Source organism: Psychrobacter sp. NPDC078929, assembly GCF_050267985.1.
Taxonomy (GTDB): Bacteria; Pseudomonadota; Gammaproteobacteria; order Pseudomonadales; family Moraxellaceae; genus Psychrobacter.
The window spans coordinates 1-42690 of the sequence record NZ_JBNNFX010000023.1 but is presented as its reverse complement, the minus strand read 5'-3'; the positions used below and the strand labels follow the sequence as shown (position 1 = coordinate 42690).

The following is a 42690-nucleotide window of genomic DNA, read 5'->3' as shown; positions in this document are numbered from 1 at the left end:
CTTGTGCTCGAAAATCTGCTGAGTAGGTCATCTTTTATATTTCTCTTTGCTTGGTTTAAAAGCATTGTACCTTTTCTATTTTGGACTGACTATATCAAGTTTAACTTTCGGCAAGCACTCATTATTTTCAACCTAATATCTAATCTTTTTTAACTCACTAATCCATTCATGAACTTGTTGACTAATATAAACACTAATATTAAGTTTTGGACAATCATAAAATAAAATATGGACAAGGATGTTCTATGAAAAATACGATGAAGAAAATCACCCTACTTACTATCGCTGCTAGCTTGTCATTTACCATCCATGCTTCTGACTCCCACTACGTCCCAGGCATTGAAGGAATAAAAGCAAGTGTAGTACCACCACCTGGAGTGTATTACAGAGGCTATCTCATAAATTATAGCGCTGATGAAAATGAGGCGTTACCAGATGACAGCGAGGTTAATGTTACCGCACTTGCCAATCGAGCGATATGGGTCACACCGCAAAAGGTACTAGGTGGCGATTTGACATTAGAGGCCATTGTACCGCTTATAAAAACAGATCTAAGAGTCGGTGGTCAGGATGTCGATGAACGTACAGGCTTAGGTGATTTATATGTGGGCGGTGTATTAGGCTGGCATGGCGATAGATGGGATGCAGTCAGTGGTATCGGTTATTGGGCAGAAACTGGCGACTATGATAGCAATCGATTTGCAAGCCCTGGCAAAGGTTATGATTCCGTCATGCTTACCCTTGGTGGTAACGTTAAGCTCAACCAACAAGGTGACTTAAATCTCAGTGCCTTAAGTCGTTATGAGATGCCTAATGGTGACGACCTAGATGATGAGCTAATCATTGAATGGGGTTTGAGCAAAAGTTACGGCTTGCTAGATGTTGGCCTGGTTGGTTATAACACTTTTGAGACCGGTGACGGCGACGAGGAAAGAAACGCTTTAGGCTTATCTATGGGTTATTTTTCACCGCCTAACCTACTAGGTGGGGATGTCGCCGTGTATAAAGAGTATTCAAATAAAAATACTTTTGAGGGAGAGGTGATCAGAGCGTCGCTAACCAAAGTATTCTAAAGATTTCCACAAGATCTAAAATGGGGTCAAACTATGATTAACAAAGCGGAGAAAAGCATCACGAATGTGCTCAGTCAAATCAAAGACGGCGCCACGATTATGATTGGTGGTTTTGGTACGGCAGGACAACCTGCCGAACTGATTGATGCGCTCATTGATTTGGATATCAAAGACCTAGTGATTATTAGCAATAATGCAGGCAATGGTGATCATGGTCTTGCCAAACTATTAAAAACAGGGGCAGTGCGTAAGATCATTTGCTCGTTCCCACGTCAGTCAGACTCTTGGGTATTTGACGAGCTATATCATGCGGGAAAAATCGAGCTTGAGCTGGTACCACAAGGCAATCTGGCCTGCCGTATTCAAGCTGCTGGCATGGGACTTGGTGCGGTATATACGCCAACGGGTTTTGGTACTTTGCTTGCTGAAGGTAAAGAGACGCGCCATATCGATGGCAAAGACTATGTGCTTGAATATCCAATCAAAGCAGATTTTGCCTTAATCAAAGCGGATCAGGGCGATCGCTGGGGTAATTTAGTCTATCGAAAATCAGCACGTAACTTTGGTCCCATCATGGCCATGGCAGCTGACGTGACGATCGCTCAAGTTTCTAGAAGCGTCGATCTGGGTGAGCTTGATCCTGAACACATCATCACGCCAGGTATCTTTGTGCAGCATGTGGTGCAAATCGAGCCTACTCATTCTACTACCGCAGCCAGCGCTTAATACGGTCAATCATAAGGAGCGTCATCATGAGCCATACATTACTCACACGGGATCAAATCGCTGAGCGTGCTGCCCGAGATATTCCAGATGGTGCCTATGTCAATTTGGGCATTGGTCTACCCACCAAAATCGCTAAGTACTTGCCTGATGACAAAGACGTATTTTTACATTCAGAAAACGGCTTGTTGGCTTTTGGCCCGCCCCCTGCCAAAGGCGAAGAAGATCCAGAGCTGATCAATGCTGGCAAGGAATACGTCACCATGTTAGATGGCGGTAGCTTCTTTCACCATGGTGACTCGTTTGCCATGATGCGCGGCGGTCATATTGATATTTGCGTATTGGGTGCGTTTCAAGTGGCGGCCAATGGTGATTTGGCCAACTGGAGCACTGGTGAAGAAGGTGCAATACCTGCAGTTGGCGGTGCTATGGACTTAGCCATCGGTGCCAAAAAAGTCTTTGTGATGACCAATCATACGACCAAGACTGGTGAGCCCAAGATCGTCAGCGAGCTTACCTATCCTGTAACTGGCAAAAACTGCGTCGATCGAATTTTCACCGACCTGTGTGTTATAGACGTTTCGATTAAAGGGCTGGTAGTGACTGAAATGGTCGAAAACCTAAGCTTTAATGACTTACAAGCGGTAACGGGTGCCACACTCATTAACGAGACTAAATAAAAACGCCTCATAATTAAAACTTAGGATAATCACTATGATCGATTCGACCACTGATTTAAACAACGCTTATATTATTGACGCCATTCGCACGCCTTTTGGACGTTACGGTGGTAGTCTAGCCCCTGTACGTACCGATGATTTGGGCGCTATTCCTATTAAAGCCTTGATGGAACGCAATACCAATGTCGATTGGGTGCAAGTAGATGATGTTATTTACGGTTGCGCCAATCAAAGCGGTGAGGACAACCGTAACGTCGGGCGCATGTCATCATTGCTCGCAGGTCTTCCTTATCAAGTGCCTGCTACTACGGTCAACCGCTTATGCGGCTCATCAATGGATGCGTTAGCCATCGCCGCACGGGCAATTAAAGCCGGAGAAGCCAGTCTCATTATTGCAGGCGGCGTTGAGAGCATGAGCCGTGCGCCATTTGTAATGGGTAAGTCAAATCAGGCATTTGGTCGTAACCAAAAATTAAAAGATACTACCATGGGCTGGCGCTTTATCAACCCAAAGCTCGACGAGTTATATGGCACGGAGACCATGCCGCAAACGGCGGAAAATGTCGCTGAGCAGTTCAACATCAATCGTGCTGACCAAGATGCCTTTGCACTACGCAGCCAACAACGTACCCATGCCGCACAAGCATCAGGATTTTTCAAAGACGAGATTACCCCAGTCATTATCCCGCAGCGCAAAGGTGAGCCCATCATTGTCGATAAGGATGAGCATCCTCGTGCAGACACCACGCTTGAGAAATTAACCAAACTTCGTGCCGTCGTTAAAGAAAATGGCACAGTCACTGCTGGTAATGCCTCAGGCATTAATGATGGCGCAGCAGCCTTCTTAGTAGCGTCAGAGCAAGCCATTAAAGAATTTAATCTCAAGCCGCGTGCGCGTATTGTGGCTTCCACCACGGTAGGTGTCGAACCACGTATTATGGGCTTTGCTCCAGCGCCTGCGATCAAAAAACTACTGGCGCAAACTGGACTGTCACTTGATGAGATGGATGTCATTGAATTAAACGAAGCCTTTGCAGCGCAATCCCTAGCCTGCACGCGTGACTTGGGATTAGCTGACGATAGCGAGCGTGTCAATCCGAATGGTGGTGCGATTGCGCTTGGTCACCCACTTGGCGCATCAGGCGCACGTTTGATTTTGACAGCACTCAATCAACTTGAGAAAACGGATGAGCGTTATGCCATCTGCTCGATGTGTATTGGTGTTGGACAAGGTATCGCCATGATTATTGAACGAATTGAACATTGAATGCATTAATGGCCAACCACCATAAACCTATACGCCACTACCATCATAATCACCCCAAAATGACAAATAAGGATGATCGTTATGCCTGTACTTGAAAATAAAGACATTACCTTAAACTATGTCACTTTTGGTGATAGCCGTAACCCTGCGCTTATATTCTCCAACTCTTTAGGTACCAACTACCACATGTGGCAGCCGCAAATTGATGCTTTGCAAAACGATTATTTCATCATCTGTTATGACACTCGTGGTCATGGAAAATCTTCTGCACCCAAAGGCCCTTATAGCTTAGATCAGCTTGGACAAGACGTCATTGATCTGCTCGATCACTTGAATATTGATAAAGCGTTCTTTTGTGGTATCTCAATGGGTGGTATGACAGGCCAATGGCTGGCTATTAACTACCCTAATCGCTTTCATCATTTAATGTTGTGTAATACAGCAGCGAAGATTGGTACGGAAGCAGCTTGGCAAGACCGTGCCCAGCTCGTCCGAACAGAAGGTTTGAGCACTATTGCCGCTACAGCCGCATCGCGCTGGTTTACTGAGGGCTTTATCAGTAACCATCCTGATATCGTCAACGCCTTGTCTGACACTCTTGCCGCTAGCAGTAGCAAAGGTTATGCCAGCTGTTGTGAAGCGCTGGCTGTCGCTGATACTCGCGAGCAGTTAAAAGATATCGATGTCGCGATTACGGTGGTGGCAGGTACTGAAGACCCAGTGACGACGGTGGCCGATAGTCAATATATGGTCGATCATATCCCAAATGCCACACTCGCGACTATTGACGCGTCACACATTTCAAATATTGAGCAACCACAAGTATTCAATCAAACTATTCGTAAACACTTTGCCTAAATAAGCATTTTATTTAAATAAACATAATGCTTAAACCGATTAAAATGATTCGCTTTAAACAATAGCTAAAAAACCCCGACATAAATATGAACTGCCCCCCAAAACTTGGACGGTTTAGTTTACCCCAAGGACTGAGTTCTGTACTGCACAGGACTCAGTCCTTTTAGTTTCAATTGAATACGCTCATTGTTGTAATAATGATTCTTTGCTATTTTACCCAGTTGACCTTTATATGATCGGTACTTTTGTCTTCTTATCTTCGCACTGAGTTTCAACTGTTTCATGAGCTTGGCAATAAGCTCATGGTTATGATGAACACCTGACTGTTTTAATGCGACAGTGATTCTGCGATAGCCATACCTGCCCTTGTGCTTGTGATACAAATCGGCAATACGCTGCTTTATATGAGCGTATTTGTCTTTATGACTTAGCGTTGTTCTATGGTAGTAGAAGCTACTCCTTGGTATACGTGCTGTCTTTAATAAGTCAGATAAAAGATATTGATCTCTTAATCCTTCGATGAGCCTTGTTTTGTCGCAGTTTGTTCCCTCTCCCTGAGCAAGGCATCGAGCTTTTTTAGGTAAGCGTTCTCCGTGCGCAGGTATGCCAGTTCACGCTTAATCTCTGCTGTTGTCTTGTCGTCATCTGGTTTTCTTGTGATATCTGGCTTGGTCATGGCGCCTCTACCTTGTCGTTTGGGAGTGAGTCCAGACATACCATACTGTCGATACGCTTTATGCCAAAGGCTGATAAGAGCGGGTGAGCTGATGTTGAACTTTAATGCCGTCTCAGATTGACTTAAGCCTTGTTCTAACATGACGGTTATCACTTGGTGTTTAAAGTCGCTACTGTATTTAGTTTTACTCGCCTTTGGCTTGATAGCATCTATACCGCCGCTTTGGTATTGATAAGTCCACTTAGACACTATTTTTTTATCAAGTCCAAACTTCTTTACTGTTGCGATTCCGGCATGTCCTTATGCGATGACTTTGATCTTAAAGTCTAGATTGTAACGCATAAAAATACCCCATAAGTTGTGTCCAACTTATGGGGCAGTTCAGATGGCGGGGTTTTTATGTAAGCATATAGTGAGAAAAATATGACAAACTTATGACTACTAAATACGCTTAAATAAAGCAGAACGACTTGACTCGTCCGTACCATCAGCCGCAGTTAAGAAACGCTCCATATGAATATCGCGCTCAAATAGACGGGCTTGCATCAAAGTTGTAATAGTCGCATCAATCATAGGCGGCGGACCACACATATACGCTTTATGACCTGAGCATTTCCCATTAAAATGGTGCTTGACCGCATCATTCACATAACCTTTGAAGCCTGACCACTCCCCTAACGTATCTTCATCACTTAAAGCAGGAATGTAATGAAAGTTGTCATGCTCTGTTGCTAGCTGCTCAAACTTATCTCTATGATATAGCTCAGGAATATTTCTAGCCCCTTGAAACAGATAGAGCTGACGAGTTTCCCCTTGCTCTAATAAGTCCAGAATCATCGACTCAGGACTTGATAAACCTGACCCGCCTGCCACAAAGATCATATCTTGACTATCGCTACTGCGCACAAAAAACTGACCATAAGGACCTGACAGCTCGATGCTATCACCAACTGCTAACTCATTATGGAGCCAAGAAGTGCCTTTACCTTCATTGACTAAGCGCACATGCAGTTCAACGATATTAGACTGCGACGGCGGATTGGCAATAGAAAAGGCTCGCGTCCCAACATCAGGGATATCTAAGTTGATATATTGGCCGGCTTGGAATTGCATATCGCGATCTAACTGCAAGCGAATTCCTAAAATAGTAGGCGATAAAGGCGTCACTGACTCAACTGTCGCTGTATAATCTTCTACCGGATAGCCCAAAAAGTCAGGATCAACATCTATATCGGCTTCGATGACCAAATCGGACTCAGGATAACAACAACAAGCGAGTACTTTGCCTTCATCGCGCTCAACCTCCATCAGTGCAAAAGTAGAAGCCTCACCAAGATCCGCAAACCCCTCCAAAACTTGAACCTTACAAGTACCGCAAGTACCATGACCGCAAGCAAAAGGTAACCAAACCCCTTGCCTTAAGGCAGCTTGCAGTATCGTTTGACCATCTTCTACTTCAATAACATCACCGGTCGGCTCAATAGTGACTTCATAAGACATATCGCTCTCCCTCGCAATATCTGTAATTATTTATTACTTAGATGAATCTGCGCTTCAAATAATGGTGGATTTTATACCCCTGTTCCTTTCCAACCATTTAAGCCAGGTGTTTTAAATCGTAATAATGACTTGTGATCAAACCCTAATGCTTCAAGCGTTTTGTCATCTGTTGGCGTTATTGATTCTCCATTAAGATTCCACTCAACCTCATCCCATTTGATATTTTCAAAATCTGGATGCTGATTAAAACCTTCAGATAATACTCCAGCCTTAAAATCTGCAAAAGTCATTGTGGGAGGTAATGGGAAGGCTTTAGCTGAACAAAACAGTAAATGCTCATCCCAACCAATAAAGACTAAAATGTTGTCGCCATAGTTTTCTTGTTTGTCCATAACCTTGCCCGTGTAATCTGGGCGAATCGCTGTAACTGCCATAATAATTTCCTTATTAATATATTTGCTAATTAATTACTTGCTTACTAACTATTTAACATTCTATTGTTGAGAGCTTATTTGTGTATTTTGGTTCAGTAGCGCTGACTTTGTTTAGCCGCGCTACTAAGCTCTAATCAACCAATAAATTAAGCGGTGCCTTTCCATTTGTTCCAGTTTTGCTCATCCACAGAACCTTTGAAGTCCATATTATCGACACCCACATTGAAGCGATAATACTCACTAAGAATCTTCTCAAGCTCAGGGCCACCACAGTTACCTTGCAATATTTGCTGTACTGGTAACCACGCTTGCACGTACTTTTCAGGCTCATCAACGAAGATATCATGGCAACCATTTGAACACATGTGGTAGCGCTCATCGTTATAAACTGTCGTGCGATAGCTAAATGTACCAGGATCACCGTCCATTTCCGTAAAGGTCATGGGTACCTGACAGACTTGGCACAACATAGGCAGGCCTGAGCTATAAAAACGCTTGCCTTCTGCTTCCATTTTCTTTGCCAACTCCCAACGTGGACGATAGTATTTATCGAAGGTCTCAGGATACTTTTCGCTTAACCAATCCATCTCTTCATCTGATGGAATCCAAGTGTGAAAGCCAGCAACATGACCGAAGTTATAGAAGATCCACCACGCTTGATGCGATATATGTTCTTTCTCTTTTTCAATCACTTCACTATATTTTGGTTTTTCGATACCATAGCGAGCTAAATCGTCGAATAACGCTCCACCTGCATCTTCAAAGTAGACTTCCCATGCTTCTTTCCATGACATAACTTTATTTGGCAACATATAATCCATCATCATGCCCACGATAGACAGTAGACGGGTGCCACGCCAAAACCACTTATCAATCCATTTTTGTACAATTGGCAGGTTATCTTCGTGCTGTTCTAGCAAGAACTTGATAATCTCAAGCCCTAATGTCATATGACGTGCTTCATCCGATTGGGCACTAAAGCCAAAAGTGACGGTAGCCATATCACCATTGTGAGCTGCACCAGACATGAAAGGTACAAACAACAGATTGGTTAAGACATATTCGAACGAGAATGATATTGCCAATAAAAACTCAAATGGTCCTGCTGAACGCGCATCTTCAAAGAAAGATTTAGGAACAGATAAGTACCAAACGCGGTCATGCATATGGCTCCAATCTTGAAAACCATTGAAATACTTATTAAAGTGACTCATTGCATGAACTTGGGTTTGAACATGACGTAGCTCATCGATAGACTGCATTTGACAAGCAATGCGTGCACCAATACCACTGAACTGACGACCTACGTTAGCGTAGCCTTGATAGGCCTGATACTCTAAAGGAGTAACTGCTGTCAAAAAAAGCTTGATAGCATTAAGGTAGCGTGGGTCTGAGACGTTCATTTGACCATTATTCTGAGAAAATGCATCAAAAATAGCATAAAGCTTTTTCTCTTTTTCGGCCTGATACTTCCAATAAGTATCCATCGTCAGACGGAAAGGATCTTCCCATTTTGACCAGTCAGTGATTTTAATACCTTCAAACTCTTCATGAGGAAAGGCTTCTTTTTTATCTTCATAAGAAAAGTCCCAATCAAGATCACGCGTCAAGAGACGATACTTCTCTTTTAAATTGAGTTTCTTAGCTGTTTTAGTAGTAGCCATGCTGTGCTCCTTAGCAAATGCTAAATTATTAATTTAATAAGTTTGAATAATTACTGATTCCAACTTAAGGTCAGTGAGTCCTCCTCTTCCTCAACGTTACCACCCAAAGTGACTAGACTTAATTGCAACTCTTGGATTTCCCATTCGCGACCGATTTTTTCTTCGACCGTGGCACGATTGACGACAAGCTTGCCTTCACATTCCATTCGAATCATAGCTGGCTGATAAATCACCGTTACTTCTGGATTATCTTCTTCTACTGCCTGAACAATATAATGTGACATATCGTTGTCTTGTAACGCCAAGTATACTTTTGACATAAGCTTCCCCTTAGAAAATTAATAAATATTAATGAGCAATTTAAATACGGTTAAAAGCAATTAAGCAGCAATTTGAACACTTAACCCTACTGTTTTACAACGTTTTGCTAACTGAGTTTGAATATCATCTAGTGCGATTAATACTTGCTCTTCACTAAACATTTTCTCAATTAAGGGACGATAGGCGGTGACTACTTTTTCTTGCCACTTATCTAACCATCGCTGACAGTTCTGTTTGTTATCATCACTTTCGGCAACTACTATCTTAATAGTGCTGTTACTCCAGCCAGTAAGATCTTTAAAGCAATCCTGCATAAACTCAGTTAACATAGCGACATCACGACCATTGTTTTCGACTAACCACTCATCTAAATGTTGGTAGTGAACCACATGAATAAAAGTATCCATAACTAAAGATTGTGCAATGAATAACTCAAACCAATCTTTTATAATTAAGGTATGTTCACACAATGCACGAATACCTTGCCATGCTTCATCATCCATCCAATAGTTTTTGGCTTGAGTCAATGAATCACTAGAGTTGCCATCTATTAATAAACCTATCCGCGATAGATATTGCGCCATGCCCAGTCTGTCCATGCCAGCATACAAACACGCTTGGGTAATTGCTGTGCCATAACCATAAGCAGCACCATACATATAATTTAAGTTAGCAGTCTGTTCAACATGACGTAACGGTAATAGTCCAAATGTAACTGCGTCTATTACATCTTCGCCAAGGTTTTCAACTAAATCACGCTTTTCAAAAAACTTATAACTACCTTCAGCGGTATCTTGCAGTCGTGCACGATTTTGCACATAAGCTCCATAATAAAACTGACGAGGATCTTTCAGGTCGTACCAATCTTCCATCTGAATAATCGTGTAGTTTTCATCGTTCAATGTTTTGTCAGGATTCCATAGTGGACGATAATGAGAGTTAGCCGTGCCCTGCGCATCATAAGTTGCCTCTTGATAACGAGTTGCAGGTTTGTCACCAAAACGCCGAGCGATGTTCGCATAGGTATGACGGATAGGCTCAAGGTTCGAGGTTTTAATTTCTAAAGACATGATTACTGCTCCTTTTTGAATGTAATAATTCTTGAAAATGGTAAAAGGTTTAGTGACTACTTTCAGATCGATTATTACTAATCAAAGTAGCCTCTGTGCCATAACGCCACTTATCTTCCTCCTCATCATTGAAGACCATCTGTTCTGCAGTCATTGGAATAACTTTGTTATTAATACAGAAATCTTCAAAGCTTTTAGGAGGTAAGACTAATTCGACAAATAGACTAGAGTCGCCGATAGCAAAGTCAAACATTACGAATTTAGCATCTGGCTCACTTCTTACTCGTACATATTTGGGCAAGTCATTAAAAGAAAGATTAGACTCTTGATGATAATTTGATGAGGTATTAGGTGAATTCATTCTCAACTCCTTTTCTTAAATGGTATGAATATAGACAGTCCTTATCCGGTATTTACTACCTTACAAGTTGTATGCCAACTTTATAATTATTGACTTAAGTTTTTGATTTTAATAAAATTATTAAATAACACTACGCATTAACCATCTAAGCTCAATAGTTTTATTTCATGATTTGAGTCATTCATTTTTCAAAATTTCATGAAATACTTAAATTATTAAATTTAGAATCGCTGCTCATAGTTTGATATAGCTTGATAGGCCATGTATTTAGCATGATAAAATTGCATGATTTAGATGGATGTGTAATGATGATTGGCTTAACCATCTAAGGATAGATGTTACTCAGCTCCTTACAAGGAACGCACCTGCTATGTCAAAACAAACCTCTTATAAAGATGATACTCCTGAAGTAAATGCAGTCCCTCATCCATCTAAATTTCTCGATGGCAAGGCTATACCTGAGCCAATCAAACTTAATAAAAAAAATAATAAAGAGAAAACTGAATTCTCAAAGAGAATCGAAGATTTATTGACACATCTTGAGTTTGATTTGCATTCAGGGAAAATATGGTTCGGCGGTCAACGCATGATATTAAGCCATGCTCATGCCCTATGGCGTCTACGAGAGGATGTCGAGTCGACTTTGGGTAGCGATATTATGCAGCGGCTTTTTTTTCGTTACGGTCATTTTGCTGGGGAACAAGACGCTGAGATTAGTAAGAAATTACGGCCAGAAGGCAGTTGGAAAGAGGTGTTTTTATCTGGTCCACAGCTGCATGCCATACGCGGTATGGTGAAGGTCGTTCCTGATAAAATGAGTGTCGACTTCGACAACGGTAGATTCTTTGCAAGCTTTGATTGGTATAACTCTTTTGAAGCCGCTTATCATAAAAAGTTCCATGGGGTTTCAGATAAGCCGATATGTTTTAGCTCACTGGGTTACGCCAGCGGCTATACCAGCTCCTTCTTTGGCCGTCAGATTGCTTTTAAAGAAGTACAATGCGCGGCAATGGGTTTTGATCATTGTCGTATTGAAGGGCGACCATTAGAGGACTGGGAGGAAGAAACGGATCTTGAAAGGTTTTTCAACACTGAGCGCTTAAATACTGAACTGTTTGAGCGGCGCAGTAATTTTGATGAGATAAAAAGACAAAACCCTGATTTACGTATCAACCCTGAAGGATTTTTTTCTGCTATTGGTGAATCGCCTTCTTTTAAAAAGGCAACAGCGCTGATGAAAAAGGTCGCAAAAACCAAAGCGACTGTTTTATTGCAAGGAGAAACTGGGGTTGGTAAAGAGGTGTTTGCTCAAGCGCTCCACGATGCTAGTGATCGCAGAAGCAACCCTTTCATCGCTATAAACTGTGCCAGCATCCCTACCGATCTTATTGAGTCTGAGCTGTTTGGTGTTGAAAAAGGCGCTTTTACTGGCGCTACGCAATCTCGAAAAGGCAAAATTGAAGCGGCACATTTAGGGACACTCTTTTTGGATGAGGTTTTTGAGTTATCATCGCGGGCGCAAGCAGCTCTACTGCGCGTATTACAAGAAGGTATACTCAACCATGTCGGCAGCTACATTGATATAGCTGTTGATATTCGAGTGGTGGTAGCCACCAATGAGAATCTAAAACAGGCCGTAGCTCAAGGAAAGTTTCGTCAAGATTTATATTATCGATTAAACACTTTTCCTATCTACCTACCTCCTTTACGAGAGCGTAAGCAGGACATACTTCTACTAGCCAAGTTTTTCTTACATAAATATGCGGATATGTATCAAAAAAATATTCAAGGTTTTACAGATCAAGCGCGAGAATATCTGAGTTTATATAATTGGCCAGGCAATATACGAGAGCTACAAAACGTCACCGAGCGAGCGGTCATACTCAATGATAACCACAAGTGGATTGATGCTAGTGATTTACTTTTATCCAATATCGAAGATAATAATATGAATGATAATAAGCTTCGAATATCGGCTGAAAGTGGTGGTTTACAGCATTCTAGCATTGACGACCATAGTAATACCGCACTTGCCACCTTATTCCATGGTGGCTTTGATTTAGAAGTGTTTAACGACAAGCTTATTCGTGTCGCTTTAAGTCAGTGTGATGGTAATGTATCAAAGGCTGCACGACTCTTAAATATCAGCCGCGCAAAACTTGACTATCGACTACGCAAGCTCAATTAGCGGTGATTGTTATATGCAAAGTAACTAAAACTATAGTCAATCCCACTGACTTACTCGCTAGATTATCGCAAACAAGTACTAAAAAGCTTAGACGAGGGTATGACCCTTGCCGAGGCAGCTGAGTTTTATAACCTCAGCCCAACCACCATACAAAACTGGAAGCGGCGTGTTCATAGCAAAACAACCAGGCAAACCAAGCCCTATAAAATACCAGATGATGTGCTACTTAATGATGTCAAAGAACATCCTGATGATTACCAGTATGAGCGAGCACGTCGTTTGAACTGTAGTAAAACAGGCATTCATCATGCCCTAAAGTGCCTAGGCATCAGTCAAAAAAAAGACTTTAGAACATCTAAAAGCCTGTCCGATCAAAAGAGCGATATACCACAGTAAGCTTAATAGCTTTAGGCAGCAAGGCTATCCTATCGTTTATATATACGCGCGCGGCTTTGAGAGTCAAACCATTCGCTCTCATGGTTATGCACCGATTGGTAAGCCTTGTATCGATAGCTACAACTGGCAAGGTAAAAAGCGAACCAACGTTATCGGTGCTCTATATGAAAAGATGCTGTTTGCCCTAGATTACTTTGAGACAAACATCAACAGCATCGTCTTCTATCACTGGTGCAAACACAAGCTAATCCCAAGTCTTAAAACAAAATGCGTGATTGTGATGGATAATGCCAGATTTCATAAGAGCAAGCGTATTCAAAAGCTACTGAATAGACATGGTCATCGTATTTTATGGCTGCCACCGTACAGCCCTGATCTAAACTATCGAAAAGAAATGGGCTCAGGTGAAGTTTCTACGCCAAGGCTGGATGGAAAACGACTTATCCAAATTGTTCTATGATGTTTGTCCTAACCATAACAATTTTATTTTGAACTGACTATAGCGTTATGAATCTTTAATTTAGCTGACACAGAGTTTTGAACGTCCTCTACCTTTGATACATATTCTTTTCATCAATAAGTCGATACGATTAAGTAGACTTTAACTTATGATTAAATATTTTTTTAGCTACATTAACGAAATTATCAACGACGGTATAGTTTTCTTTTTTTCGGTATCTGAGAATAATTGGGCTAAAAGCAAACTCTTCACTTAGAGGAAGAAATACCAGATCTTTACTATAAAGATTAACCACCCCCTCATTCACTATTGTAATTCCAAATCCAGCCAACACTAATCCCAAAGCAGATTGAATATCACGTACAGGCTCAAATAAATTTGAGGGTGACATCATTTTGACTTCGAAAATTTCAAGAATAATTAATAGGAAATTTGGTTGTGGAGTATCAGGAAATAAAATCATCGGTTCATTAACGATATCTTCTAAAGACAGAGACTGGTTAACTTTTAGCTGTAACAGTGGATGCTCTTTGTATAAAGCAACATAAAGTTTTTCTTCTTTCAGAATAATACGCTCAATCTCGTGATCTATAATTTTAAGCCCACCAACTCCTATGTCAATCTTGCCGTTTTTTAATTCTTCAATCTGTTGAAGAGTATTCATGGCTTCGACATGAATGGAAATATCAGGATACTTTAATCGGTAATATTTGATGCATTCTGCCAGTTCGCTATACATGGCAGAACCAATAAATCCAATACGCAGTGTATTATTGGCTCCGCCAATTTGCTGAGTCATCTTCTTAAGATGCATTTCACTCTGCACAATTTTTTTAGAATTTTCATAGAAGTATTTACCTGCCTCTGTCAATTCTATGGATCGAGTATTACGTACCAATAACGACACTTCTAACTCTTCTTCCAAATTTTGTATAGCACGACTTAATGGTGGCTGAGCAATAAATAATTTTTCAGCCGCTTTTGTGAAACTCATCTCATCAGCTACAGCAATGAAATATTTCATTTGGCGAATATCCATATTGTGCGGCTGTCCTCTTAAAGATCAATAATAAGGTGCTGTGATTTTATTTTTGAACAGCAGGGTGTAAACATAGTCAAATGGTCTGTTTCATTTAAAATCATATCCTGATGATGTAACTCACCTCCGGTATAACGCAGCGTACATGTGCCACAAATACCCTGTTCACATGACATTGGTACTACATAACCTGCCTTATTTAAAACCTCGGCAATATTATCCGTTTGTAATAATGAAATTTTTTGACCTGTAGATGCAATTTCTAAGCTATGCTCTTGATCAGATGCTAACAGCAACTCAGTCATAGGATTTTTAAAACATTCTTTATGAATAAATTCTTTTGTCCATTGCATAGCTAATGCCTGCGCTTCGACATACTGAATAAAATGTCCAGAGCCACAAACATAAATGTGTGTATTGACTTTTTCTTGCTGTAAAACTGCTGCGATATCAAAGCCGTTAGTTTGTTGATTACCAATATAGGTCACATAATGGCTATTACGGTTCATGATATGAAATTCATCAATACGGTCAATAAATGGGATATTCGGCTGACGTATACAGTAATGTAAATCACATTTACGTTGATCGATAGCAAGGCTCGACCACATACTCAAAATAGGTGTAATGCCGATTCCACCTGCAATCAACAGAACTTTTTGGTCAGTATCATCGAGTTCAAATAGATTACGTGGTTCACTTATTTTAATAAGGTCGCCCACTCTAAGTTGCTCGTGAATATAACGAGATCCACCTAGTGATTGCGGCTCTTTTAAAACACCTATTTCGTAATATCTACGGTCTTGTAGTGGACTGATGAGTGAATATTGACGTACTTTGCCATGAGGAAAATGGAAGTCTATGTGCGCACCACTATTAAAATGAGGTAATAACTTGGTATGAATTGGAACAAGTTGAATACTTAGGATATTGTCAGATTCATAGCGCATTTGCTTTATGCGCACATCAATGAGGTTATTCACATTCAATCCATATCTTCTACAGGGTTTAAAATTATGATTCGATATATCTTTATTAGGCCGTGTCCCTAATTTAAAAATACGGTAAAAAGTGCCAAACTACGCCTAAATTTATAGAATTTAGAACAGGAAAAAATGGCACGAATCGCATTGGCAGATGAATTCTAAAAGTCAGCCTATGATTCTCATTCTTCAAGTTTATAGCAAACCTTAACCCTGTATTTTCTTTCGAATGATTGATATTTTTTTCATGATGAATATCCTTATTGATTTAATGCACATTGTACTGTATAAAATCAATTAGTTTAAAGGTCTAATTCCAGAACAGGAGAACGTGATCTAGAAACACAAATCATCATCCGTTGGTTGCCTTGTTTCTCAGTATCACTTAAAACCATATCTAAGTGCTCAGGTTCACCACGAAGTACTCTGCATTCACATGCGCCACAAATACCCGCACGGCAAGAAAATGGCACCTCTACGCCCTGCGCTTCGATTGCTTCCAAGATTGACTGCTCAGGTTTTACAAGAATGTCGCGTCCTGATTTTGCTAATTTTACGGTAAAGTCTAATATAGCCAGTTCTGTCTTATTCTCTGACGTATTCAGTTTCGGCGCATTAAACCATTCAAAATGTACTCTTTCTGCAATATCAGCTGAAGCCTCTTTGAGTGCCAGCATTAGTGGATTTGGACCACAGCAATAGATATGGGTATTTTCAGCATTATCTTGTACAATTTTTTGTAAATTCAACAAATCTGCTTGTTCATCATTGAAATGGAAATGAATATTTTTTTCCTGATTAAGCGCACATAGACTTTCATAAAATGCAGCACGTTGTCGATTTCGTACAGAATAATATAATGTCCATTTTTTTTGATGTGCAATACACCAATGAATCATCGAAAGAATTGGAGTAATCCCAATCCCTCCTGCAATAAAACAATATTGTTCAGCATCAACCAACTCAAAATGATTACGTGGTGTGCTTACGCTCAGCATATCACCGAGCTTTATCTTTTGATGAATAAAAGCTGAACCACCCTGGCTATTTGGATCCAAACTCACAGAAAATACATAACGATCACTCTCTACAGATGAATTTAACAATGAGTAATGTCTCGTCAGTCCATTCGCAAGATAAATTTCTATATGCGATCCTGGTGTAAATGATGGAAGTGCTTGTTTCTTTTCATCTCTAAGCTCCAAGAGCAGGATACCTTTGGCTTCACATTGGATATCTGTCACTCTGAGCTTTAATTTTCCTACTGTCATAACCACCACCTCCTTTTAGTGGAATGAACGTGAAGTACTTCTCAACAAGTACTTCACGATGTATTGATAATATTTAAGCTTGATTTTGCTGTGTCTCTTGGCTAATCAGCTCTAAAAGTTTCTTACGTACACGTACAGGTGCAATATCATTTGACATTAATACTGGGTCTAAAGAGAAGAAATCGGTAGTTTCCATCTCTGTCTGTACGGCTTCAAGTAACGGTACGTCTTCATCTTCAAATGCACGATGCATATTCTGAATTTTCATCATATTAAAACTTGCATCTTCTTCGATATGATTACGACGTGTCGCAAAGAAATAGTGTGTTGTGGTATCAGTTTCAGGGGTGGTAGTATGTAAATCATATTGATTTAAATCATCTACGCCAAATTCTCCGTTTTGTACAGCAGCAACAGTAAGTTGAATATGCGAAGGTGCCGTCCATGTAATGTTAAAATATTGCTGAGCTGAGGCTTGTGGATCTGGTAACAATGGTGCAAAAATCATCATTGCAGGTTGTTGTTCCCATTCCCAACGTGCAGAAATACTATTATATGTTTCTGTAACCTGTGGAATAATTGGTGACAGCTTGCCACGCGTTGTAATAATTTCACCATGTACATGATCGATATGACTTAAATCCATTACATTATCGGTTATGAGCTCAAAATTGCATTTTACATGCATATAGGTATGACCAACCGAATTTGGATGTCCTGACAATAGTTCGCTGTAATCTGGGATTAAATTTTCATCGGCGTTTTCTGCGTTACCCATCCAAATCCAAATAAAACCATAACGTTCTATCAAAGAAAAAGATTGTATTTTCGCCGCAGTTGGAATGTGACCTTTCCCGTGAGGATTATGTACACATTGACCAGTGCAATCAAATTTTAAAGCATGATATGGGCAAACCAATTGGTCGCCTTCTCTTCTCCCTAAACTTAAAGGTGCGAAACGATGAGGACAACGATCATGTAGCGCAACAGGCGTACCATCTTGAGTGCGATAAATTACCATGTTGATATTCATAATTTTGCGCTTAAATAGATTAAATGCATCAACCTCGGTTGAAAGCGCAGCAACATACCAGCATTCTTTTAAAAAAACATCCTCAGACTGCGTGTGCGTTTTAAAAATCATCTTATTCATTTAGCATCTCCTTGCTATATTGACAATATTTATTGAACTATTCCGTTTAGCTAATTACTTTATAAATGAGTTTAGAAACGTTTTCCAATATCAAATATCTCTTAATTGGATACTTTAAAGGTATTAATTCTAAATTGTAGATTTAACTAGGGTGTGTTGACAATTACCGTAAATGGATAATCGTCGCTGCTAAATAGATATTAGCAGCAAACGACTCATCCGTTTTTTCAGCACGCATGGCCATTTTCTTGAAATCTTTCAGCTTACAGAAGAAGTTCTCGATTAAATGACGCCACTTGTACATTTCTTTATCGAAATCTCGTTGCTTTAAACGCTCGTTGCTTTAAACGAGAGCGTTTAGGGGGTATGACCGCTTTGCTACCACGCTCTTTTCAGTCTAGCAGTAGCCAATCCGTGTCAAAGGCTCTATCAGCAAGCAATGCATCAAACTCTTTGTCTTTCATTAAAGGGTTAACGCCAGCCATGTCATGCTGTTGTCCTTTCAATAAAGTAAAATCAACAAGGTTGCCTCATGCATCAACCATTGCCATGATTTTAGTGGTCATACCGCCTCTTGATTTGTCAATTTCCTGATGACAAGCCCCCCTTTTGCGCCTTGTCCATGACGATGTACCTTAACAATAGTGCCATCAATCTTGGCATACTCTAAATCTGAGTCATTCAGAGCATTAAATAGCTTGCTGAATCTATCGCTTTTTACCCATCGACGGTAGCGCTTATAAACACTGTTCCAGTTACCAAATTCAGGGGGTAAATCTCGCCACGGACTACCTGTTCGGACAATCCATAGAACAGCTTCGATAAATAGTCGATTATTTACGGCTGTTCTACCAACATCGGTCTCTTTACCTGCACAATACGGTTCTATCTTTGCCCACTGGGCATCACTTAGTGTTAATCTTGTCATAACAATATGATTATCAATTATTCTCTATATGTCAACACACCCTAAAATATCTTTATTTCAACCACATATAAATAAAGCCAGCTAGCAGCTAGCTTTTTTGATACCTTGAACTGAATACTTGTCCCTTACTGTTAAGTATCAGTAGATAGCAGCCATAACTATTTAGACTTTTAGAGAGTATCAATACTATTAATTTGATACTATTTTGATACTCTGTATATATTGTTAGATATGACTCTTTGTTGATAGCTATGTTTTGTTTTTATCCTAAGACCTTATGAGTAAAGGCTTTAATGTAAAATACACGGCTACTTATTGATAAGTATTGTGTATTGTTGTTGTAAAAAAGAGGACTCATAATCCTTTGGTCGTAGGTTCAAGTCCTACTGGGCCCACCACATATTAAATTAGGCTTGTTCGCAGCGATGCGGCAAGCCTTTTTTTATGCAAATTTAGAAATATTACAAACAGTGCAGCGAATAATAATTGGTATTTAACCGAAAGAAGTTATCTAAAATAAAGACATAAAAAACCCTTCACGCTAACTTTTCATAGCCTGAAGGGTTTTTTAATACGTGGCGCTTTTTAGTAATCGACGGTATAGCTTAGGCCATAAGTCGTGCCTGATGCAGGTAAACGGTTCAGATCGCCATACGTAGTTTGATGATAGACCGTTAGATAGTCTTTATTAAGCAAATTATAAACGCCATAATCTACTCGGCCAACTGGCATTTTTACTTGACCTAATACATCAAGGGTCATATAACCCGTAACTGGCAATGCACTAGAATCAGGGTCTCGTTGTTGGTCTTTAAAGGCTTTATCATCACCGCCGATTGCCAATGCTTGCAGACGTATGTTGCTGCCTTCATCAAAGTTATACTGAGCAAATGCCGTACCTTTTAATGGTGTTAGACGTACTGCATCGAGCTCCAGCCAATCGCCATCTTTGTCATACTGACCACGAGTATAGGCCACACTACCGCCCACTTGCCATTTGTCACTAATGTCATGACTAAGCGACCCTTCTATGCCATAAACACGCTCATCAGTATCGACAACCTCGACAGTATAGCTGTCTGTAAAGCGCACTACTTTATCTGATTCGTTATAAAAACCGCTTAAGCGTGCCGCTGTATCACCGTGTTTTCCTTGCCAACCAAACTCATAGTTATTGGTTGCAATCGGTTGAACATTGTCTGAATTAACCACGAAACCGGCACGCACATCACGCAGTGCTCGCTGTATATCTGCGGTATCAAGACCTTGTGAAAAATTGGCAAACAATTGATCTTTCGGTGTTATCTGATAGCTGGTACCAAGATTGAAAAGTACTTTGTCATGGTCGGTGTTGCCTTTTTCTACGTCGCCTGCTTGATAGTCAATGCCATAAGCTGCACTTGTCCCGCTAATAGCAGCACTATTAAAATACTCTTCAAGCAGCTGCTCATAGATGGGCGTAAAGGTATCAGTCTCAGATTTTAGCTTTTGATAACGCACGCCAGCACTGGTATGCCACTTATCAGTCAAGTCAACATCTGCATTGACAAAAGCACCCCATTTATCGATGGTGGTATCTGGCCCACCATTGTAAGTAAGCCCATTGGTTTGGGCGGTCAAGCCATTACTTGCAAGAAATATATTTAAGTCTTGACCATAATAGGTCTGCTCACTGTTTTCGCGTTCGACATCCACACCATAACTAAATAGTGTGTTTTTGCCTGCGATTTCGGTTTCAGTTTGCATGGCTGCACGTAGACCCATCACTTCGATATCAGCTTCTGACTGAGTCACAAATACTGCGGCACTGGTAAGCTTGTTCACTGTGTTTTCGTTAGTCAAACCATTGGCCTGCCATACTTCAGCTGCTTGGGTTGCTGCACTCTTGGCAGAAGGATAAAAACGGCCTTTTTCATCTCTATAGTAGCCCGTTAAACTTAAGCTAGAACCTGAACCCGCAAAATCATCATCACTATAATTTAAATTCACGGAGCTTTTTTCGGTATAAGGCTGGTTTTCTACGTTGGCACCATCGATGGCTTTTAAAGAAGGTTTTGCGCCAAATAACACGGCCAAACCATCACCGTAGTCTGGGCCATAGTCGGTATCTTGCTTATCTTTATAATAAGTCGCTGCGAGATCAAGACGTTGGGTATCCGTTAGCTCTATACCTAAGCTACCATTCACACTTAGTGATTCGGTATCTTGTTGATCCGTTTGGTTGACATCTGGGCTAACTCGATCGCCCTTGCTATCGAACTTTCCACCTTTGGTCTCATAATCAACATCTAAGCGTCCATAAGCCCGCTCGCCGCCATATCCTAATGTTTGCCCTACATTATAGCCAAATGAATCTGAGTCAAAGTCACGGCTACTACTAACGCCCACTCTGGTTTGTCTAATAGGGCCATAACCCACCAGAGATTTAGTCACAAGGTTAATTAGACCACCTGACGCGCCAGCACCATAGATACTAGTGGCACCCGAAAGCACCTCTACCCGCTCAAGCTGTGACGTATCAATACTGTTAAGCTCACGTGAAAGACTGCGTGAACCGCTTAATGGCACACCATTTAGCAAAAACTGTACTGGACGGCCATGCATGGTGGTGCCGTAGTTACTGGTCGAACCACTACTGGTACCCAAGCTCGGAATCAGCTGTGCCAAGATGTCACCAGTGGTACGGTTGCCCGTCGCCTGCATCTGAATCTCGCTTTCAGTAATTACTTGCGTGACGGCTGGCATCTCACTAATCTTCTGAGCCAGCGCCGTACCCGTTCTGGCTTTAGCAGTGACATTGATAGTGTCTAAAGTCACATTGGGAGTCTCATCTGACGACGAGTTTGCTGCTGAGTTTGACGTCAGTTCTGTCGAAGCCTGCACATCTGATACGGCATTCGCTTCATTGATATTGGTTTGAGCATACATTGGATAGATAGACAGTGGTATGAGTAATATTTAGCTAATAATACTGTGTGTACTAACTTTGTGAATCGTATTGTAAATGATAATCGTTTTTATTTATATATGTATTTACATCTTGTTAGTAAGCGCTTATCTACGTTGTTTTCAGGTATAGTTGACTATTTAATCTCTGATAACTTCATTAGTTATTGAATAATTTATCTAGCTTGTTATTACGATAGGCCTCAAAGAACCGCTGAAATTTCATCTCATCTTCTTTATGCTTTTTTTGGCAATCTGATAATAGCTGCTGTGCTATATCAACAGACAATATAAATACATCATCACTATCCATAATGGCAATATCGCCTGAACGAATAATCGCTATCTGCTCACCTAAGCGACAGGCAATATCGGGCGCTAGCTTACCTTGTGTTTGGTTACTCTTGAACATAGTCACAGCGCTGATACCCTGTATAGATACAGGAAAGCCCAACTTACTTTTAGCCAGTGAGTGAAAAGGACGATTGATCAAGATACCCACTGCTCTAAGGCGATTAATGCCTGCTGCCAAAAATCAATGATATTTCCGTCTTGATAAGTTAAAGTAAACCCCGATACGGGGTATTTGTTTATGGGGATCGTGGTAATTTGCACGCTGAAGGAATTGTGAATAATAAAATCACCGCGATGATCACCAGTATTTCTTGGATGGCGCTCGCCGTGCTGTCACTACTACCTACTGCTAATAACTGTACACCTCGACTGTCTATATAAAGGGTGGACAGCGTGATAAATATAGTAGAGATAATTCGGCGACTGATGTTATTAAGGGCGGCTCCCTCAGTGACTGCGTCTTTGGGTAAGCTGCTAAACCCAACGGTCGTGGTTGGTAGGTATGCTAGACCTACTCCGACGCCTCGCATACTCATAATTAGCATTAATAGCCAAAGCGTGGGCTGATACAAGCACCATGCCAGCATCAAAGTAGACAGCGCACTAATCGCAATTCCTACGATGCCAATCCCTCTGGCACCTTGCTTATCTACCATCTTGCCAGCGTAATGGGTGGTGACACTGGCTACGAGCGTCGCGACCATCAGGACAATGCCTGTCCATAAGGCACTCTCACCCATCACATCTTGGATTAACACGGGCAATAGCAAGAGACAGAGCATCAAACCGACTGTTTGGCTAATGCTGATGATATTACTGTGCAAATAGGTTTTATTATTGAACAAGCGCACGTTTAATAATGGATATTTCTGCCGCCGCTCATATGCCCACCAAACCATCGCGGACAGTAGAAACCCAATAGATAATAAACCCAACGTGGCTATCTTTAATAAGCCATCACTGCTGAGTAGCCCGCCAGTGAAGTCTACCTTCAGCGTACTCAGCCACACCATCATGGTCAATAGCCAAATGAGTAAGCTGATAAACCCAATGGTATCGAAAGGGCTTTTTTTATCATGTGAGCGCATATCAGGTATTAACCACCACACCATCGCCATGACCGCCGCACTGAGTGGCAAGGTAATGGCAAACAGTGTCCACCACGCAAACTGCTCAACCAAGTAAGCACCGACCAAAGGGCCAAACGCCAACGACATCATAATAACAATGCCCCATAGCGCCATTACTCTGCCGTGCTGCTGCTGCGGATAAATCTGATACAGCATACCAATAGACAGCGGGATAATCAGACCGCCACTCAGTCCTTGTATAGCCCTAGCAATAATGACAAAGCTCATACTAGACGCCAGCATGCCAATAACTGAGCCCAACATAAATCCAAAAATTGCCGCCAAATAAACATGCTTAAAAGGAAACTTTTTGTTTAAGTAGCCACTCAGCATCAGCCCCACACTCATGGCCAAGACATAAGCATTTAGCACCCAGCCGCCCATCACGATATCGACATCAAACACCGACATAAAGACAGGAATCGCTGGATTGAGCGCACTATTGCTAAAGCTGACGACCGTACCGCCGAGTAGTAATGTCAGTAATATCTGCTGTACTTGTTTGTCGGTCAAGCCATTACTACTACTATTCGAGGCTTCGTTTATAGTAGACCCGTTTGTAGAGGTTTTATTTATAGGTGCTTTATTTATAGGGGCGTTGCTCATTAAGCAGAGGCACCATAAAATTGAGTGATAGTCAGCATGACTTGCTCCTAGTTATTATTTTGCTAGCTTGCCGAGCACGTCATTCAATTTCGCTGAAACTTAGCATCGTTATTCTTATCAAATGGCTGCTCAAATAAGGTTAGATAAACCTCTGCTGAATGAAGACAAAATTGCCGGCTATTCAAATTCAATGCTTGCAGACATGAGCTATCTACTTGCTGAAGCTGGCACCTTACGAATGAGCCATAAGAAGTAGCCGCCACCAATAATGGCCGCAATCGTGCCCGCTGGCAGCTCATAAGGGAAAATAACATAACGGCCAATCCAATCCGCTATCACCATCACCCCTGCCCCTAAGAGTGCAGCTAGTGGCAATTGCCGTTCAAGCTTCACAGCTCCCAGTGAAGTAGCCAAATGTGGCACCATCAAACCAATAAAGCTCAATGGGCCAACGGCAAGCGTGCTGGCTGTGCTAAGTGCTGCCACCAATACCAACAACGACAAAGTCACTGGCGTAACTGCCACACCTAGATTGCGCGCCACACCTGTACCTAAGCCAAGAACGCGCAAGGGTTTTATCAGCAATAGACTGAGTACAAATAAGATAGCGGCAATGCCAATGAGATACCATACCGTACTGGGCTGCGCGCTATAAGTTGTCCCTGACAGCCAGCTGAGCATCGCTTCTAGACGCGGGTCTCCCGAGAGCTTGACCATATGCATCACCCCATCCATCATGGCGGCAATACCTATACCTACTAACAATAAATAACCTGAGCTGACCCTACGTGCTAGCCAAATAATCAATAGCAGCACGGCCATCGCCCCTGACAGTCCTGAAACCAGCAACGTTCCTGCTCCTGCAGATAGTCCTAAACTTGGCAGTAATAAAAACCCTAAAATAACCCCAAGTGCCGCGCCTGAACTGACCCCCAGCACCTCAGGACTGGCCATGGGGTTACGCGTTAAAGTTTGCAGTAGCACACCGGCGACCGCCAACATCAAGCCTGTGGCCGCAGCGCTCAAACTGCGAGGTAAGCGGTACTGCTGCGTAAGCGCCCAGTCCGTACTTAACCCCCAACCATTGATATCTTGTACAAATAAACAGGCAAACATGATAATAGCGAGCACGCCAACGCCCCATCGCCAAAAGGCAATGGATGTATGCTTACCTGCAAGCATCGGTGTCACTGTCTCTATCCGCTCGCGACGCTGACGCAAAATCAGCCAAATAATCAGCGGTGCACCCAAGATACCTGTCATGGCACCAGCTGGAATCTGCATATTCAGTATCGGCTCAAGCAGTAACGCGACATTGCTAGTCAATAATAACAGCAGCGCCCCCAACCCAAAGGCAATGGCCAAACGCTTACCAATAGCAGAAATACCTAGCGCATTGACCAAACTTGCCGCACCAAGACCAATAAAACCAATTAAGCCAACTTCACTAATCACTAAGGCGGTCACGACGGCGACAACCAGCACAACAAGTGCGCGAATCCCATTAATAGGTACACCCAAACGTTTTGCCTGAGTGTCATCTAGACTCATCAGCGTTAATGGTTTTAGTAATGGCAGACATACGACCGCCATCAAAATAGCAGTGATGACTAGCGCTATACTGGTATGCCAGCTATTTTGTGCCAAAAACCCGGCCGCCCATGACAGCATGCCATTACTACGCTCAGCAAAAAACAGTACTAGAACATTGGCTACTGCGGCCAGCAAAATATTGACGACCAAACCGGCCAATATCAAAATTAATGGATTAAATCGACTGGGTGCTGATAAGGCAAACACCAGACCCATACTAATGATAGCTCCTACAAAGGCTACATAAAGTCCGCCATAAATTGCCAAGCTTGGCAAAAACAACGTGACGATAAGCATGGCCAACTGTGCACCCACGCCCACACCTAGCGTTGTATCTGATGCTAATGGGTTTTTTACCAATTGCTGTAATAAAATACTGACCACGCCTAATAGCCCGCCAGCCAACAACGCCACTACGCTGGTTGCCACTATATGTAGCTGTATCGCCATACTGGCAATATCTAATTGCGAGCTTGGTATAAGCAAGTCACGAAGTGGGCGCGTCCATTGCTGATCTAGCAGCGCCCAACTACTCCATAATGACAAAGCCGCTAATCCGATGAGCATGGTCCATAGTCGCCAAGACAAATTGGCAAATAAAGAAGTCTGGGGATTGGGTTGATTAGGTGGCGGAGACGATTGTTTCAATGATGATTTTGACACTGTTGTTTCAGAAGCTGATGTCATCGTATGAGCACTGTCGATATGGTTATTGATAGGGTTATTGTTAGTATCTGCATTGGCGCTCATAGTACTTCCCCGCCTTTTAATGAAACTTCTGACAAGTTATTTGCTAAGCTGACCAATGACGACATCCCACCATAAATCCATACTGGTGGTAGCTCGCCCACACAGCGGGTATTGCCATAACCTAGGCGCTGCCAAATCAAGCTGTCATCAATTTCAGCTCTAGTGATTGGACTAAGTGGATCGATAATTAATAAACAAGTCTCATCATCTAATTGCGCTAAATCTCCCATTCGTATCGGTACAAACCCCCACTGATTGCCCTTGCCCAATACCACAAGCTCTCTACCCATCTGCTCTAGCGCAGGCTGAAATAAGCTATTTGCCACATACATACGCATGTTATTGGCATCTGCAAACTGTACCACTGCGAATTTCTTGGCTTTTGGATAACGCTCCTTGAATTGCTGACTGGCTAGCTTTATGTCTTTCTGGCTTTGTACAATATAGTCTTCAGCCATCTTCGGGTTGTCGATCAGCATGCCAAGCTCCCGCGTCGGTTCGGTATAGTCAGCCCACGTTGCCGTCTCTCCTTTGGCAGCAAACATCACAGACTCCGCAGGGACATCGCCGTATAAGTTGCGTGCATGCTCATAAAAATAATTATCTATGACCATATCGACAGGCAGTTGAGCGATTAGCTCAGCGTTGGGCTGATAGCGGATGCCTAAGTCTGTGATCGACGTTGGTAGTTTGGGGCTTCCCACCCATCTGTCCCAAACCCTGACATCACCTGTCGCAATTGGTGCATGCCCCATCGCTGTTAAAGTCGCTGCATTACCCCAGTCAGGAGAGACAATATTCATCCTATCGCTATGACTGTTTTCTGCTTCTGAGGTAGTGGATGTTTGACTATTACAGGCGGTCAATACCAAGCACAATGCGAGGGCGTACCATTTCAATATTGTCATTACTGATACTGGCTTAACTAGTGGATGTTTTAATAATTTATCTGTATAAAAAACGGGAGGCATAGAAGCGTATCTTTGTAGGCGAATTAAAAAGAAGGAGCAAAACCAGATGTTAAGCAACTGCGACAGGCTGTCCAGTAATAGGATGACTAAGTAGCTGCATATCGACATTAAAGATATCGTGTAGCACGGTAGGTTGCATGGTACTGGCGATATCGCCGTTGTGACATATTTGGCCATTTTTCAGCGCGATGACTCGATCGGCATATTGCGCGGCCAGATTAATATCATGGATAATAATCACTACGCTTAATCCTTGCTCATCCACCAAACGACGGATGAGCTGAATGACCTCGATTTGATAATGCATATCAAGCGCAGCAAGTGGCTCATCGAGCAATAAGTAACGGGTATCCTGTGCCAGACACATCGCAAGCCACGCACGAGCGCGCTCACCACCAGATAGCGTGGCAGTAATTCGATCAGCAAACGCTTCGGTTTGAGTCACTTTTAGTGCTTGCGCGACTTTGTCTTTATCTATTTGAGTTGGCTTTTGCAGCCATTTTTGATGGGGATAGCGCCCTAGCATGACTAGCTCACGCACCGTGAATCCAGCAGCTTCTGGCAATTGCTGCGGCAAATATGCCATTTGCCGCGCTAACTCCTTACTGCCGTAGTCATTGATACTGTGCTCATCTAAAGTGACATTGCCGCTACTACTTGCCATCTCACCCGCTAGCGCTTTGATCAAGGTCGACTTGCCAGACCCATTATGCCCAACCAAAGCCACCAGTTGATTGGTATCAATCTCACAAGTCACATTGTCTAATAGAGTATTTCCTTGACGGCTGATAGTCAGCTGGTTTGCACGTAGCATATAAGCACTCATTGTTGATAAAAATAATATGTCATAAAAATTAGGGTTTATCGGCTATCGGTTGTAGACCAATTTTTGACGATCAAACCACAATAAAAATTGATTTTACTCGTAAATGATAACAAAAACAATTATCATTAACTATAAACTCATTCACTTTAATTTCAACGCTCTGTTGATTGCGAGTATTTATATGACTAATCTTCTTTTAGCTTCTACAGAAAACATCGATAACCAAAACAATCAACACACTCCCCTAAACGACCCTGAAATAGCAGGTGTGGTCGCTCATATTAATGAAGAGCACCTCGACGAACTGCTTGGATTCTTAAGTGTGTTTACTTCATTATCTACCGCTGAATTGGATCTGGTCGATGCGCAGATAACTGATATTTATGCTGAAGGTATTGCTATACAGACTTGTCCAAAAGGCTCAGAGAATCAACTGGTTGGCGTTCAAAATAGCTCGCTCTATGACCAGACTTTCTTTATCGCTTTTGCCGCCCCCATCTCCCAGCTTGATGACTTGCAAGCCCAATATATCTTGCTAAAACAGAGAGCAGATAAAAAGCTAGGCAAAAAAACCATCAAACTGACCAAGCAAGTATTTGATGTGCAAAGTAGTTATAGAGTCAGCAAAAATATGCTGCGCCTTGAATTGAGCATGCCGTCATTAAATAGTGATACGCCATTAATTAATACCGCTCAGTTAAGTAATGCTAAGGGCGCAACAAGCTCGATGTCAGTACCTACCAACGAAGCGGGTTACGCGTACTTGTTTGATTTAGAACACAATGCAATGACCGATGCATTGATGACTGACAGCACTGATGGCAATAAAGCTAGTGACTATAAAACTAATGATAGCGAAAAGGAAAACGTACGCCCTGCTCGTCCTCACTGCTATTACACTTTGAGAAAAGCATGGCAAGCTGATAATGGAATACGAGCTTGGGTCGATGTTTTTTTGCATGGGAATACACCGGGCGGCAACTGGGCAGCAGCACTACAAGCAGGCGAGACCGTCGTTACAAAACGAGAGTTTCCAGAAAAGGTAGAGCACTTACGAGACGGTCAAGCGGTACTGATTGTCGATGAGACATCAATGCCAACGGCAGCACGACTGCTGGAGCTATGGAACAATCCTACGCCACCATTGGTCATTTGTGTGACGCAAGATGCAGACGATCAAAGCTATTTTGATACGGTAAAAATGCGCAGTGGCATTGATAACATTGGTAATGACAACAGCAATACTGACAGTGACACTAATAATGATTGCGATACTGAAAGCCGCAAGGATGATCATTTTACCGTATTGCCTATAGTGACCAATCAACCAAACTCAGGAGCAGAGTTAGCCACGCTAATTGACAGTAAATTGGGCGATTATTTGACTGACAATCCTCTACAGATTGATAAAGTTTGGGGGGCGCTAGAAGCAAATACTGCCAAAGCATTGCGCCCATTGCTGAAAGACCGACTTGAGCTAAGTCGTACCGATGTCGTGGTAAAGGTTTACTGGCGTCACGATTAGTTTAGCCTTATAAAATGAAACTCAAAACCTATCCTGTATATAGTGGATGCTACTGGCGAATCCACTATTAATGTTTGCAGCAACGAATGTTTGTAAGGTATAGTTTTCATTTTGAATGTTTAATCAATATAGACTATAGTTAGATAGCTTTATCGCTAGGATTACCAGTGATAGTCGAGTAGCATTCAAAGACTCACCCCTAGTAGACTGTCTAACACCTGTGCCAGAATGCACTGTTATTTTTCTAACCCAAGGATGATGTATGAAAAAACTTAGGACGCCTGATTCGTATTTTGCTAACTTGCAAGACTACGATTTTGAACCGAACTATTTGATAGTCGATGATACAGAAGGTGGCGAGCTGCGCGTACACTACCTTGATGAAGGCCCAAGCGATGCCGACCCTATCTTGTTATTACATGGTGAGCCTTCTTGGTCTTATCTGTATCGTAAAGTCATTCCCATACTAACAGCAGCAGGACACCGCGTTATCGCGCCAGACCTTCCTGGTTTTGGACGTTCAGACAAACCTGCATCGCGTACTGATTACACTTATCAGCGCCATGTCGATTGGATGCAATCGGTGCTTGATCAATTGGATTTAAAAAATATCACACTGTTTTGTCAAGATTGGGGCGGTTTAATCGGCCTACGCTTAGTAGCAGCGCATCCTGATAAATTCGATCGCGTCGCAGCAGGCAACACGATGCTACCGACTGGAGATCATGATCCTGGCAAAGGGTTTCGCAAGTGGCAGAAGTTCTCTCAGGAGACGCCGCAGTTCAATGTAGCAGGCACCATCAAAAGCGGCACCACAACGACATTGTCTCAAGCCGTACTGGATGCTTACGATGCACCCTTCCCTGATGAGTCCTATAAAGAAGGTGCTAGACAGTTTCCTATCCTAGTGCCCACGACACCAGATGATCCTGCTTCAGAAAACAACCGTGCAGCTTGGGTCGTGCTAAGCAAATGGAGCAAGCCATTTATTACACTGTTTAGTGATTCCGACCCCGTAACTGGTGGCGGCGATCGCATCATGCAAAAGCTGATTCCGGGTACCAAAGGCCAAAATCATACGACTATCACTAACGGTGGTCATTTCCTGCAAGAAGACCAAGGCGAAACATTGGCTGAGCTTCTACTAAAGTTCATCAATGACAATCCAAAAGCACAGTAATAGATAACAAAAACCCTGATTGCTAATGTACTAGCCATCAGGGTTTTTAGTAATACTATGATGATTGGTTAACGACAAAAGGCGCGAGCTGTCATAACTAAAAAATCTGCTTTTTATACAGCCTTGCTATACGATATTTTTAAAAATATCATCGATATACTTCTCTACTGCATCATTGTCATTAGTGACCTGCGCATACGTCCTGAGACCTATAATTTGAATTTGGAAATAACGCGCCAGCTCAACTGGATCTTTTTCTGCGCTAATCTCACCGCTATCAATGGCTTGTCCAAAGAGCACGGCAAACGACGCCTCTATACCTTCCAATATATTCGTTGCATGTGCGAGCAAATCTGGACTATCGTTTTGAGTAAGCTCAGCGACTGTTTTGACGATCATGCACATACCACTAGGCGCAGTGGCGCTATTACAGACAATCACCGTATGGATAAAATGTTTTAAGCCATCCAACACTGTGTCTTTTTGCTCAATACAGTCGGCCAATCTCTTGGCACCATCTGCAGCATAGCGATTCAGTGACTCTGTAAATAGTTTATCTTTACTACCGAAAGCTGCATAAATACTACCTGGATGCATATTCACCACATCTTGCAAATTGCGCATTGATGTCGCGTGATAGCCTTTTTCCCAATAGAGGTTTTTTGCTTTTTCGATCACATCCTCACGATTGAACTTTATCGGAGCACTCATAATTTTCACCTTAATATCTTTGCCATGAACTATCCACTACCTTACTTATAGGTAGAGGTTTCTTAGGTAACGCTCTTACTTAATACACTATTCTGTATCAGCGGTTAAGCGAATTTACTAAGCTAACCCTATCGCACCGACAGTTTTTGATTGTTTAACCAATATCAATCCTTGATTTAAGATATTGATGCTGGCATTGATGTCTCGATCATGGGTCTGCAGACACCTTGGGCAGTCCCATAATCTATCGCTGAGTTTAAGGTCATCTTTGCCAAGGACATAATCACAGCCTGAGCATGTTTTAGATGACAGGTACCATTGGTCTATTCTCACAAGCGCTTTGTCATACCATTCTGCTTTATAAGCAAGCATAATTGTAAAGACTGACCATGAACTATCGTTAATAGCTTTGGCAAGCTTTCTGTTTTTAACCATCCCTTTAATGTTCAAGTCCTCTATAGCAATGACATCGTGGTTTTTGATGATATTGAATGAGAGTTTATGTAGAAAATCAAGACGCTGGTTGGTTATTTTTTCGTAAATCTTCGCGACTTTAGCTTTTTGCTTTTTGCTTTTGATAATTACGACTGTCTGACAGCTTACGCTGCTGAGCTTTAGCAACCTCTCTACGTTTGGCTAAAATCTTTTGCTCACGCGCAAGCTTGTCTTTCAGCTTCGATAGAAACCTAGGATTAGCAACTTTAGTACTGTTTGATAAGACAATAAAGTTGGTCAATCCTAAATCAATGCCTATATTAGAATAAGTCTTTGGTAGCGGCTCCACTACTGTTTCAACCAATAGGCTGACAAAGTACTTACCAGATGGGGTTGCGCTGATAGTGGCACTTTTAATAAGCCCATTAATGCGGCGATGTATTTTTGCTTTGATATGACCAATTTTGGGGAGTTTGACACTGTTATATGTGAGTGCAACCGTCCCTTTTTGGTTATTAGTGGTGTAGCTGTCTTTGATACCTTTTTTCTTGAATTTAGGGAAGCCTGTGCCTTGTTCGAAAAACTTTTTATAGGCGCTGCGAAGGTTCTGTTGCACGTTAGCTAACGCTAAGCTATCTACTTCTTTGAGCCATTCAAACTCTTTTTTATACTGAGCAGGGGTGTTGTTTAGAATCGTTTTATTTGCTTTATAATGATTAACCTTATCAGACAACATCTTATTCCAAATAAAGCGGGTACATCCAAATGATTTAGCAAAGAATACTTGCTGTTCGTCATTTGGATATAATCTCACTTTATAAGCTTTTAAGATTTGTTTGGGCATAAAGTATGATAACATCTTAAGCTATACTAAAAAATAATGATATACTCATCCCTCTACTTTAAAGGTAGAGGAATTCTGCACATAGTCATTAAAATCTATTTTAAGGCAAAGTTTGTAGAATCAACCTTAGTTACTGGTTTTAATCACTTTTTATATTATAAGACTTATTGAGTCTCTTTGCTTCGATTAACTATTTTTATCAAAGTTTTGCGGATAAAGCGCGCGTGCAGCAACGTCATCAAACTCAGTTTTGAAATCAATACCTTTAGGAATGTCACGGGCTTTTTGTACCGCTGGACGAGCATTAATGCTATCAAACCAGCGCTTTAGATTCGGATAATTATCCAAGCCGCCTTCGCCTAGCACAACTGTCGCCTTATCAATCCAGCCCCAAGTAGAAATATCAGCGATTGAGTAGCTATCACCAACCATATATTCACGGCCTTCTAGATGTGTATCTAGCACTTCATAATGACGCTCGGCCTCACGAAGGTAGCGATTAATTGCATATGGGATTCTTTCTGGTGCTTTATGTCTAAAGTGAACAGACTGACCAGAAAAAGGGCCTAGTCCAGATGCTACAAACATTAGCCATGACAGCATCTCGCTACGATCTTCTGGCTGTCCTGCCAGCTTGCCTGTTTTTTCAGAAAGATACATCAAGATTGCCGTAGAATCAAACACGCGTTTACCATCATCTTCTAGAGCAGGTGTTTTGCCGTTTGGGTTGATAGCACGGTACTCAGGTGTATGCTGCTCACCTTTTAGCGTATCTACTGCAACAAGTTCATAAGGCAGCCCAGTTTCTTCAAGAAACAATGCTACTTTCATTGGGTTTGGCGTTTGATGGAAATAAAATTTAAGCATAACTTTATCCTATTATATGAAGACAGTCGTTTGATGACTATCAAATCTAGTGACTATACTAATGACTATAAAAGCTGTAATGAGAGAACAAAAATAGACATCGAAATTTGAAGCACATTTTTATTGTCTGATATACACTATAACCACAAATGAACGGTCGTTCAAGTAATGTTATATATTGATATAATAAGCATCATATCAATACTATTTTCTCTACATGCAATGGATGAAGTCGATCAGCTCCATTTCGATAAGTCTTGTTCGTACTACAGAGCCACTAAAGTTAAAAAATATTTTTATCGTTGTTTTTTCTTACTACTTACACAGTGTTACCTTCTTAAGATATTGATATTAATAGAGTAGTATGAATTAAGCAGAGTAATGTAATTTAGCCATTACAATTTACTTGAACGATTACTCAAATAATTATTGAGCGACTGCTCAATATCATTTATAGTAGTCTCTATTGAATCGCTTACTAAGCAAAATCGTCAATTTCGAGTAACCATTCAAAATAATGATTGATAACAGATCAACGATTACTTTTAGGCTATTTCAAAACCCTAAAACAAGTTAAGTTTAAACCGACTACTAGGAATTATATTATGACCGAATTTACACTACACGATAAAGACAGCGCGCCAGCAGACAGCAAAGCATTGCTTGATACCTCTATCAAGGCTTTTGGTATGGTTCCAAATCTACATGCTGTTATGGCTGAAGCACCAGGATTACTAGAAGGCTACCAACAGCTACATCAACTGTTTTTAGACAGCAGTTTTGATGACGAAGAAACCACCGTTGTATGGCAAACTATCAACGTTGAACATGCTTGTCATTACTGTGTGCCTGCGCATACTGGTATTGCTAAGAGCATGAAAGTAGATGACACTATCACTGATGCATTACGTGATGAAACGCCACTACCAACTGAAAAATTGGAAGCATTGCGTACCTTCACACTATCTGTAGTCCGTAATCGTGGTAACGTTGATGACAGCGCGGTTCAAGCATTTTTAGATGCAGGCTACACTAAGCGTCAGATTCTTGAAGTTATTCTTGGTGCAGCTCAAAAAGTCATGAGCAACTATACGAACCACCTAGCTAACACACCAGTCGACAAACCATTCCAGAAATTTGAATGGCATAAAGCTGACTAATACGTTTTTCAGCTAATGCTGACACAGTCCATTTGATGTTTTCATACTGTTGTTCGAAACATCTTCGGGCAGCAGTTTTTCATTTTAATTCATCGCTAATGAGAGATCCTATGGAACAGGCAAAAAAACCCTTACGAATAGACATCGTGTCAGACGTTGTATGCCCTTGGTGCGCTATCGGCTATAGTCAACTGGCCGAGGCATTAAAACAAACCAACACGCTGCACGAGATTCACTGGCATCCATTTGAGTTAAACCCTAATACGCCGCACGAAGGACGAAACTATCGTGAGCATATTATGGAGAAGTACGGTACGACTGCTGAGGACGTTAAAGAGAGTCGAGCTAGAATGACAGCAGCAGGTGCAGAAGCTGGATTTAATTTTCAGTTTACCGATGATTTTCGTACTTACAATACTTTTAATGCGCATCAGTTACTGCATTGGGCTGATCAGCAAGGACGTATGCACGACCTAAAACAAGCATTGTTCGTTGCGCATTTCGTTGATAATAAAAACGTGGCTGACAGTACCGTACTGGCAGATGTCGCAGCAGATATTGGACTAGATCATAATGAAGCACTCACCGTTATCGCAGATCAACGCTTTGCCAATGTGATACGTGAAGCCGTACAGCATTCAAAGCAGCAAGGTGTTCAAAGCGTACCATCCGTTATCTTTAATGGTCGTCATCTGGTGAGCGGCGCGCAAGGTGTAGACAACTACAAAAACATCTTAAAGCAACTAGCAGACATGCCAGAATAAAAACAATAAACTGGATCTGATTTACCAATTACACCCTACTGAGCACAGTATATAAAAAGGTATCATCATTATGTCAAACTCTAATCATTACGAGCCACCTAGCGTCTGGACATGGGATGCAGAAAGTGGTGGTAAGTGGGCAAGTGTCAACCGCCCTATCGCTGGTCCAACGCATGAAGCAGATTTACCTCGCGGCAAACATCCGTTGCAGATTTACTCAATGGGCACCCCTAACGGTCAAAAAGTCACCATTATGGTCGAAGAATTATTGGCATTAGGTGTGACAGAAGCTGAGTACGACGCGCACCTGATTCAAATTGGTGAAGGCGGACAGTTCTCATCAGGTTTCGTTGAGCTAAATCCAAACTCAAAAATTCCTGTACTTTTTGATACAGAGACTGGTAGTCGTGTGTTTGAGAGTGGCGCTATTTTGTTTTATCTGGCTGAAAAATTCGGAAAATTACTGCCTAAAGATGCAGCAGCACGCACTGAAGTGATGAATTGGCTCTTTTGGTTACAAGGCTCTGCTCCTTACTTGGGTGGCGGTTTTGGACATTTCTACTTTTATGCACCAGAAAAGTTTGAGTACCCTATTAATCGATTCACGATGGAAGTAAAACGCCAGTTAGATGTACTAGAACGTGAGCTTGCAGAAAATCGCTATTTAGGTGGCGATGAGTATACGATTGCAGATATCGCCACTTGGCCTTGGTATGGCAATCTAATACTAGGTGAAGCATACAATGCAGGAGAATTCCTACAAGTTGAGAGCTATCCAAATGTACGCCGCTGGGCAACTGAGATTTTAGAGCGTCCTGCTGTGCAACGTGGTCGAAAGGTAAACCGCACTTGGGGTGAACCTGCTGAGCAATTACACGAACGTCATGACGCCTCAGATTTTGAGCTAAAAACTCAAGATAAATTAGACGCTCAGACAACCGAAGAAGCAAAAAAATAGACGCTTTGTCTATGACTTACTAGCCTACTTAAGTAGTCTTATTGGTCGATTTTAAAGGTAATGTTAATTTTTCCTGTTACTACTTGGGACGACTGTAAACATCCAATACTTTTGCACTTAAGACTGCTACTGTAAGGCTGTTAAATACCAACTAACCACAAAAATACTATCAAAAAGGATAAAAACTATGTCAACAGATTATGCTCAAAAAATTCAGGCCGGTACTACGTTTCCTGAAATGGAAGTACAAGTATTAAATGGTGAAATGACTTCATTAGGCAAACCTGAAAACGGTCATGATTGGAAACTGGTCGTTGTATACCGCGGTAAGCATTGCCCAATTTGCACAAAATATCTAAATACCTTAGAGACAGTAAAACAGTCTTTCTATGACGTTGGTGTCGATATCATCGCAGTATCTGCAGACAGCAAAGAGCAGTTAGAAGGTCATCTAGATCAAATAGATGTTAGCTTCCCTATGGCTTATGGTCTGACTATCGAACAGATGAATACGCTAGGTCTATATATCTCTGACCCACGTTCAGAAAAAGAAACTGATCATCCTTTCGCTGAACCTGCTGTATTCGTTATCAATGCTGAAGGAAAAGTACATATCGTTGATATCTCGAACGCACCGTTCTCTAGACCAGATCTTGAAGCCTTGGCAAATGGTTTGGCTTTTGTTAGAAACCCAGAAAACAACTACCCTATCCGTGGTATGCACGGCTAATTGATATAGTAAATATAGAGTGTTGATTCACTCGATTATTTAGCTGATCGATATCTAACGGGTTAAATTATAGAGGGCGTATCGAGATAATTCTTGATACACCCTTTTTTTGTTTATTGATAACTTAATTGCTATCAAACGCAGCCGCTTCATATCTAAGTTCATTAATACTTGCTCAGTACTAATGTGTGAGTAGCACTGTGAATCTACAAAAAGAGGTTCTAGAAGAAACTCGTAGACTAGCCAGCATATAAGGGCTATATTTGAGCTCGAAATATCATCATAAACATGTTCCCTTTTAAGTAATCTATATTTCCTTTTTTATCGGTTTATTTTTATAAATAAAACAGACTGTGTTTATGGTTTGATTTGCCTCTCGTTTCGGCTAAATCTCAATACGATTGTACATTCTGATTTATCAATGCTGTTTATTATTTGTTGTTAACACTCGTACACTGAGATTGATTTCTGCTAAAATCATGCAGCAACATTATCAATATCTCATCATAGGCATGAGTAAAAGGATTCGATATGCGATTGAAATCAATCGTTCAAAAACTACATGAACGCGCTCCAAAACTGGGCAAAGCTGCCTCACTGACGACGGCAACCAGCGTTATTACTTTTAATAGTATGTTAGCTGGGCTACCTGTATGGGTAATGGGTGCTACCAAGGCTATCACCGGTGCTGCCATCGCTGACAAAGCCGTTATCGATGTGACGAACTATTGGATCAATAGTAACAATGCATTGATCGATAACGTATTACCGCGCAAAGACTGGCGCATTAACTTACCTGATGATGTGCATACCAACGGTAAGTATCTACTGGTGAGCAATCATCAGTCATGGGTTGATACCAGTATCGTGCAATATATCAGCGAAAAACGTTTGCCATTAACGCGTTTTTTTACCAAGTTTGAGCTCATATACATCCCCGTCATTGGTCAAGCTTTCTATTTTCTCGACTTTCCTATGATGCGTCGACATTCTAAAGAAGCCATCGCTAAAAACCCTGCTCTAAAGGGTAAGGATATCGAAGAAGCGAAACGAGCATGTGCATTGCTCAAGGACAAGCCTTTTACGCTATTGAACTATCTAGAAGGGACTCGCTTTACCCCTAGCAAACATGATAAACAAGAATCCCCGTATACGCATTTACTTAAGCCACGTGCTGGCGGGTTATCACTGGCTATGAGTGCATTAGGGGAAGAGATTGATGGAATTTTGGACATGACGATTGTCTACCCTGACGGTGTGCCAGCTTATAGTGATCTATGGAAAGGTAACATCAAACGTCTAGGCGTCGATGTGCGACATATTGAGATACCCAAAGACCTGTTTACGGCGATCAAAAACGGTGGCTATGAAACAGATGAAGCGATAAAAGCACAGATGTTTGATTGGGTAGAACAGATATGGCATCAAAAAGATCAACTAATCACAGAAATGTTGGCTGACTTTGAGAACAAAGATGCTATCAAAACAAGTGATCTTTGATACTTTTACCTAAAGATACTCATATATAGATAAGAGTTTCTCATAGTGTAGTAAGTTCTAATACAGATAATTTGGCACCTCATGACTGAAAAGTTGACGTGCCAAAGTTTTTGATGATGTATGTTTTAATAACTAGCTATTAATAACGAAGTCATTCAAGCCTCTTCAATGTCTAAACCGATGACATGGTTAAGATGGCCAGTTTTTAGATATATTGTTGCGCCCTCTGCTCCTGCCTTTATTTGTACATTTGCATCTATCGGTAGGCGTATCCAACTATCCTGTTGATATACCTGCTCACCTTCTATTAGCTTGCCTGCTACAACTAATATTTCTGCACCGCCATGAACTGTCTCAGTGAATAATAACTCGCCTGCATCGATACGCTGTAGACTAACGTGCTCTACCCCATCGGAAAAAAGCGGGCAGATAGTACGATTACCTTGTTGTTGCCAATTAGCATCGTCATAAGTGTTGATAGCCACGTGCTGCGTTTCGTCAGACGACATTTGCCGCAACTTGACGAAAATAACAGCACCTTCGTCACTATAAGGCTTATGGCCTGAAGTCGGCGGATTACGTAGATACCAACCTGCTGGATAATGAGTGTCATCTGCAGAAAAAGTGCCTGATAATACTAAAATCTCTTCGCCGCCTGGATGTAGATGATGCGGAAAGTAAGAGTTTGGCGCGTAACGCACAAGACTGGTAGCGCGAGCCTTCTCCGCGCCCACACGATCAAGCATGACACGCTCCACACCATTTTGTGGTGACTTAATCCATTGATGTGCTTCAGGAGTCAGTGAAGCACGTTGTGAAAAATCTGCATTAATTAGCATAAAGTAGTCCAAACATATCAAACGATTAGGGCGTACCCACAATATAAAACTGAGGATACGCCCTAGACGATAAACATAAATATATGACGTTATTACCGTACTAGAATGACCGGCGATAACGTGCTAGCGATAATTTCTGTCGTTGTACTACCGAGAAACAATTGCTGCCATTTCGAATGTCCGTACGCACCTACGACCATAATGTCGACATTGTTCTCTACCTGAAACTTTAACAATCCGTCCACCGCATCAGAAGCAGATAAATGATGTGCTTCAACAACAAACCCAGCATCTTCTAACTGTGCGGCGGCGGCGCTCATACTTTGCTTAGCAGCGTCGTTATGATTGCCTACCATCACGATATGACCTTTCATACCTTTTAATAACGGACTTTTTGAGACCATTCGTGCCGCTTTAATAGAGGTTTTGCTACTATCAAAGGCAATCATATAAGAGCTTGGCTCTTCAAATTTCTCTGAGCAAATCAATATAGGAATATCTGACCCACGAGCGACCGTCTCGATCTGACTACCAATATTGATCCGACTGTTCTTATGATCCTCTCCGCGGCGTCCCATCACAATCGCACGATTTTCTTCTTTAAAATGCTCAATACTAGGAAGCAACTTGCCGTGGCGTTGATAAACGCGAACATTGACATCAGCGAAACTGCTTTGAATATGGCTTTTTGCATCTTGTACCAACGCATTGCTATAGCTGTTGACGACTTTCGCTCTTTGCTCATCCAACTGGGACAACTCTTCTAATAAAAACTGACGGCTATTTATGCCTATAGCACCTGACAAGTCACGCCTAACTGAAGCAGGCACGTCACTGACATGTAATAACCCAACAGGTACGTTTAATTTACTGGCATACCATGCTGCATAGTCACAAACCGATTCAGTCACTGCCGAGCCGTCAATACAGGCCAAAATGTGCTGTGATGTTGTCATAATCTGTCCTTAAATTTAATTATTTAATCCTATACAGCTTGTTAGTCCTGACCAAGCCATGCTCTTTGGCTTATGTTCTCTGCTTTATACTCTTTAGCTTATGCTCTTTGATTAGGGGATGTTTCATTTACTTCATAATAGTTATCTTTCAAAAATTATCTTATCAAGTAAATTTACCTCTTCATTTGATAATAACCAATTTACACGGCTTCATCCAGCGATGTGTGCGACCCTTTTGCAATAGTTGCAATTTGTTACCGTCAGCATTGTATATGGCTCACCGCAGACTGAAATTCAGCTATATATAAAGTCTTATCATCGTCTGACCACATGCGCTAACAAAGTTTGCTACAATGTATTTTTTAGCATTTATGATTTCGGTATCGTTATTTAGGTGATTGGATTATGGCAAAAAATGCCCTACAGGCTCAATTATTAAAGGCTGGCTTGGTTGATAGCAAAAAGGCCAAAAAAATCAGCAAGCAAACGCAACATGCCAAGCGTACTGGTGACTCAGAAAGCGTCGAAGCAAAAAAAGCGTTGGCAGAGGCTCAAGCTCAAAAGCTAGAAAAGGATCAAAAGCTTAATCAAGAGAAACAGCGCGTATTGGAAGAGAAAGCATTAAAGGCCAATATCGTGCAAATGATTAAGCAGCATCAAATTACTGAGACAGAAGGTGAGGTCAGCTATCAGTTTGTCGATGAGTCCAAAGTAAAGAAAATCGCTATCACTCAGAAACTGTACGATCAAATCGTAGCCGGTCACGTGGTCATCGCACGCTTGGAAGAAAGCTACGCGCTATTACCTCGTCCATTGGCTGATCGTATTGATTCAAAAATGGAAGGCTTTATGGTTGTGTCCAACGACACTGCCGAAGAAGCATTGGCAGAAGACGATCCGTATGCTGCTTATGTAATTCCAGATGACTTGATGTGGTAAGGCATTATTCTACTGCTGCTGGCTTTACTATAGTGTTCTAAGCATCCCCTCAAAAGCCCTTTATAGAATTTATGTTCTATAAAGGGCTTTTTGCGTTTATACAGGTTAGGCAAATCTTTATAGCGCAAAATAAACGTCAAATGTGTCGATAGGCTCAATCAAACGTACATAAATCAGGCTTCTTTAACCTAACATTGCTGGTTTAGTTAAAGAAAGTAACCCAGCTACATAATTGCCAGAACATAGATACAATCAACTTGAACAGTTATTCAATAACTACTACAATGCATTTTCAGCACATATGGTGGTAATACTTTGTTTATTTTTGAGTAATCACTCAATATTATTCATACTTTACCTGTGTTTATTACCTGATAGTTCGGTGCCATCGTGCCCATTTTATTTGCTTAATTTGTTCCAATTCACTTTTGCTTTTTCTCAAAAAGAGATAATTCATGCCAAAACACTTGCCACTCTCACTATTATTTCTTCGCCTTGGTGTTTTCATCGTATTTTTCTTTTGGACAGTCGACAAATTTGTAAATCCTGAGCATGCCGCCAATGTGTTTGCTAAATTCTATGCATTGGAAAACTTGGGCATTACTATTGTTTACGTTATTGGTAGCTTACAAATAATTCTTATCTTCTCGTTTGTCATGGGTTTATTCAAAAAATGGACCTACGGCATCATTTTATTACTACACGCCGCCTCTACGTTTGCATCCTTTGGTCTTTATTTAACGCCTTTTGATAACTTGTTATTTTTTGCCGCATGGCCGATGTTGGCAGCCTGTTTGGCGCTATACCTAATGAGAGACTATGACGCCCTAACATTGGGTAAAAATACGTCTCCAGTATAACTGTTGGCAGCAGTGCTTATTGCTTCAGTCGTATAAATGTCAGCCAATAAGACATAATATATATACTATCAAGACTGCCGACTTCATTTTTTTATCGTAGTTAGGCGGTAACCCTCCCAAACTTAAGACACCTAATAAATAGAATTAAGCTGCCTGATTGAGTTTCTGTATCGGTGTAAAACCGCCATTGCCCATGTTTGG

41 protein-coding genes and 1 pseudogene are annotated in these 42690 nt (G+C 41.5%); 17 read left to right on the top strand and 25 right to left on the bottom strand.

Features of this window, described 5'->3' with window-relative positions:
• Positions 1-245 precede the first annotated feature (245 nt).
• The 5 genes from ACQKCG_RS11970 to pcaD all read left to right on the top strand — a co-directional run bounded on the left by ACQKCG_RS11970 (position 246) and on the right by pcaD (position 4601).
• Positions 246-1073 carry a SphA family protein gene (locus ACQKCG_RS11970; RefSeq protein WP_102091447.1) on the top strand — a complete coding sequence of 276 codons (828 nt, stop codon included), beginning with the start codon at positions 246-248 and terminating at the stop codon, positions 1071-1073.
• 33 nt (positions 1074-1106) lie between these two features.
• Positions 1107-1799, top strand: coding sequence for a 3-oxoacid CoA-transferase subunit A (locus ACQKCG_RS11965; RefSeq protein WP_102091446.1), 693 nt, complete (start codon positions 1107-1109; stop codon positions 1797-1799).
• A 26-nt stretch (positions 1800-1825) separates the two neighbouring features.
• Positions 1826-2476: a 3-oxoacid CoA-transferase subunit B gene (locus ACQKCG_RS11960; protein WP_102091445.1), complete on the top strand. Its 651-nt coding sequence runs from the start codon at positions 1826-1828 to the stop codon at positions 2474-2476.
• Positions 2477-2510: 34 nt separating this feature from the next.
• Entirely contained in the window at positions 2511-3743 is a 1233-nt protein-coding gene (pcaF, locus tag ACQKCG_RS11955; protein ID WP_102091444.1) for a 3-oxoadipyl-CoA thiolase, read from the top strand.
• An 81-nt stretch (positions 3744-3824) separates the two neighbouring features.
• The gene (pcaD, locus tag ACQKCG_RS11950; RefSeq protein WP_102091443.1) at positions 3825-4601 is read left to right on the top strand and encodes a 3-oxoadipate enol-lactonase; all 777 of its coding nucleotides are present in this window, start codon (positions 3825-3827) and stop codon (positions 4599-4601) included.
• Between the two features lie 119 nt (positions 4602-4720).
• On the opposite strand, the gene ACQKCG_RS11945 is transcribed toward pcaD, so the two are convergent.
• The 8 genes from ACQKCG_RS11945 to ACQKCG_RS11910 all read right to left on the bottom strand — a co-directional run bounded on the left by ACQKCG_RS11945 (position 4721) and on the right by ACQKCG_RS11910 (position 10627).
• A complete protein-coding gene (locus ACQKCG_RS11945) occupies positions 4721-4993 on the bottom strand; it encodes an IS3 family transposase (protein ID WP_227673304.1) in 273 nt (90 codons plus the stop codon).
• A gap of 116 nt (positions 4994-5109) precedes the next feature.
• Complete coding sequence (locus ACQKCG_RS11940) at positions 5110-5526, bottom strand: helix-turn-helix domain-containing protein (protein WP_227673301.1); 417 nt, start codon at positions 5524-5526, stop codon at positions 5110-5112.
• Between the two features lie 192 nt (positions 5527-5718).
• Positions 5719-6777 (bottom strand): NADH:ubiquinone reductase (Na(+)-transporting) subunit F, encoded by a 1059-nt coding sequence (locus tag ACQKCG_RS11935; RefSeq protein WP_102091441.1) that lies wholly within the window; start codon positions 6775-6777, stop codon positions 5719-5721.
• A 71-nt stretch (positions 6778-6848) separates the two neighbouring features.
• The gene (locus ACQKCG_RS11930; RefSeq protein WP_102091440.1) at positions 6849-7211 is read right to left on the bottom strand and encodes a phenol hydroxylase subunit P4; all 363 of its coding nucleotides are present in this window, start codon (positions 7209-7211) and stop codon (positions 6849-6851) included.
• Between the two features lie 146 nt (positions 7212-7357).
• Complete coding sequence (locus ACQKCG_RS11925) at positions 7358-8875, bottom strand: aromatic/alkene/methane monooxygenase hydroxylase/oxygenase subunit alpha (protein ID WP_102091439.1); 1518 nt, start codon at positions 8873-8875, stop codon at positions 7358-7360.
• Between the two features lie 50 nt (positions 8876-8925).
• Positions 8926-9195, bottom strand: a complete 270-nt coding sequence (locus tag ACQKCG_RS11920) for an MmoB/DmpM family protein (protein ID WP_102091438.1) — start codon at positions 9193-9195, stop codon at positions 8926-8928.
• 60 nt (positions 9196-9255) lie between these two features.
• Positions 9256-10266, bottom strand: coding sequence for an aromatic/alkene monooxygenase hydroxylase subunit beta (locus ACQKCG_RS11915; RefSeq protein ID WP_102091437.1), 1011 nt, complete (start codon positions 10264-10266; stop codon positions 9256-9258).
• A gap of 49 nt (positions 10267-10315) precedes the next feature.
• A complete protein-coding gene (locus ACQKCG_RS11910; protein ID WP_102091436.1) occupies positions 10316-10627 on the bottom strand; it encodes a phenol hydroxylase subunit in 312 nt (103 codons plus the stop codon).
• A gap of 370 nt (positions 10628-10997) precedes the next feature.
• On the opposite strand from ACQKCG_RS11910, the gene ACQKCG_RS11905 reads away from it, so the two are divergent.
• From ACQKCG_RS11905 to ACQKCG_RS11895, 3 genes are all read left to right on the top strand, one after another.
• Positions 10998-12815: a sigma-54-dependent Fis family transcriptional regulator gene (locus ACQKCG_RS11905; RefSeq protein WP_102091435.1), complete on the top strand. Its 1818-nt coding sequence runs from the start codon at positions 10998-11000 to the stop codon at positions 12813-12815.
• Between the two features lie 99 nt (positions 12816-12914).
• Complete coding sequence (locus ACQKCG_RS11900; RefSeq protein ID WP_320157865.1) at positions 12915-13211, top strand: IS630 transposase-related protein; 297 nt, start codon at positions 12915-12917, stop codon at positions 13209-13211.
• Positions 13186-13671: a transposase gene (locus tag ACQKCG_RS11895; protein WP_201572146.1), complete on the top strand. Its 486-nt coding sequence runs from the start codon at positions 13186-13188 to the stop codon at positions 13669-13671. The genes ACQKCG_RS11900 and ACQKCG_RS11895 overlap by 26 nt, the downstream gene beginning before the upstream one ends.
• 130 nt (positions 13672-13801) lie before the next feature.
• Here ACQKCG_RS11895 and ACQKCG_RS11890 read toward each other — a convergent pair whose 3' ends face one another.
• The 11 genes and pseudogenes from ACQKCG_RS11890 to ACQKCG_RS11840 form a co-directional block, all read right to left on the bottom strand.
• On the bottom strand, positions 13802-14710 hold the full coding sequence (locus tag ACQKCG_RS11890) for a LysR family transcriptional regulator (protein WP_102091433.1): 909 nt from the start codon (positions 14708-14710) through the stop codon (positions 13802-13804).
• 17 nt (positions 14711-14727) lie between these two features.
• Positions 14728-15693: a PDR/VanB family oxidoreductase gene (locus ACQKCG_RS11885; protein ID WP_102091432.1), complete on the bottom strand. Its 966-nt coding sequence runs from the start codon at positions 15691-15693 to the stop codon at positions 14728-14730.
• Positions 15694-15995: 302 nt separating this feature from the next.
• Positions 15996-16964: a PDR/VanB family oxidoreductase gene (locus ACQKCG_RS11880; RefSeq protein ID WP_102091431.1), complete on the bottom strand. Its 969-nt coding sequence runs from the start codon at positions 16962-16964 to the stop codon at positions 15996-15998.
• A 73-nt stretch (positions 16965-17037) separates the two neighbouring features.
• Positions 17038-18117: an aromatic ring-hydroxylating dioxygenase subunit alpha gene (locus ACQKCG_RS11875; RefSeq protein ID WP_102091430.1), complete on the bottom strand. Its 1080-nt coding sequence runs from the start codon at positions 18115-18117 to the stop codon at positions 17038-17040.
• Between the two features lie 163 nt (positions 18118-18280).
• Positions 18281-19045, bottom strand: a pseudogene (locus tag ACQKCG_RS11870) (IS5 family transposase).
• Positions 19046-19630: 585 nt separating this feature from the next.
• Positions 19631-21973 carry a TonB-dependent receptor gene (locus ACQKCG_RS11865; RefSeq protein WP_427585418.1) on the bottom strand — a complete coding sequence of 781 codons (2343 nt, stop codon included), beginning with the start codon at positions 21971-21973 and terminating at the stop codon, positions 19631-19633.
• A gap of 178 nt (positions 21974-22151) precedes the next feature.
• Positions 22152-22523, bottom strand: coding sequence for a hypothetical protein (locus tag ACQKCG_RS11860; protein ID WP_427585417.1), 372 nt, complete (start codon positions 22521-22523; stop codon positions 22152-22154).
• A gap of 58 nt (positions 22524-22581) precedes the next feature.
• Complete coding sequence (locus tag ACQKCG_RS11855) at positions 22582-24081, bottom strand: MFS transporter (protein WP_424505612.1); 1500 nt, start codon at positions 24079-24081, stop codon at positions 22582-22584.
• A gap of 207 nt (positions 24082-24288) precedes the next feature.
• On the bottom strand, positions 24289-26424 hold the full coding sequence (fhuB, locus tag ACQKCG_RS11850) for a Fe(3+)-hydroxamate ABC transporter permease FhuB (protein WP_427585416.1): 2136 nt from the start codon (positions 26422-26424) through the stop codon (positions 24289-24291).
• Positions 26421-27332 carry an ABC transporter substrate-binding protein gene (locus ACQKCG_RS11845; protein ID WP_427585415.1) on the bottom strand — a complete coding sequence of 304 codons (912 nt, stop codon included), beginning with the start codon at positions 27330-27332 and terminating at the stop codon, positions 26421-26423. The genes fhuB and ACQKCG_RS11845 overlap by 4 nt, the downstream gene beginning before the upstream one ends.
• Before the next feature lie 112 nt (positions 27333-27444).
• The gene (locus tag ACQKCG_RS11840) at positions 27445-28209 is read right to left on the bottom strand and encodes an ABC transporter ATP-binding protein (protein WP_101205244.1); all 765 of its coding nucleotides are present in this window, start codon (positions 28207-28209) and stop codon (positions 27445-27447) included.
• Between the two features lie 193 nt (positions 28210-28402).
• On the opposite strand from ACQKCG_RS11840, the gene ACQKCG_RS11835 reads away from it, so the two are divergent.
• Positions 28403-29746 (top strand): SIP domain-containing protein, encoded by a 1344-nt coding sequence (locus ACQKCG_RS11835; protein WP_424505609.1) that lies wholly within the window; start codon positions 28403-28405, stop codon positions 29744-29746.
• Positions 29747-30008: 262 nt separating this feature from the next.
• Positions 30009-30926, top strand: coding sequence for a haloalkane dehalogenase (locus tag ACQKCG_RS11830; RefSeq protein WP_427585414.1), 918 nt, complete (start codon positions 30009-30011; stop codon positions 30924-30926).
• 126 nt (positions 30927-31052) lie between these two features.
• Here ACQKCG_RS11830 and ACQKCG_RS11825 read toward each other — a convergent pair whose 3' ends face one another.
• The 4 genes from ACQKCG_RS11825 to ACQKCG_RS11810 all read right to left on the bottom strand — a co-directional run bounded on the left by ACQKCG_RS11825 (position 31053) and on the right by ACQKCG_RS11810 (position 33783).
• On the bottom strand, positions 31053-31637 hold the full coding sequence (locus ACQKCG_RS11825; protein WP_101205246.1) for a TetR/AcrR family transcriptional regulator: 585 nt from the start codon (positions 31635-31637) through the stop codon (positions 31053-31055).
• 117 nt (positions 31638-31754) lie between these two features.
• Positions 31755-32258: an RNA-guided endonuclease TnpB family protein gene (locus ACQKCG_RS11820; protein ID WP_427585413.1), complete on the bottom strand. Its 504-nt coding sequence runs from the start codon at positions 32256-32258 to the stop codon at positions 31755-31757.
• A complete protein-coding gene (locus tag ACQKCG_RS11815) occupies positions 32191-32916 on the bottom strand; it encodes an RNA-guided endonuclease TnpB family protein (RefSeq protein ID WP_427585412.1) in 726 nt (241 codons plus the stop codon). Before ACQKCG_RS11815 ends, ACQKCG_RS11820 begins: the two co-directional genes overlap by 68 nt.
• A gap of 186 nt (positions 32917-33102) precedes the next feature.
• Complete coding sequence (locus ACQKCG_RS11810; protein ID WP_427585411.1) at positions 33103-33783, bottom strand: glutathione S-transferase family protein; 681 nt, start codon at positions 33781-33783, stop codon at positions 33103-33105.
• A gap of 605 nt (positions 33784-34388) precedes the next feature.
• Here ACQKCG_RS11810 and ACQKCG_RS11805 point away from each other — a divergent pair.
• From ACQKCG_RS11805 to ACQKCG_RS11785, 5 genes are all read left to right on the top strand, one after another.
• Positions 34389-34943 (top strand): carboxymuconolactone decarboxylase family protein, encoded by a 555-nt coding sequence (locus ACQKCG_RS11805; protein ID WP_427585410.1) that lies wholly within the window; start codon positions 34389-34391, stop codon positions 34941-34943.
• A gap of 110 nt (positions 34944-35053) precedes the next feature.
• A complete protein-coding gene (locus ACQKCG_RS11800) occupies positions 35054-35707 on the top strand; it encodes a DsbA family oxidoreductase (RefSeq protein ID WP_427585409.1) in 654 nt (217 codons plus the stop codon).
• 70 nt (positions 35708-35777) lie between these two features.
• On the top strand, positions 35778-36665 hold the full coding sequence (gene yghU / locus ACQKCG_RS11795; protein ID WP_427585408.1) for a glutathione-dependent disulfide-bond oxidoreductase: 888 nt from the start codon (positions 35778-35780) through the stop codon (positions 36663-36665).
• A 187-nt stretch (positions 36666-36852) separates the two neighbouring features.
• Positions 36853-37395, top strand: coding sequence for a peroxiredoxin-like family protein (locus tag ACQKCG_RS11790; protein ID WP_101205252.1), 543 nt, complete (start codon positions 36853-36855; stop codon positions 37393-37395).
• A gap of 531 nt (positions 37396-37926) precedes the next feature.
• Positions 37927-38895 (top strand): acyltransferase, encoded by a 969-nt coding sequence (locus ACQKCG_RS11785; protein WP_201548651.1) that lies wholly within the window; start codon positions 37927-37929, stop codon positions 38893-38895.
• Positions 38896-39050: 155 nt separating this feature from the next.
• Here ACQKCG_RS11785 and ACQKCG_RS11780 read toward each other — a convergent pair whose 3' ends face one another.
• A complete protein-coding gene (locus ACQKCG_RS11780; RefSeq protein ID WP_427585407.1) occupies positions 39051-39734 on the bottom strand; it encodes a cupin domain-containing protein in 684 nt (227 codons plus the stop codon).
• Positions 39735-39826: 92 nt separating this feature from the next.
• Entirely contained in the window at positions 39827-40690 is an 864-nt protein-coding gene (locus ACQKCG_RS11775; RefSeq protein ID WP_427585406.1) for a universal stress protein, read from the bottom strand.
• A gap of 405 nt (positions 40691-41095) precedes the next feature.
• Between ACQKCG_RS11775 and ACQKCG_RS11770 the strand changes: the two genes are divergently transcribed.
• A complete protein-coding gene (locus tag ACQKCG_RS11770; RefSeq protein ID WP_102078489.1) occupies positions 41096-41629 on the top strand; it encodes a DUF2058 domain-containing protein in 534 nt (177 codons plus the stop codon).
• A 455-nt stretch (positions 41630-42084) separates the two neighbouring features.
• Positions 42085-42489 carry a hypothetical protein gene (locus ACQKCG_RS11765; protein ID WP_414559391.1) on the top strand — a complete coding sequence of 135 codons (405 nt, stop codon included), beginning with the start codon at positions 42085-42087 and terminating at the stop codon, positions 42487-42489.
• The last annotated feature ends 201 nt before the right edge of the window (positions 42490-42690 follow it).

Bases quoted from the DNA above. Each gene is read 5' to 3' on its own strand.
- ACQKCG_RS11920 (WP_102091438.1), bottom strand. From the start codon at position 9,195: ATGTCAAAAGTATACTTGGCGTTACAAGACAACGATATGTCACATTAT.
- ACQKCG_RS11865 (WP_427585418.1), bottom strand. From the start codon at position 21,973: ATGTATGCTCAAACCAATATCAATGAAGCGAATGCCGTATCAGATGTG.
- ACQKCG_RS11900 (WP_320157865.1), top strand. From the start codon at position 12,915: ATGACCCTTGCCGAGGCAGCTGAGTTTTATAACCTCAGCCCAACCACC.
- ACQKCG_RS11805 (WP_427585410.1), top strand. From the start codon at position 34,389: ATGACCGAATTTACACTACACGATAAAGACAGCGCGCCAGCAGACAGC.
- pcaD (WP_102091443.1), top strand. From the start codon at position 3,825: ATGCCTGTACTTGAAAATAAAGACATTACCTTAAACTATGTCACTTTT.
- ACQKCG_RS11960 (WP_102091445.1), top strand. From the start codon at position 1,826: ATGAGCCATACATTACTCACACGGGATCAAATCGCTGAGCGTGCTGCC.
- ACQKCG_RS11970 (WP_102091447.1), top strand. From the start codon at position 246: ATGAAAAATACGATGAAGAAAATCACCCTACTTACTATCGCTGCTAGC.
- ACQKCG_RS11890 (WP_102091433.1), bottom strand. From the start codon at position 14,710: ATGGATATTCGCCAAATGAAATATTTCATTGCTGTAGCTGATGAGATG.
- ACQKCG_RS11775 (WP_427585406.1), bottom strand. From the start codon at position 40,690: ATGACAACATCACAGCACATTTTGGCCTGTATTGACGGCTCGGCAGTG.
- ACQKCG_RS11935 (WP_102091441.1), bottom strand. From the start codon at position 6,777: ATGTCTTATGAAGTCACTATTGAGCCGACCGGTGATGTTATTGAAGTA.
- fhuB (WP_427585416.1), bottom strand. From the start codon at position 26,424: ATGAGCGCCAATGCAGATACTAACAATAACCCTATCAATAACCATATC.
- ACQKCG_RS11965 (WP_102091446.1), top strand. From the start codon at position 1,107: ATGATTAACAAAGCGGAGAAAAGCATCACGAATGTGCTCAGTCAAATC.
- ACQKCG_RS11765 (WP_414559391.1), top strand. From the start codon at position 42,085: ATGCCAAAACACTTGCCACTCTCACTATTATTTCTTCGCCTTGGTGTT.
- ACQKCG_RS11780 (WP_427585407.1), bottom strand. From the start codon at position 39,734: ATGCTAATTAATGCAGATTTTTCACAACGTGCTTCACTGACTCCTGAA.
- ACQKCG_RS11855 (WP_424505612.1), bottom strand. From the start codon at position 24,081: ATGAGCAACGCCCCTATAAATAAAGCACCTATAAATAAAACCTCTACA.
- ACQKCG_RS11830 (WP_427585414.1), top strand. From the start codon at position 30,009: ATGAAAAAACTTAGGACGCCTGATTCGTATTTTGCTAACTTGCAAGAC.
- ACQKCG_RS11930 (WP_102091440.1), bottom strand. From the start codon at position 7,211: ATGGCAGTTACAGCGATTCGCCCAGATTACACGGGCAAGGTTATGGAC.
- yghU (WP_427585408.1), top strand. From the start codon at position 35,778: ATGTCAAACTCTAATCATTACGAGCCACCTAGCGTCTGGACATGGGAT.
- ACQKCG_RS11925 (WP_102091439.1), bottom strand. From the start codon at position 8,875: ATGGCTACTACTAAAACAGCTAAGAAACTCAATTTAAAAGAGAAGTAT.
- ACQKCG_RS11790 (WP_101205252.1), top strand. From the start codon at position 36,853: ATGTCAACAGATTATGCTCAAAAAATTCAGGCCGGTACTACGTTTCCT.
- ACQKCG_RS11825 (WP_101205246.1), bottom strand. From the start codon at position 31,637: ATGAGTGCTCCGATAAAGTTCAATCGTGAGGATGTGATCGAAAAAGCA.
- ACQKCG_RS11770 (WP_102078489.1), top strand. From the start codon at position 41,096: ATGGCAAAAAATGCCCTACAGGCTCAATTATTAAAGGCTGGCTTGGTT.
- pcaF (WP_102091444.1), top strand. From the start codon at position 2,511: ATGATCGATTCGACCACTGATTTAAACAACGCTTATATTATTGACGCC.
- ACQKCG_RS11915 (WP_102091437.1), bottom strand. From the start codon at position 10,266: ATGTCTTTAGAAATTAAAACCTCGAACCTTGAGCCTATCCGTCATACC.
- ACQKCG_RS11845 (WP_427585415.1), bottom strand. From the start codon at position 27,332: ATGACAATATTGAAATGGTACGCCCTCGCATTGTGCTTGGTATTGACC.
- ACQKCG_RS11875 (WP_102091430.1), bottom strand. From the start codon at position 18,117: ATGAATAAGATGATTTTTAAAACGCACACGCAGTCTGAGGATGTTTTT.
- ACQKCG_RS11785 (WP_201548651.1), top strand. From the start codon at position 37,927: ATGCGATTGAAATCAATCGTTCAAAAACTACATGAACGCGCTCCAAAA.
- ACQKCG_RS11835 (WP_424505609.1), top strand. From the start codon at position 28,403: ATGACTAATCTTCTTTTAGCTTCTACAGAAAACATCGATAACCAAAAC.
- ACQKCG_RS11840 (WP_101205244.1), bottom strand. From the start codon at position 28,209: ATGCTACGTGCAAACCAGCTGACTATCAGCCGTCAAGGAAATACTCTA.
- ACQKCG_RS11910 (WP_102091436.1), bottom strand. From the start codon at position 10,627: ATGAATTCACCTAATACCTCATCAAATTATCATCAAGAGTCTAATCTT.
- ACQKCG_RS11880 (WP_102091431.1), bottom strand. From the start codon at position 16,964: ATGACAGTAGGAAAATTAAAGCTCAGAGTGACAGATATCCAATGTGAA.
- ACQKCG_RS11810 (WP_427585411.1), bottom strand. From the start codon at position 33,783: ATGCTTAAATTTTATTTCCATCAAACGCCAAACCCAATGAAAGTAGCA.
- ACQKCG_RS11905 (WP_102091435.1), top strand. From the start codon at position 10,998: ATGTCAAAACAAACCTCTTATAAAGATGATACTCCTGAAGTAAATGCA.
- ACQKCG_RS11800 (WP_427585409.1), top strand. From the start codon at position 35,054: ATGGAACAGGCAAAAAAACCCTTACGAATAGACATCGTGTCAGACGTT.
- ACQKCG_RS11815 (WP_427585412.1), bottom strand. From the start codon at position 32,916: ATGCCCAAACAAATCTTAAAAGCTTATAAAGTGAGATTATATCCAAAT.